Source organism: Arthrobacter sp. TJ-217 (assembly GCF_058269255.1).
This window is the reverse complement of the sequence record NZ_JBZCNJ010000003.1, coordinates 396788-446503: the sequence shown is the minus strand read 5'-3', so window position 1 is coordinate 446503 and position 49716 is coordinate 396788. Positions and strand designations below refer to the sequence as shown.

The window sequence follows — 49716 nt, the reverse complement described above, 5'->3', positions numbered from 1 at the left end:
TCATCGGTGCCGTTGCGGTTGAAATCCCCGGCATTGACCGCAGCCAGCGTCTTATCCAACACCACCGGAGCCGGAGCAGGAGCAGGAGGCGTCGGAGCAGGAGTCGGGGCGGGAGCGGGGGCAGGCACCGACGCCGGAGCGGTGATCGTGATCGTGGCGCTGGTGCTGCTCACCGTGTTGATCGCCACCTTGGTTCCCTTGTGGGTGGTGAAAGTCGAGCCGGCCTGCCATGAGTGGTTCGTGTTGTAGTAGCCGGCCCACCGGCTGTTCGGGGTGAGCGCGATCGAGGCGTTGCCGCTCCAGCCGAGGTGGTCCTTCTTGATGATCTTCACGCCGCGGTTGCCGCCGGTGGCGATGCTCGCATCCCGGCCCACGGGCAGGCGCAGCTCCAGGTAGTAGACCTCGCGGCTAACCGGGTCGGTGAACTTCACTGCGCGGTTCACGCCGCTTCCGGCCCATGCCGTGAGCGTGTAGCGCTTCGTCCCGGTCGCGACGCCCGCGTTGCGGATCTCGTCGCCCCGGCCGAAGCCGCCGTATTCGTACATGAAGGAGTTGATCATCGGGGTGTGGAGCTGGGCGAAGCCCATGATGTCCACGGTGTCGCCGTACTCCCAGGTCCTGCAGCTGGTGTCGCCCCAGCCCCCGGAAACCCGGGCCACGTCGAGGCGCCCGTTGCCGCAGTTAAGGGAGTTCGAGTGGTGAAGGCCCAGCACGTGGCCGAATTCGTGGGCCACAACATTGTTCGTTGTTGCCGAGGGGTAGGGCATGATCACGCGCCCGCTTGTCGCGCTGTCGGTGAAGCCGCCGCCGAGGATTCCCCAGTTGCCGTAGGAATTCAGGTCCTTGTGCGGCACGAAGATGACGAGGGCCTCATATGGCTTGTACTGCCAGTTCAGCTCCCGTGTCACCGTGGCCATGATCTGGTCGTAGGAGTCGGTGTGCTTGGCCTTCGACACGAACCCGCGCACCTCGGAGACGGTGGTCATGGAGAGGCGGTTGATCGATGCGCTTTTCCAGTAGGAGCTTGATGCGGTGATCGAGGCCCTGGCGGCGGCCATGTCGATGGCATTCACATCCGCGGTTGTCTTGTCCGCGAGCTTCACCGTGACGAGCTTGACCTTGAAGTCGCCGTAGCGGGGCCCGAAGGCGGCCGCACCGGCGGTGCCGTCGGTGGACTGCGCCTTGTGCAGATGGTCGCCCGGCTCGGGGTGGTTCTCTCCGAGCCGGGGGTTGGCTCCGGGCTCAAGGAGCGGGTTCCAGGTGGGGTCCGGCACGAAGGATGTCACCTCGTCGTCGGCGGGTTGCGCCGTGGCCGGCTCCGGAGCCTCGGCGGGCTCCGCGGAGGGTTCTGCCGGTGCGGGTGCCGGAGCAGGCGCAACGGCCGGGCCGGTGGGCTCCGGTGCAGGATTCACCGCGGGCGCTTCTCCCGCGGTGGGAGCTGTCGAAGGTGCGGGGTGGACCTGGGCAACAGCAACGGCGGGCACTGCGCTGACGAAAAGCGCAAGGGAAAGGGCTGCGGAGCACAAGAGTCTACGGGGGTAAGTCGATGTCAAAGTGGTTCTCCATAGTCCAGGCCGGAGCCAGGGCGGGCGATCCATCGAAGACTACATGGGAGTGACGTATGTGACTAATGATTCTTGTGTGAAAGCGGAATATTATGCGCCCCCTCGGCGTTTCGGCCTCCCCGAGGCGGCGTGTCGCAAAATGTCAAGGGATATCTTGAGGTGATTGCCGGAGTTCTTTGAGCCTCCGGGCCTTTGAGCCTTTGAGGTACCGGTGGCAGACGTGCAGCCCCGTCCACGGGGCGGGGCTGCACGTCTGGCGCGCGGTGGTTAGTCTCGCGCTCAGACCGCCTGGAAGCAGATTGACTGCGTGACGTCCGCCCCCGTTGAGGTGTATGCCTTCGCGACGACCATTGAGTAGCAGCCGCTTCGCGTCACGGTCACCACGAAGGCGACGTTGCCCAGATGGCCCGTTGCCTTCCGGGTGCTGTAGGCACCGCCGATGCCAAGTTTCACCGCCTGGTTGACGTTGCGGACTCCCGCCGGTGACGAAACGACCGAACGGAGGGTCACGGTCGAGCCTTTCGGCACCGTGCTCCAGACGCGCGCACCCCGAGCGTTGTACGCAGCGATCGGCTCGACGTAGGCCGTGGGCCGCCACTGCATCGAGTGGAGGGTGGCGGTCTTGGCCAGCCTCATCGCCCACAGCCCCAGCTGGGCGTACTGGGTGCGCAGGGTGACGTTGGAGGAGACGTACGCGGCGTCCTTCAGGGCGTTGTTCGCGTACACGCCGGGGGTCAGTGACTGCTGCCGGACCCTGCCGGTCACGTCGAAGAAGTTGACGAAGCTCGGCGGCCGCGACAGCCATTTCGTCATTCCCTCGTTGACGTAGTTTTTCCCGTAGAGGCGGATGGCCGATTCGAAGGTGTAGGCGTTGTGGTTCGCGTCCTGAACGAGGGGGCGGCCGATCGGGAGCTGCCCCGACGGAAGGTACATGTAGGCCCAGCCGCCGCCCGTCGCATTGTAGGTGTTGATGCCGAGCCACTTCAGCTGGGAAACAACGGCCTTGGCGCGTGCCAGGCGGGCCGGCTCGTTGTTCAGGACGCCGGAATCGACCACCTTGTCGAGGAACGCGGCGGCACCCAGGGACACATTCACCACGCAGCCCGAGGACGAGGGGCGGTCATAGCTGCTCTTGGAGTAGGCCATGCACTTCCCATGGGGCGTGTCGTCGATCGGCGTGCTGAGCAGCGAATCGACCGCCGCGAGGAGTTTCGCCTTGGGAACCCCGCCGCCGAGGAACCCCGTGAGCAGGACCTCTCCCACATGGTCCGCCGTCGTCACCGTATAGGTGGTCGACGCGCTGTTGACGGTGCCGTTGGAGAAGGCATCCCACGACTGGTCCATGCCGTAGCCACCGTCGGGCTTGACGAGGCTGTAGGTGCGGGCGAGGTAGCGCTGGGTGGCGGGATCCTTCCAGCCTCGGTATTCGGCCGAAAGGCGCGCCTGGTAGGCGTAGGTCCATGCGTCGTAGGCGCGCTGTCCGCCGGGGTCGCTCTCCATGCGGTGCAGCATGTCCTTGGCGATCGAGTTCCACCAGGCGCGTGATCCTGCCTGTGTCGGTGTTGGGGGCATTTCCTCCAGCGGCGCCACGGGGACGGTGGTCGCCGAGAGCCTTCCGGTGGTTGTGTAGCCGGATTTCGATCCGGTCACACGCACCTGCAGGCGTTTGCCCCGCACCGCCGACGTCGGGACGTACGACGCCGCGGAGGCGCCGGAAATCCGCGCTCCGTCGGCGTACCACGCGTAGCTCAGCGACACCGGCGCGGGCCCCCACTCGCCGGCCGAAACGGTCAGTTTCGTGCCGACGGCAAGCTGGCCAACGATCTTGGGCACCGGCGCAACGAGTGTCCGGTTGACCACCGGGTCGGTGGCCGCGGACGTCCGGCCAACGGAAACATAGCCCGTCTTGGAGCCGGTCACCCGGACGGTGAGGCGCTTTCCGACGGTCGAGGACGTCGGCACGTAGGAGGAGAGGGACGCCCCGGTGATCCGGGCGCCGTCGGCGTACCAGGCATAGGTGAGCTTCACCGGGGCCGGGCCCCAGGTTCCGGCGGCCGCCGTCAGTTTCGACCCGAGAATGGCGTTGCCTGTGATCTTTGGAACCGGCGCGATGAGGGCCTGTTGAGCCACCGGGTCGGTGGCCTTCGACATGCTGCCGACCGGCGTGTGGCCGGGCTTCGAACCCGTGACGCGCACCGTTAGACGCTTGCCGAGCATTGACGGCGTCGGCACGTACGAGGCGAAGGACGCGCCGTCGATCCGCACACCGTCGGCGTACCACGCATAGGTCAGCGTCACGGGGGCCGGCCCCCACTCACCCGGTGAGACCGTCAGCTTCGAATTGACCATCACGGCACCGCTGATCGTCGGTACCGGAGCGATAAGGCTCGTGATGGGCGCCGTCGGCTCGGACGTCTGCGAGGCGGGTGTGTAGCCGGGCGCCGAGGCGGTGACGGTCACGCTGAGCTGGTGGCCGACGTCGGCCGCCGTCGGGATGTAGGTTGCGGTGACAGCCCCCTCGATCGGCGTGCTTTCCTGCTGCCACTGGTAGCTGAGCGTTGCGGGAATCGGACCGGGTTCGCCGGTGACGGCGGTGAGCGGCATCCCGAGGTTGGGGCTACCGGAGATAGTGACTGAGGGGGCGGTCAGGGTGCCCGGCTGCACGACGTCGGGCAGCTTGTGGGTTGAGAGGCTGTTGACCCAGCCCTCGCGGGACAGGGTTGCGTGGACCGAGATGTCCTGGCCGAGGTCCTCCGCGCGGAGGGTGTAGGCCGGTTCCGTGGCGCCCTCGATGGGGTCGGAGTTCCGGAACCACTGAAGGGAGAGGGCGGCTCCGCTGGTATAGCCGGTGTGCTCGAAGACCACGGTCTGGCCGACCTGGCTCGATCCGCTGACGACGGGCGGTTCGTCAAAGGCCGGTGTCGGCTTCTCGAAGAGGCCGATTCCGCTGTCCTGGGTGTCGCCGTCCTCATTCTCGGTCGTGTTGGCGAAGAAACCAACGGCGACGGCGCTCTTCATGTCGGCTGCCCAGTACGGATCATCGGATGCCGGGGGCTCGAGCAGCGAATCGAGGTGGGCCTCGAGCAGTTCAACTTCAGATGCCGGCTCTGCCGTGGTCCTCTCGGCATAGGTTTTCCACTGCGGCGTCAGGTTGTGCTCAAGTTCGAAGGCCGTTGTCTGAAGGGCCTTGTCATCATCGGAGTCGGCGTGGATCGCTTCGAGGAAGGCGCCGGCCTCCTCGCTGAGCGTCACCGGTTCGAAGCCCAGTTCGTCGCGGGCGGCGTTGAAGTTGGCGATCGCTTCGTCGATGGTTGTGGCCGGCGGCGTGGGGGCGGGAACCTCGGTGCCGGGCTCCGGATCGACCGGTACTTCCTGCGCATAGGCCGGTGACAGCGATGAGCCGGCAATGGCCAGTGCGGTGAGCAATACGGCCGCAGCCTTCGCGTGGAACGCGAACCGATGTGCTGAGTTTCGGCTCTGCGGGCGCGGGACGGTGCTGGACTCCCGCGATCCGGGCACGGGAGCCCAAGGTGCTGACTTCATCATTTCCCCAAACAAGTGCTCCGAGACCGGTTCTTCACCCTGGGCGGCAGCGCGAGACAGCACCGCCTCGCGCTTATCGACTGGCGTTCAGGACGGTGCCGATGGAGCGATCGGTCCCGCAACTCTGAGCGCCACAAACACGCCGGGTGCTTTGAGCGTAGCTGAAGGCCTCCGGATCGAATAGACGGTGCAGGTGAATTGGATCAATGATTCCGCGTGCTCCGGGCTATGCCCCCTTGAAGCACAGTGGCGGGCGCTGGGCTAGTCGGGGAAAGTTGTCCACAATAACCAGTTGTACTCTGGTCCGTTCCGGAACCGCTCAGTAGGCTGTGACTGCGCCCAGCTCGGAGGTGCGTGCCGCTAGTGCCGCTCGACCGCCGGGGGACCGTCATGGATGCTGTGGGCATTGTCGAAGACGAGGTGCGCGAACTGATCCGCCGCCGTGGGCTGGACCCGGTGGATCAGGCGGCCGAGGTGATGAGCCTGGTTCATGCCGCTGTCGATGACTACGGCGAACGGGCGGTCCTCGGATCGCTGCCCCCGCTGGGGCCCCTTGAGAGCGCCCGGAAGCACGTGTTCGACGCCGTCGCCGGGTTCGGACCGCTGCAGCCGTTCCTTGATGATCCGACGATTGAGGAGATCTGGATCAACGCGCCGTCGGAGGTCTATGTGGCCCGGGCGGGGGAATCGGAGCTGACGTCGCTGACGCTGAGCGAGCGGCAGGTGCGCGACCTCGTGGAGCGGATGCTCAAGTCCTCGGGCCGGCGCCTTGACCTTTCCTCGCCGTTCGTCGATGCGTCGCTGCCGGATGGTTCCCGGCTTCACGTGGTCATCCCGGATGTCACGCGCCGCCACTGGGCCGTGAACATCCGGCGGTTTATCGTGCGTGCGGGCCGGCTCGAACAGCTCGTCGCTCTGGGCACCCTGACCCATCAGGCCGCCCGGTTCCTTGACGTGGCGGTGGCGAGCGGGCTGAACATCCTGGTCTCCGGCGCGACCCAGGCGGGGAAAACCACTTTGCTGAACTGCCTTGGCGCCGCGATCGGCCCGCGAGAGCGTGTTGTCACGGTCGAGGAGATTTTCGAGCTTCAACTCCCGCTGCGCGACGTCGTGGGCCTGCAGTGCCGGCAGCCGAACCTTGAAGGCCAGGGAGAGATTCCGCTGCGGCGGCTGGTGAAGGAAGCATTGCGGATGCGCCCGGATCGCCTCATCGTCGGGGAGGTCCGCGAGGCGGAGAGCCTCGATATGTTGATCGCATTAAATAGCGGGCTTCCGGGGATGTGCAGTGTCCATGCCAACTCGGCCCACGATGCCGTGGCGAAGATTTGCACGCTTCCGCTGTTGGCGGGCAAGAACATCTCCAGTGAGTTTGCGGTGCCGACTGTTGCGTCGTGCATCGACCTCGTGGTTCATTGTGCCCGGCTGCGCGGCGGGCAGCGCCAGATTCAGGAGGTCCTGGCGCTCGGCCGGCGGGTGGAAAACGGCGTCATCGAATCGGCCTCGGTTTTCACCCGTATCGACGGATCGCTCCGGTTCAATGCTTCATCGATGCCGGCCCAGGAGAAGTTCGCTGCAGCAGGTGTCGACGTCTCCGCTCTGCTTGAGGACCACCGATGAGTGCGGTGTTGGGGATGGCAATGGGGGCCGGCCTCTTCCTGATGTGGTGGTCCTCTTGGTCCTCCCCTGTGCCGCCGCGGGCGGCGCAGGTCAGGAGTCAGTCGAGATTGAGCCGCCTGTTGATTCGCGCTGGCCTGAGTCAGGTCTCTCCCCGGGGGCTTGTTGGAACCTGTCTGGCCGTTGGCCTGATCGTGTTGCTGTGCGGCCTTGCTTTCTCGGGGTCGGTGCCGATTGCGGCATGCTTCGCGCTGTTCGGCGGCACCCTTCCGCTGAGCATCGTGCGATGGCGGGCGAAAAGGAGGACGGCGTCCCTGCAGGAGCTGTGGCCCGACGTCGTCGACCATCTGCGCTCCGCAATCCGAGCGGGGCTTTCGCTGCCCGAGGCGTTGATTCAGCTTGGTGAGAAGGGGCCGGCGGAACTGCGTGCCGCGTTCGTCGCCTTCGGCTCCGACTACCGGGTCGGAGGCCGCTTCGACGAGTCACTGAACAGCCTCAAGGACAGGCTCGCTGATCCCGTGGCGGACCGGATCGTTGAGGCACTGCGCCTCACCCGCGAGGTCGGCGGATCGGACCTCGGACGCCTCTTGGGCACTCTTTCCGAGTTTCTGAGGGACAGTGCCCGTACCCGCAACGAACTAGAGGCCCGGCAATCCTGGACGATCAATGCGGCCCGTCTGGCTGTCGCCGCTCCCTGGTTTGTCTTGCTGCTCCTGGCGACCCGCCCCGAGGCAGTGCGTGCCTACAGCACAGCGGCAGGGGCCGTCGTGCTCCTGGGTGGGCTGGCGGTCTCCTTTCTCTGTTACCGGGTGATGCTGCGTGTCGGTTCCTTGCCCAGGGACGAAAGGGTGCTGCGATGATGCCCTACCTTGCGTTGTCTGCCTTGTGCGGGAGCGTGCTCGGTTTTGGTCTGTGGCTCGCCGGCATCGGGCACCCGGCAGCGCGGAGGGCGCGTTTCGTTGATCGGATCGGCCCCCAGTTGAGAGCCGTCGAGGCTCCATCACGGCTATTGGGCCGGGGCCGGTCCGGGGTATCCACTCTTGCCGGTCCGCTCGGACACATCCTCCGGTCGGCACTTTACGACCTGGCCGGGTGGTTCGTTCGATTCAGCCCCGCTTCGAGGGCCCTGGCACTTCGCCTGGACCAATCTGGCGCAGGTCAGTCGGTTATGGAGTTCCGGGCGCGGCAGATCGTCACCGGCGCAGTGGGCTTCTGCGTCTCAACGGTCCTCATGGTCCTGTGGGGCGTCTCAGGCGGCGGAAGCGTTGTAGCTGCATTGGCCATCGTTCTGGGCAGCGCCGTCGGGTCCGGGGCTGTGCTTGAGATGCGTCTCAGGTCGCGGATACGCCGACGTGAAGCGAGAATGCTTGCCGAATTTCCGAGCATCGCCGAGCTGATGGCACTGGCGGTGAGCGCCGGCGAAAGCGCAACCGGCGCCTTAGAGCGGATATGCCGAACCTCCCACGGAGAGCTCGCGAAGGAGTTCGGCGAACTGCTGGCCGACACGCGTGCCGGTATGCCCCTGATTGACGCGCTTCAGGCGTTCTCGGACAGGAACCGCCTGGCGCCTCTGGTGCGGTTCGTGGACGGACTCACGGTTGCGGCGCAGCGCGGAACACCTCTGGCCGATGTTCTGCGGGCCCAGGCGCAGGACGTGCGCGACCTGTCAAAGCGCGAATTGATGGAGTCAGCGGGGAAAAAGGAGATCGCGATGATGATCCCTGTTGTTTTCGGGGTGCTTCCGCTGACCGTCTTATTCGCGGTGTTCCCCGGCCTTGCACTGATCCAGCTCGGATTCTGACATCCCGAGGGAAAGGAACGGACATGCTAGAACCATTCGGACGACACGGGGCGGTCTTCATTGCCCGGCTCGCAGCGCTGTTCGCCCGCACCGGGGAGGATGATCCGGAACGCGGCGATGTCCCGGGGTGGGTGATGATCACCCTCATGTCGGCGGTCCTCGTGGCGGGGCTGCTTGCGGTTGCGGGGCCGGCACTCCAGGGACTGTTCGAATCGGCGATCAGCCAGGTCGCTCCCTAAATGGACCGGATCCGCGCCCGGAGCCGGCGGCCCCGACCGGGAAGCGGCGAGTGCGGGGCGGCCGTGGTTGATTTCGCTTTGATCGGCGGACTGTTGACGGTGATTTTCGTCGCCATAATTCAGCTGACGCTGGTTCTGCACGTTCGGAACACACTGATCGATGCGGCGTCGTCCGGAGCCCGATACGGAGCTCTGGCGGACCGGACGCCCGGGGATGCGAAAGAGCGCACGGTGTCACTGATCTCCACGGCACTGACTGACGACTTCGCCGGCGACGTATCGGTGCGCCGCCGCACCGTTGGTGGTGCAGGCACGGTCGAGGTCATCGTGCGTGCGCCGCTGCCGGTGATCGGACTCATCGGTCCGACGGGGACGCTGGAAGTATCAGGCCATGCGGTGCTCCCGTCCTGAACGCGGAACAGCGCGCGGGACATACCGGCGCCTGCTCGACGCGGCAGGGAAGCAGGAGGGAAGCGCAGTTCTCGAGTTCACCTTTCTGGGGCTGCTTCTGCTTGTACCCGTTGTCTACCTAATCCTCACCGCCGCTCAGTTGCAGGCCGGGTCGTTCGCCGTCATTGGTGCCGCGGACCACGCCGCGAAGGTATTCGTTGAGGCCGACAGCACCGAGGAGGGCGAGGGAAACGCGCGGCAGGCGGCACTGACGGCGCTGGCCGATTTCGGTTTCACCCCGGACCAGTCCCGCATCCACATCACCTGTGCGGGTGAGTGCCTTTCACCCGGGTCGAGCACCACAGTGACGGTGCACCTGGAGGTGCCCCTTCCCCTGATTCCCACAATGCCCGGAACCAACGCCTCGGCGGCCACGGTCGACTCCTCAGCAACTCAGATTGTGCAGCGGTTCGGATGAAGCCGCCTTGGGAAGGGGGAACACCGGGTCGGCCGCCGTTTCCGTCCCGCCTGCGTGGTGAAGAGGGCCAAGTGGGAGTGCTGATCATCGGATACCTTGTGGTGTCCCTGCTCGTTCTGTCGGTGGTCCTCGCCGCCACCTCGGTGTATCTGGGGCACAAGAGGCTGCTGTCTGTCGCCGATGGCGCGGCCCTCGCCGCCGCCGATTCCTTCACGATCGGCACTGGTCACGGCGGCGGGACCGCGCCGGTCTTGGAACAGGGCACCGTGGCGACGGCTGTGCACGGGTACTTGGAGCAGACGTCGGCGTCGGCGCGCTTTCACGGCCTGCAGGTCGGGCCGGGGACGGGCACGCCCGACGGCAGGACCGCACAGGTGGCGCTGACCGCCGTCGTGCACCCGCCCATGGTGAACATCCTGGTCCCCGACGGCGTCCCCATTGCGGTCACCGCCAACGCCCGCTCGGAACTCACCCGCTGACCGCTCCAGACACGGTATGAACGCTCTTCGAACGAGCATTGAAGAGCGCACGTGAGGCGCGCCGGCATCTGGTCCTGCATGCGCGGGCTAGCCCGACAATGCAGTCAGGTGGGGAGAAGCGGTGTAACAGCGCTCAGTCCACAAACTCCGACTGGGTTTCGATGAAGTCCCAGTCACCGGAAGAAAGGGTAGTCCCTTCGAGATTGGGGCCACCGACCGCACTGACGGCACTGGCGGCGTCAGGATCGATCTCCGATGCCCCGAGATTCTCGCGGAACCATTCCTTGTGGGTGACGTCCAGAAGGAGCCACCACTGCTCGATGCGTAGTTCTGCCATGAATTCACTCCAGAAGAATCGGTCTTTCCCACAACGGTAGGCGCGTTGGACCGCCCCTTCAAGGGCACACTGGAGCGCGCTGACGGGATGAACCGAATCTCACCGCCCGAAGCGGGCCGGGACGTCCACCTCGTCGGGACTGAGCTCGGGGCGCAGACGGACGAAGCGCAGCGGGTGCCGGAAGGAAGTCCCCGAGAACGCGGCGTCAGCGGTGACCTCCATAACCACCGGCTGCACGAGCGTCAGCCGGGTGGGTCCGTTGGCTGCATTGAATCGGGACATCGAAGCCGACATGAACTCCTCCGGCCACGGGTGACCGGCCTCGGCTGGAGCGAGCATCCGGCCCAGGATTTTGGAAGCGTCTGCGGAGAGCGGGACGGTTCTTCCGACGATCGTCAGGTCACCGTCGAGCATAATCCCTGCGATGATCGTCGCGGGACGGCTGATCGGCCCGGTGACCGCCCCGCACACCAGATCGAGGGTGTCGCGGTGCTTGACCTTGAGCCACTGGCGCTCGCCGCCGTCGTACGCAGTGCCGGTGCCCTTGATGACCAGGCCCTCAATACCGGTGGCGGGCATCGTCTCGAACCAGGTCCGCGCCAGGTCCGGGTCCCGGGTGGCGGGGGAGAGGGTCATCGGCGGCGCCCAATCCGCGGCGAGTTCCTCGAGTAGTTCTCGCCGGCTGCTCAGGGGGAGTTTTCGAGCGTCCCGGCCGGCGACGCAGAGCAGGTCGAACGCGGTGAAGTGGGCCGGCAGGTCCTGGACCACCCGGGCGAGGTTCCGCTTTGATGCACCGACCCGTGCCTGAAGGGCGCCGAAGTCGAGCCGGTCGTTGTTCCAAATAACCGCTTCGCCGTCGATGATGCAGCCCGGTGGGATGAGGTCGTCGGCGATGAGCGCCAGGTCAGGGAAGTACGTGGTGAGGTTGTTGCCGTTCCTTGACCACAGCTCGGTGCCGTCTTCCTCGCGGATGATCGCTATGCGGTAGCCGTCCCATTTGGGTTCGTAAAGGCACCCGCCCGGAAGCGCGCCCGGTTCCGGGATTGAGGCGACGGGCTTTGCCAGCGCCAGCTTGATGGGCGGCTGCAGCCGGCTCGGGATTCCCTCAGCCCCGGACACGGCGTGCGTCGTGCCCGTAGGAGGTCCGTTCGTCGATGGTCCCGTCGAGGTTTCGGACGATGTGTTCGACCTTTTCCGCCTTGGCCACACCCCTGCCGATGGCTGCTGCCTCTTCCTTGGTGTCCCGCAGGCCCCACGGCTTGTCATCAACGACCTCGCGCCGATTCATCCACAGGCCGTGCTCGTGGAAGGTCTCGACATCTCCCTTAGACATGGTGTCCCCTCTCGCCGGATTATTGCGACACCCTATCGAGGAGTTGGTTGCGGCGGCCAACTATTCCTCGTCGGCCGGACGTCGGTGCCAGCCAACGGTGCAGAATAGAACCAAGAGCCGGGCGGTCACCGGGTGGAACGCGGCACTGCGGGAGGGCTCCGGGTGAGGCAGGATCCTCCTGCCTCACCCATCGTTACCGGTGCTGACGCACCGACCATAAAGCGAGGAGCACCATGACCACCCTGAAAGAACGCCTCAAGGCCGATGTCATCACCCACATGAAGGCCGGGGACCGGCTGAAGCTGACCACCGTGCGCAATGTGCTCGGTGAAATCTCCACCCGCGAGAAGTCCGGCAAGACGCCCGTCGAGCTCGACGACGCCCAGGTGACCTCCCTGCTCCAGAAGGAAGCGGCAAAGCGCCGCGACACCGCCCGGATCTACACCGAGGCGGGGGAGACCGAGCGCGCCGCCGCGGAGATCGCCGAAGCAGAGGTCATCGAGGCGTACCTGCCGGAGGCCCTGACCGCGGCCGACGTCGAAGCCATCGTCGACAAGGTCATCGCCGCGCTGAAGGCGGACGGCCAGGAACCAACGATGCGCCAGATGGGGGCTGTCATGAAGCCCGTCACCGCCGAGGTGGCGGGCCGCTTCGACGGTAAGGCGGTCAGCGAGATCGTCCGCGGACGTCTCGGCTAGGTCGTCCTGAACGCGCCCTCGCATCGTTGAGGTCAGCCGTTACCCGCACCGCGGGATGATCTTGCAGGCAAAGGCAAAGTTGAGGTATTTCCCAATCTGAAGCCCGTTGTCGATCTGCCCTGAAAAACCGTTGACGTGCGTATTCCAGCTGGTCTTGACCGGCGGGACGTCGTCGGCCGCCTGAGCGGCGTTGTCCGCTTTCTGCATCGCCGGCCAGCAGGTGCCAGCCCCGGTCGCCTTCAGGCCCATCTGGAGCTGATCGACCAGTTCGCTCGTTTCATCGAGTTCGCTTGCCGCATGCGATGTCTGCGTAGCGGACAGCATGCACTGGGCGATGGCGCGGGAATGCCCGGTCTGCTGTTTGATGGTCCGGTCGAGGTACTTGGCGCCGTAGCTGGCCGCATAATCAATCCCAAACTCCTGCACTGCCCAGGCTGCCGTCAACTGAGGGTCGGGGGTCCAACTGAGAACCGCCCCGTCGGGGATGTCCACCGAGTCCCCGGGAACCATGTACAGGAGGCCCGATACCGCAACCCCGGAGGTCCGGAAAAACTCGGAATGGGTGCCGTACTCAAGAATTCTCATTTCGGTCACCGAGCTGTCGAAGACCCACACCCCGTCACTCTTGTTCGTGAGGAACGTGTCCGCCGGACCCGCGCAGACCAGTACCTCCGAGTACACCTCGGCCTCATCAGGCCCGAGTCCGCTGTACCCGGCATTCTCGTACCCTGGAGCCCACTCCGGGCATGTCTCCGGTGGCTCTGACCTCAGCTGCGCAAGGAGCTTTTCAATGGCCGCCGGATCGATTGTCGGTGTCGCCGAAGGCAGGGCGACGGTCGGTGTTGACCATGCTGTGGCTTCCGGCTCGCGCGGAGGGTCGGGTTCATCGCCGTCACAGCCCGACATAGTGACCGCGGCCAAGACGGTCACCGCAGATGCAATCCATCGAAGGGTCCTGGATTTCACGGACTTCCCCGCCCGCTCTGAGGATGATGGGGCTGATGCTACGCCTGCGCGGCTCCTGCCGGAAGTGCGGCTTCGCGAGGCATAGGACTCGAGCACCTCCCCGCCGGGAGGGGGCCTGTAGCTGCGGATCGCCAAGAGTGAGGCCGCTGCCGCTATCCAGGTGATCGAGCGGGCCCTCGCGAACCTGGAACATCAGTTCCTCCAAACCAAGCCCGGCGGGGACCCCAACGTGGACCGAAGCGTCCGGCGGCACTACGGCGCCTGCAAGGCGGTCGTCAAGCACCCCGACGGGGAGCCGAACCGTCCGGTGACCTGTGCCTACTGCGAGACGCACGGAATGCCCCGGGGTGCCCGGACGGAGACCGGGTACGACCACAGCATCGTCCGGCGGGCGAAGGACAACCTCATCGACCTGCTCATGCGAGACCTTGAGCGGGAGCAGGCGACGATCACTCTGGCCCCCAGGGACATCGCGAAGGCGGAGGCGGGGACGTGCAACTTCGGGCCCCGAAGGTGGAATGTTGGTTGGGCCGGGAGGACGTTGCCGTGACGGCGGTCCGGCGGTTCAGCGGCCCCTGTCAGACGCGCGAGATCTTCGTGCTGCCGGTCGACGAGCCCTGATCCGAGCGCCCGGCGACCGTTCCGGGCGCTCCGCGGAAAAGCGTTGCGGGACCGTAATCAGAACCCGACTTCGACGGAGCTTCGTGGCTGTACAGTCCGTCTCATCATCCGGTTTGTGGGGGCAGCTGGATGCGGATGACGCACATCGTGCGGAGGCCAGAAAGTGCCCCGATCCCGGTTTCGATGAGCCCAGCCTGCCGCCTTTCCCGGCGCCCAGGACTGATTCAAGGCGCCACCCTTCCAGATGAAAGAACGACCGTGAACAAGCCATCCATCCTCGCACTCTCCGCTGCAGCCATGCTGCTCGCAGGATGCACCGCCCCGGCAGCGTCAGGACCTGCCGAAGCACCCACACCGCGACCTTCGGCCAGCGCATCCAGCTCGCCTTCCGCGACCCCGAAACCGGCACCCACCAAGGCAGCACCCGCCACCTCGAAGCCGACGGCCGCCCCATCGCCGGCGCCTGCGCCGCCTGGGCCTGCACCGGTCGTGGCGGATCCCGCCTTGGTGCCTGAAGCGCCCCACCCGGCGCCCATCATGCCCGAGGCACCCCAGCCGGCCCCTGTACCCCCGGTCGCATCGCAGCCTGCCGAAACGCTGCCGCCGTTCGTTCCGGCACCCCACTCACCCCACGCGTGGAACTACCCAGATCTGGCGCCCGTCCCGGGGCCGGAGCCGGTCCGTGTCGAGCGCAAGACGGGAACATCCTGGTTTGTCGTCGGGGACGGCTACGCGCCCGGAACCGAGACTGAAATCTCGTTTGGCGGGTGGCAAACCGACGGCGAAGCCTTCGACATCCCGACTGTCTTCGCCGACGCCAACGGCCGCTACTCCGTGATGATTCGCCTCGAAGTGGACTTCCCGCCGGGCACCTACGGAATCCTGGTCCGGTCGAAGCCCTTCGCCGAGGAGACCAAGCGACACGCGATCGTCGAGGTCGTTGCGGCTTCATAACCTCACCTGGTGCCGCTACCCCTGGATGGACTTGGGCGAAACCACCCATCCGGGGGAGTGCGCCTCACGGCGCCATTGGGGACGGAGACTCCCCTGCCCCACACATAACCGGCATGAGCGACTACCAGAGTTCTAAGACCCCTGTGACCGCTCCGGCAGATGACGGCTTTGATGCCGCCTTGTTCGAGAAGGCCTTCAACGCGGAGACCCATGTGGGCTGCGTCGACCGTGCCGTCGCCAAGATCACCGCCGGGATCAAGGCCATCGCAGGGCTCTCCGAGCCGGCTGGGATGCGGATGGATCCGCGCATGCCCGTGGCGGCGTTTGCCTCCGGCGGCCAGGGCGGAATTGTCTGCGGTGATGCCTTTGAAAAATTGCTTCCCGCCGGCGCCGCGCACAGGAGTCGAATCGTTTCGCAGCCGGTTCAAATTCACCGCGTTCAGCGACCGAGGAACCATCCCGCGCAAGACTGAGCCGCAGCAAAGGCACTGAACCATGGGGGATAAGTGGCGGAGACAGGCAAGAGCGAGGAACCACCCAGCCGCTGGGTGACGGCTGAGCGGTGGGCGCCCGGCACCCGGGACAATGGCATGGGTGAGGCGGTCCGGATCTACTACACCCGGTATTTCCCCGCTCTGGCCCTGCCCCTTCTCGCCCTGGGAGCCGGGGTTTCCTATCTGCTGGGGCGCGGGCAGGCCTCCTGGTTGGAGTACCTTCAGATCGGCGTGCTGCTGATGGCCACCGGCTGCATGATCGGCGGATTCGTCTACAACACCAAGCGGGTCAAGCCCTCAGTGGACCTGGGCAGGGCAGACGTAATGGTCGCGCTCAACAAGGCCGACCGGGCTTCGGTGAGGCGGCAGATCGCAGGCAAGGAGCCCCCGGACCAGGAACACCTGACGGTGGTGCGGGCCGCGGCTGTGCAGATGCGAAAGCAGACAGCGACCTTCCTGCTGGTCGCGCCGTTCTACCTGTTCCTTATCGTTTCGCAGGACCTGTGGTGGACGGCTGCCGCCCTGACCCTAATCCTGCTGGTGACCATCTCCTTCCTCATGCGCGATTTCCGCCGCCAGGGCCGGTTCCTCCGGGAGACCGAGAGCTCCGGTCTGGGCCGTGACAATGCGCATTGAACCAGGGGGCAAAAAGGGGGAGCGGCCCAGCCACTGGGTGGCGGCCGAACGGCGGGCTGCCGATGTGCGGGATAACGGCATCGGTGAGGCCCTGCGGGCCTACTACACCCGGCACCTGCCCGTCGGGGTGCCGCTCCTCCTGGTGCTGGGGGCTTTCCTCTCTCACTTGCTGTTCGGCGGCGGGTGGGATCATTGGACCCGGCACCTTGACGTCGGCGTGCTCGTGATGGTCATCGGCGGGTGGATCTACAAGAAGCGGGTGGCACTGGGCCGGGTGATCACGTGGGCAAGCGTCTCAGGAACGCTCCTGCAGTGACCCTGCGTGCAGCGGTGGAGTGGAAGCCTTCCCTGACGCAGTCAGACGGGCTATCTGCCACGGAGTCAGCAAGTTCAAAAGCCCCCCGGCCTGTGGCTGGCTCATCTGGCGGTGGCCCGCCTAGCTCGATTCTCAATAGCAGCAGCTCTGTGATCCATTGACATGCAAGCAACTGCTTGCCTATGCTCGCCCCATGAGCGATGTTTTCAAGGCACTTGCCGACGAAACCCGCCGCGCCATCCTTGATGAACTTCTCGAACGGGGTGATCAGACCCTTTTCGAAATCTGTACCCGGCTCGCCATGAAGCACGGACTCGGCGCTTCACGACAGGCGATCTCGCAACACCTGGGCGTGCTCGAGGAGGCGGGGCTTGTCCATAGCGAGCGCCGCGGCAGGTACAAGTTCCATACGCTCGACACAACGCCGCTCGCGCAGATCGCCGAGCGCTGGCCCGTGAAGGAGTTCCCGTGAAAATCAACCTCACAACCGTCTTCGTGGACGATCAAGCTGCCGCTCTGGATTTCTACACCAGCAAACTGGGGTTCGAGGTGGCGTCGGACATCCCCGTCGGCGAATACCGGTGGATCACGCTCGTTTCGCCGGAGGATCCAACGGGAACGCAGCTCTCCCTTGAGCCATCGGACCACCCCGCCGTCGTGCCGTTCAAGCAGGCGCTTGCTGAGGACGGGATCCCCTTCACCTCCTTCGCCGTCGACGACGTCAACGCCGAATACGAGAGGCTCCGGGCCCTGGACGTGGTGTTCACGCAGCCGCCGACGGAAAGCGGCCCGGTCACCACGGCAGTCCTTGACGACACGGTAGGAAACCTCATTCAGATCGCCGCCATGAAGCAGGAATGACGAGACCAAGATCAGCGCCAAGGGCATGATTCCCTCCGCACAGGCGAAGGATCGGCACGGCAAACCCTCAGCCGACCGGGAGGTATTCTCAGCCCATGTTGATCCGTGAAACAGCCGGCGAGGATGGACCCGCGGGACCCGGTCTCGGAGTCCTCCTCAGGGGAGTGGGCACCGGCGGGGCACTGGGGACGATCAGTGGAGCCCTCTACATGCCGCTGCCCGCCGCGCCGGGCCTGGTCCTCTTCGCTGCACTGTTCGGATTGGGTGCGGGTCTCGCCGTCGGCTTCGTGTGCACAGCCACGGGACTGGCGTTGCACGGCCTCGCTGAACGCCGGGCCCCGGCGCTCCGCGCCCCCGCTGCCGCCGTCGGCGCATCGGCGATGGTGCTGATCAGCGCCGCTTCCCTCGGAATCCCGCCGACCCTGCGTGACGCCTGGCCCATCCTCGTCTTCACCGTAGTTGCCGCGGTCCTGGCTGTCTGGATCACCCGCCCGCTGCGCAAGGTCACACCCTCCCGGGCGTAGAGGCGGCGGGTGGGCGCGCAGGTATGTGAGGGGTTGCCGGCTCTATCGATGAATTCCGGGTCGTAACTGCCCCGGCGGGGTTCAGCGGGTGGAACCGCTTGGCGGGGGAACCGGGTGACAGCGAGCCGCCACCCGGTTCCGTGTTCCGGTCGATGCCCGAGCTGTTGCCTAGTGGTGGTGTTCGCCGGTCGTCGCATGCACGGCATCGAGGATGATCTCGGTCGTGGCCTCCGGCTGGGAAATCATCGACACATGCGATGCCTCCACCTCGGTGATCGTGGAGCCTGCCCGTTCGGCCATGTAACGCTGGGTGGCCGGGGGAATGGCCTTGTCCTCGGTGCCCAGCAGGTACCAGGACGGGATGGTCTTCCAGGCGACCGGTCCGGACGGCGCACCGAAGGCCGCTTCGGCGAACGGCCGCTGCGTGGCCGCCAAAACGGCGGCGGTCTCCTCGTCAACGTCGGCGGCGAAGGCCTCGCGGAACTTCTCCGGGTCCAGGTACAGGTCAACGACCTCGGTTCCGTCGGGGTTCGTTGAGGGAACCGGCACCAGGGCCTCGGGGACCAGGCTGCCCTCGTTCAGCTGCGCGAGCTGGAGGACGCTTTCGCCCTCATCGGGCACCCAGCCGTTGATGTACACCAGGGCTTTGACCTGCTCGTTGCCGTAAGCCGCGTTGGAGATCACGGCGCCGCCGTACGAGTGCCCCACCAGGACGATCGGGCCTTCGATGGTGGCCAGAAGGGACGCGACATACGCCGAATCGGTCGTGAGATGGCGCAGCGGATTCGACGCTCCAATGACGCGGTAGCCCTGGTCCTGGAGATCCGTGATGGACGCGGCGAAGCCGCTGTTGTCGGCCCAGGCGCCGTGCACGAACACGATCGTCGGCATTACCGGCTCGGCCGAGTTGCCCGTTCCGGTGTCCGATTGCTGCTCGGCGGAGCCGGGGACGGAGAAGGCGGGCGTCATCCAGGCGCCAAGCAGGGCGATGCAGGCGCCAAGCAGCGCAATGATGCTCAGCGCGCGCCGTGCGTACCGGCGCCGGGCGCGGGGTGGGGTCGACTCCCTGCCGGGGCTTTGTCCGGTGTCCGGCTCCGGAAATGAGGCGTTCATGAAGATCTCCTTCCTAGCACCGACCGGTGTGGTCAGTTGATGCCCAAAAGTCTCGCTACCTCATCCACGCCTCGCGCCCAGGGAACCCACTGGCTTTTTCCCGGGTTCCCCGGCTCGCGGACGTGCCTACAGCCCTGGTCATTGGATCGCCGATTGGTCCGGGCATCGGCCTGCTCATCGATGCCTACGTGCCGGCGCTCCATCCGGTGCTCATGACGAGCCACCCGTGCCCCTTCGCCCGGGCGGAACATCGCGCGGAATAATTAGTGCACTAACGGTGCTGTAATTGGTGCGGTAGCTCCCGAGAGCCGCGCTTTCTACCCAGGCGGTCAGCCCGGACCAGCACCCGGCGCTGACCTCATAACTTCACAAACCACAACGCAAAGGCCCCGGCCTGCCTGCCCGCAGCACCCGGGTGCCTGCCTTCCAGACCTCCCCAAATGTCCATCAACCCCAAGGAAGAAGTCCCTGCCCGGGGACAGAAGGAGTCATCATGACAGTACGCATTGGCATCAACGGATTCGGCCGAATCGGGCGAAGCTACTTCCGAGCCGCCCTCGAGCGGGACGCTGACTTCGAAATCGTGGCGGTCAATGACCTCACCGACCCGGCTACCCTCGCGCACCTGCTCAAATATGACTCCGTAGGAGGCCGGCTTAACGCCAGCGTGACGGTCGACGACGGCAACCTGGTCGTGGGAAACCGGACGATCAAGGTTCTGGCCGAACGCGATCCAGCGAAGCTGCCGTGGAAGGACCTCGGCGTAGACATCGTCATCGAATCGACCGGGTTCTTCACCAACGCAGCCGACGCCCGCAAGCACCTGGACGCCGGAGCGAAGAAGGTCCTGGTCTCCGCGCCCGCCAGCGGTGAGGACCTCACCGTCGTGCTGGGCGTCAACGACAAGGACTATGACTCGGCGCGGCACAGCATCATCTCGAACGCCTCCTGCACCACCAACTCCCTGGGGCCGGTGGCCAAGGTGCTCAATGACGCGTTCGGAATCGAGCGCGGGCTGATGACCACGGTCCACGGCTACACTGCGGACCAGAACCTGCAAGACGGACCGCACAAGGACCTGCGCAGGGCCCGCGCAGCAGGAGTGAACCTCGTGCCCACCTCCACCGGGGCGGCCAAGGCAATCGGCCTCGTCCTTCCCGAGCTCAAGGGCAAACTCGACGGCTACGCCATCCGGGTCCCGGTCCCGACAGGCTCCGCCACCGACCTCACCGTGACCCTGAGCCGCGAAGTGACCGCGGAGGAGGTCAACGCTGCTTTCAAGGCCGCCGCTGAAACCGGACCGCTGAGCCCCTACCTGAGCTACACCGAGGACCCGATCGTTTCCTCGGACATCGTCGGAGACCCTTCATCGGCGATCTTCGACTCCGGGCTGACAAAGGCCGTGGGAAACCAGGTCAAGGTTGTCGCGTGGTACGACAACGAATGGGGCTTTTCCAACAGGCTCGTCGACCTGACGACCATCATCGCCGAGTCCCTGTGACCGCCGGCACGACCGGCTGCCCCGATTCTCCCGCCCTCACCGGGAGTGGGAGAGGCGGGGCTGTCGGCATCGATGCCCGCGCCAGCACCGGTGGAAGCGCCTTTCGTCAGTCCCACGGCGCATCCGAGTCCTTGCCCACTCACGGTCGCGGCTCGCCGGCTATCAGCCCAGGGGCGGAACCATAAGCATAGGAACCCAACCATGAGTCGAAGGACCCAACCATGAGCAAGCATTACGCGGGCATAGCATTCACACCGGCAGTCCGGCAGGCCCAGGAGCGCCACGGAAGCGGCGACTTCTATGGCCCCAAGGCAGACAAGGCGTTGGCGGCGCCCGGGTCCGACCCGCTGGGGCCGCGGGAGCAGACCTATCTCGAGGAACGGGACGGGATGTACCTTGCCAGTGTTGGAGAGACGGGGTGGCCCTACGTGCAGTTCCGCGGTGGCCCGCCCGGCTTCATCAAGGTCCTCGATAAGCACACGATCGGCTGGGCCGATTTCCGGGGCAACCTTCAGTACGTGAGCACCGGAAACATGGCTTCGACGGACAAGGTCTCGATCATCGCCGTTGACTATGCGAATCAGAATCGACTGAAGCTTTTCGGAAACGCGCGGATCATCACGCGGGACGAGGATCCGGAAATGCTCAAGGCCCTGGCCGTTGAGGGTTACGGCGGCGTCGTGGAACGCGCCGTCGTCGTGGACGTCGAAGCCTTTGACTGGAACTGCCCCCAGCACATCACGCCCAAATACACGCTGGCCGAACTTGAAGAGGTCATTGACCCCGTCCGCCGCCGCATGGACACACTTGAAGCCGAGAACGCCGCACTTCGCGCCAGACTCACCAAGGTGTGAAGCCCGCCGGGGTCCCTGCCATGAAGCATCTGGCGGCTGACCCGGGTTCCCTACTCGGCCGGCCGGATGAGGTGGGGTCCGTCGTTGCGCACTGATCCCACCTCCTTGCCGACAACGCGGGGAACAAGGACCGGCGGCGGGATCGAGTCAATGAGGGACTGCACGTCCTGTTTCGACGTCGTCGCCGGATCCAGCCAGTCCGCGTAAAGGTCTGGAGGCACGATGAGCGGGGACCGGTCGTGGATGTGCCCGAGGGCGTCTGTGGCGTCGGTGGTCATGATGGTGGCCGTGGTCAGCCACTTCTCCGGATCGTCCTCAGGCTTGTCCGGATCCGGCCAGTACTCGAACAGGGCGGCGAAGGCGATCAGGTCGTCCTCGTTCTCCGGGTGAAGGTACGTGGGCGTCTTGGTCCCGTCCGGATTCTTGGCCCACTCGTAGTACCCGTTCGCCGGCACCAGTGCCCGCCGCTTGGCGGCCGCCTGCCGGAACGACGGCTTCTCGACGACGGTCTCGGCGCGGGCGTTGATCATCTTCGAACCAATCTTCGGATCCTTCGCCCACACGGGCACCAGACCCCATTTCGCGATGTCCAGCCGGCGGGTGAGCGTTCCGTCCCGCAGGCGCTCTGAGACAAACGGGATGCCCGTCATGGGCGCCACATTCCAAGACGGGTTCACCTCATCCTGAAAGGACTCGTCGACGCTGAACGCGTCGAGCATTGCCGCCTTGTTCCCCGCGATCACAAATCGTCCGCACATGCGCCTATTCTGCCCCAGCCCGGTGACATCCTCACGCATCGGCTCTGCGCGGGCTGCCGCAGCGACCTGTGAGGATCACCGGCCAGCGAGGGAATGCCCGCGGGAACCGGGTTTATAGGTACGGACTCCGTATGGGCCGAGCTCCATGAACCTCTCGCCTTCCTTGGCCGTCAGTGCCGCTTCCCAAACGTGGATGGTAAAAAGGCCCAGCAGTGAAATCCCGGAGCCGGCGGCACCTCTTGGGTACGTGGCATTGACCTGTTCGGCAAGCTCGCGGAGGGGTAGCTGAAATTCGAAGACTCCCTTGTTCGGCGGGGCGAGGTGATATTGGAGGCGCTCCCCGTCACCTTCGCCAACGACCTCAAAATGTCCGTCCGGGTCGTCTTGTATCTGGATGAGCTCCCGCAGATTTCTAGCAGAGATATACATGCGCCTGATTATGGCGGATGAAAGGCGGTGGAGCGCCGGGACCACCGCTCCGACACCATCTGGTGGCTCGACCTCCACGAAAACCCGTACCGGAGATAAAGGAGCTCTTGCCGGAGGTTCGGGTATGGCCTACCCAGCGCCGTCCGGATTCCCCTGTTGGTGCTGCTCCTTCTTCTGTCGTCGATCAAGGTGCGGGCCACGACTGACCTGGACGCGGCACATGCCCCTCTGCTTGAAAGTGCCCGCGCCTGGCATCGACGACCCGCCGCGTGGCACACGGCGACGACGGCACCACCTGTTAGCATCGGCTGATCCACTGCTCGATCGTCCGTGCACAGCGTCGGCGCCCCGGTGGTTGGCACCCGGAATTTCCCTCAGGAAGGCAGCGCATGGCCATAGCGGCTCCCGACCTCGTTCAGCTCCGCCCGTCGTGCCTCTCGGGCTGGCAGCCCCCGGCATGAAGCGTGCCACCGTGGTCCGGGCGGCGGTATGCTTGGCGGCGGCCGGCCTCATTTGGACGGCGGCGGGCAACGTGGACGACTTGTCCCAGGACGCGGAGGGCCATGCACCGCCGAACCGGGCGCTTTACGCCAATTGGCCCACTCCGCTCCTGAGCCAGCCGGCGGAACCGCTTGGAACACCGGAGCCGCTGGCCGAGGAGAGCGACGCGTACGTGTTCGCAAGAGGCACGGACGGTTCCCCGACCAGATTCGACCCCTGCGAGCCCATCCACTATGTCATCCGCCCCGACAACGCACCGCCCGGCGGTGAAGCGCTGGTGAAGGAACCGGTCGACCGGATATCCCGGGCCACCGGGCTGCAATTCGTGTATGACGGGGGTACCGCCGAACCGCTGGGCCTTTTCCGCGAGAACGTGCAGATGGAACTCTACGGCGACCGCTGGGCGCCCGTCCTCATCGTCTGGTCCACACCGGAGGAGAGCATCGATCTAGCAGGGGAGGTGACTGGGATAGGCGGCGGTGTCAGCGTGCAGGCCGACGGATACCCTGAGATTTACGTGAGCGGAAAGCTGGTCCTTGACGCCCCGCAGCTCACCCCCATGGTCACGGCCGGTGACGACAAGCTGGTTCGTGCTGTGATCCTTCACGAACTGGGCCATGTTGTGGGACTTGACCACGTCGAGGACCGGGAACAGCTCATGTTCGCGGAGATGACGCCTGAGTCGTCAGATTTGGCACCCGGCGACCTCGCAGGGCTCGCCATTCTTGGCGCGGGACCGTGCATTCCCGAAATCTGAGTCTTTCGGACCATGGATCCAAAAGAAAGCGGCCCCGGCTCAAGGAGCCGGGGCCGCTTTACGTGGCATTTCTACGCGCGCGTGACTTTCAGGGTGACATTGGCGCAGGCGTCGGCCCAACGAACCAGTGCCGCCTTTTCATTGGGATCAACCTTGAGGCCCCACCGGATCTTCACCGCAACCCACTGGGCCACGTAGGAGCAGCGGTTGCTCGGCGGCAGCCACTGTTCCGGCCCGGACGCCTGCTTTGACGAGTTGAGCGCGCTGGTCTGGGCGTTAAGCGACCTGCCATCGCCCATGTCGTTGTAGAACGCGACCCGCCGCGCCTGAGTCCAGTAACGGGCGCCGGATCCCCACGCTTCGTGCACGGGAACCATGTGGTCGATCTGCACCGTCGTGGCGGAGGTGTGCGTCCTGTTGTCAAAGGTGGTCACCCACCGGCCCTTGGCGACAGTGCAGCGCCTCGTGCTCGTGTAGGTGGTTGCGACCTTGCTCTCCTGAATCAGTACCTCGGCGCGCGTGTTCTGGCAGTCGCCGTTCGTGTCTTTCCACTGTCCGAAGTACCGGTCGCGGTCGTAGCCGGTGTTGTTTTCCGAAGCGACCGGCAGGGCGCGGGCGGCACTTCGGAGGTATCCGGTGTAGGTGGTCCCGGCCTCGGCGGGAACGCCGATTCCGGTGAGAAGGAGGCCTGCAGTGAGCGCGGCAATAATGCCGGTTTTCTTGATCATTTTTTCCCCAGAGTGAAACTACAAATGCGAAAGATAGGGCGTGAGACGCGCCCGTGCATCAACAGTCCCACGAAGGAAGGGAAATCTTTGATCGATAATCCGCAGGGTTTGCGCAGTTTTTGCCTAATGCGCGGCGTGCTTCAAAAGCCGCTCGCGTAAACACCGTGGCCGAGGGCGCGGGTGAGTGCCGCTCGGAACCGGCGGGTACCAGGCTAGGGCTGGGGCCCCGGCCTTCCCGGCCCTTCCTTGTTCTCCGACAACCATTGACGTGCCCATTTGACGACGACGTACACGATCACGCAGTTCACGATCACGCGCACGAAGGTCAGGTCTGTACTGAAGGCGCCGACCACCACCACGCCAAGCAGGACGACGACGAAGGACTTCCGGATGAGCGCAAGCTGCCCTGGGCCGAGAGGATGTGGCCACGGATGAAAATCGCTCTGCTGCGGATCATCGGCGTTATGTTTCACAGCTCGCTCCTCACAGCGTCGAAGCCGATATGGCTATGGTGCGCCGTGAGGGAAGAGCGGGTCAATTCCGATCGAGGCGGTCCCCGTGGCTGGGAAACCGGCCCGCGGGAGGATCCGCATGGACTCGGTTAGGGGGAGCCGGCGCGCACCGCGGACGGCGCTTGGCCTTGCGGCAGACAGGTAGGCTGGCCCGACATACGACTGTTGGGGACAGCATGAAACTCAGGCCCGCATTGGCTCTTGCTCTTGGCACCGCGATGCTCGCCGGCGCATGCACCACTGAGGCAGTGCCGATGGGTTTTGCCCGGTTCCAAGAGGAGCAGACCGAGACCGACCGGCTCCCGGAACAGGATCTTCCCCCGGGGGCACCCATCGACCCGCTCAGCACGCGCCTGCTGGTCGACCGAAACGGCGACAGGTACTACCTCGCGCACCTGCAGGAAAACCCGGAGCGTTCGGTGTGCCTCATCATGTACAACGAGGACGGACAGTCGGTGGCCGGTTGCGGCGGCGACGGTCCCGCTCCAGAGTACGTGCTCGGTGTCGACGGCTTCGGTGTACAGGCCCGTCTGGTCGAGGATGACGCCGACCTCGCGGCGAGCGTTGCCGAGGGATGGAAGGTCGCCCACCCGAACCTGCTGGTGCGCGCCGCTCCCGGCGTCCAGCCGTCCTAAGCCAACAGTCCCAGACCGACCGTCCTAATCCTGCGTCCGGCGTATCCTCGCGCGGCTTTGCCAAGCCAGCGCGGACGTGCCCGGCCCACCGAGGTGGGGAGTGATCCGCACGTCGGCGCCGCCTAAGCCCCGTAGCGTCCACGTGGGTGGGGGCGAAAACCCAAGTAGTTCTGCGCGTAAGTCAGGTACCGAGCAGGTGCGTGCCCACCACTGAAGCGCCTGCGGCCTGACGTACCGTCGCCGTGTTGGTTCATGCCACCCGGAAACGCGGGCTTTTTCCGCAGGGCGTCTGCGCCGACGCGACCGGAGTAGTCAACCCGAGGTGGCAGGACGCTATGACAGCAGTCAGACCAGCAGTTGCGGGCGTGCCGCGCCGCAGCATCGTGGCTCCGCATCTCTCACGGCTCGTCCAATTCCTCAGTTCGACAGGGCCCGGCTCCCACCACAACGCCCGGAACCTGCTGATTGCGACAACGATGTCGCTTGCGGCCATCGGCTTGATGATGGTGCTTTCCGCATCGGTCTTCGAGCTGGCATCCCGCGGCAGCTCGCCCTACGACACCCTGCGCAGGCAGAGCATCTGGATCGGGATCGGTCTTGTTGCCTTGCTGATCTTCGCAAGGACGCCTTTCGAGCGCTTCAAGAAGCTTTCGCGGCTGATGCTGATTGGATCGTTCGCACTCGCACTGCTGGTCTTCACCCCGCTGGGCGTGGAAGTTAACGGCAACCGGAACTGGATTGCCATCGGCTCCTTCACGGTGCAGCCATCGGAGTTCCTCAAACTCAGCCTGATCCTCTGGGCTGCCGCGGCCCTGACGAATCCCGCCCGACCCCTGCGCGGCTGGAAGCACCTGATCACCCCGGTCCTCCCCGTCGCACTTGCCGCCTTGGGCCTGGTGATCGCAGGAAAGGACCTCGGCACCGGCATGATCCTGGCGCTGGTCATCGCGGCCCTGTACTTCTTTGCCGGGGCAAGCCTGAAGGTGTTCATCATCGGCCTCGCCGCCGTCGTACCGGCCGCCTATGTTGCCGTCACTTCCAGCACCAACCGCATGGACCGCATCTCCGTCTGGCTTGACCCCGCCGGAGACGGATCCGCCGAGGGGCTCGGCTACCAGGGAGCTCAGGCCGTCTATGCGCTGGCGGGCGGCGGCATGTTCGGGATGGGCCTCGGCCAGGGCCGCCAGAAGGTCCACTGGATCCCCGAGGCCCACAGCGACTTCATCTTCGCGGTGCTTGGGGAGGAACTCGGGTTCGCCGGTGCCGTGCTGGTGCTCTTCCTGTTCGGCACGCTGGCCTTCTCGATCTACCGGATATCAAGCCTCTCCAAGGATCCCTTCGCCATCTGCGTCTGCGGTGCGGCAATCGCCTGGATCATGGGCCAGACACTGCTCAATATTGCGGTCGTGACAGGTCTGGTCCCGGTCGTGGGGATCCCGCTGCCCTTCCTCTCCTACGGCGGCTCCTCAATGATCGCGCTGCTGGCCATGATCGGAGTCCTGATCTCGTGCTCCCGGCAGGCGGAAAAAGCCGCCGCGCTTGAAACATCAGGCGGTTAGGCGGCGCGCCGGCGGTCAGGGGCCCAGAAGCCGTGCGGCGTCGGCCTGGGATCTGAGCTGCTGTTTGCTCAGCGCGGTGCCGGGAAGGAACCCGGAGTCCGACATCATGCGGCGCAGTTCGGCCGGCGTATACGGAACCGGCGAGCCCAGGTGGGCCATTGAATGGCAGTTGGGGCACAGGGGCACGAGGTCCTGGACCGGGTCCAGCTCATACCCCGGACCCAGCTCTGACGCCGGAACGAGGTGGTGCACGTGCAGGTACCCGTGCCCGGCCGGCCCGTACACCGCCTCGAAGTCCATTGCGCATACTGCGCACGAGGTGCCGAAATGGGCTAGGCACACCCGCCGGGCGTCGGGGTCGCGCTCATACCGGTTGGCCATCACCCGCGTCAGGGCGTCGGCCGGATAGGTTCCCGGGGGCGGCAGGATCGGGTCGAGGTCGCCCGGAATGTGCTCGGCCCACAGGGTCCTGATGCTCCTCTCGACCGATTCTGGAATCCGCCGTGCCGAACCCACCGTGCTCCATCCGGCTCCGGGCGCGCGCTCAAGCAGGGTCGACGTCGGAATCTGGTCACCGCGGGGGAGCAGGGCGTCGAAGTCGACGTTCACCGACAGGCCCGGATCATCAGGACCGGCGGCCCGGCCCTCCTCGAAAGGCGCGGATGCGACGACGCCGTGGCCGATCAGCCCGCGCTCCCTCGGACTGTGCCCTTGGATCAGCAGCCAGGCGTCGGCACCGACCGGCACGTCAACGCCGCGGCCGAGATTCCACCGGGACCGGAAGACCCCGGTGGCCCTAACCACGTCGATCGCGGAGGGGTAGTTGGGGTGCCAGTCCCACAACGAGGGGTTCCAGCCAAGCAGCACTGCGGTCATTCACTCAGTCTCCCACCTCGGCGCCGACAGGCGTGGGCGAACGAGTGAACCGGCTGATTTTCCTGCCGGGAGGCAACCTCAGCTGAGCCATTGCGGCTGGTCCCCGCCCCAGGGCCTGGGGTCGGAGGGCCACCCTCGTGGTCCGTCGTCGTACCCGAGCGCGGGAAGCGCAACCGTGAGGCGGCCGTTCATGCTAGCCGCGAGGGTCGGCGGGCGGGGCGGCAGGGGAGCGGGGGTTGGACGCTCATCGCGCAGCAGTCCCGCGGCGAGGCCGGCAAGGGACGCCTCAAGCAGCCACGACCCGCCGTCGTCCTGCTGGCGCCGCAGCGTGGACAGGACGGCGGCGGCCAGCAGGTACCCGGCGGCATGATCAAGCGCCTGGGCCGGCAGGGCGCCGGGGCGGACGCCGTCGGGGGACTCCCGCATGGCGATGCCTGTCGCCGCCTGCACGATGCTGTCGAACCCGCGGCGGTGTGCCCACGGCCCTGTGGTTCCCCAGGCGCTCAACCGCCCGACGATCAGGCCGGGGTTGTCCGCCGCAAGGCTATCCGGTGCCAGGCCGAGACGGTCCAGCGAGCCGGGCCGGTAGCCGGTGATGACGACGTGCGCCTCCTCAAGGAGTCCGCGGAACGTCCGGTTGTCGGCTCCGTGTGAAAGGTCAAGGAGGGCACTGCGCTTCCCGATGCCGGTGTCGAGGTGTTGAACCGGCATTTCGGGAAGCGCCGGGCTGTCGATGCGCAGGACGTCGGCGCCCAGCAGGGCGAGGGTGCGGGCGGCCACCGGTCCGGCGATCACGCGGGTCAGATCGAGCACCCGCAGCCCGCGCAGTGGTGCCGCGGGCGAAGCGGCCCCCGAACCGGTGAAACGTACGGTTCCGGGGCCGAGCAGGGTCTTGACCAGGGGCGATCCCTCCGGGTCGCCGCCCCAGTCGCTGAGGCCCTCACTGGGCGTGCGGACGGCGACCGCGATTCCGCCCGCTGCGTAGACGCTTTCCTCGAGCTCACGCGCCGGGGCCGAGCGGACCCGGGCAGCGAACTGGTCGGGACCGGTCTCGGAAGGCAGTGCCAGAGCGGCCAGCAACCGGTCCCGGTGGTGGGGGTAGTTGGCGTGGGTCCTGATCCAGCCGTCTTCGGCCTCCCAGAACCCGGACAGCGGGGCCCAAAGGTCGGGGCTTTGGCCATCGATGCGGAGGTGCCGTTCGCTGGTGAAGGCCGTTGCGATCCGGGTTCCATCGAGGCGCACCAGTCGGGGACGACCGTCACTGCTCGGGGTGAGCCGGTCGGCCCATAGAGCCGCGGCAAGCGAGGCTGCCGCCACCGACTCCCGGGCAAGAAGCGCAACCGGGAGGTTCGAGGCGAGGGCGGGTTCTCCGCCCGGGACCACCCGCTGGAGGGCCTCGGGCGTTTCGTCGAGGGCCGACCAGGTTAGCCCGAGCAGGGATGACGGGGAGGGGCCGGTGCTCATGCCGGTTCGTCGGCAAGCTCGGACATCTCGGACCGGGTGCAGCAGGTCTCGGCTGGCCCGTGGAAGGTTCGCCGGTACGCGGCCGGGCTGACTCCCACCGCCCTGTGGAAGTGCTGGCGCAGAAGCACCGACTGGCCGAAGCCGCTCTCGCGGGCGATCGAGTCGATGCTGAGGTGCGTGTCCTCGAGGAGCAGCTGCGCGCGCTGCACCCGGCGGGACGTGAGCCACGCAGCCGGGGTTGCGCCGGTGACCGCCCGGAAGCGCCGTGCGAAGGTGCGCTCCGACATGTGAACCTTGCTGGCGAGATCCGGCACCGAGAATTCCTGATTGAGGTGTCCGTCAAGCCACGCGAGGAGCTGTTCGATCGGGTCTTCGCTTTGAACGGGAATGGGGTGCTCGATGTACTGCGCCTGTCCGCCGTCGCGGTGCGGAGGAACAACCATGCCCCGTGCGATGGCGGCCGCGGCCTTTGCCCCGAATTCCCTGCGAATCAGGTAGAGGCTTGCATCGATTCCAGACGCGGTGCCGGCGCTCGTCAGGATGTTGCCGTCCTCAACATAGAGCACGTTTTCATCGACGCGGACGTTTGGGTACTGGCTGGCGAGCTCCTGGGAGTGTGCCCAGTGCGTGGTTGCCCTCCGCCCATCGAGCAGCCCCGCCTCGGCAAGGGCGAACGCTCCGGAGCACACGGAGAAGATGCGCGCCCCGCGGCGGTCCGCGCTCTGCAGGGCATCAATGACGGAGGTGGGCAACGGGTCTGAGGAGTGGGTAGGGAGCGTGATCACCAGATCGGCATCCCTGGTGGCCGTTAAATCGCCCTGAACCTCTATGGAGAACCCGGTGTCGGTCTTCACCATGCCAGGGATGGGTGTGCATAACCGGAGATCGAACTTCGGCAGGCCGACGCCAAGGCCGGAGCGGTCAATGCCAAAGACCTCGCAGACCACACCGAACTCGAAGGGAGCGACTCCGGGAAGGACGATGACAGCAACAGATGTGAGCACAACCACATTATGGCAGAAATCAGATGCAATGTGGCGTTTCTGCCACTATTTGTTCTCCTCCCCAAGTTTCAGAATTGATGCATGGACTTCCTCATTGTTCTCGCAGTACTTGGCGTACTTGTGGTCGCGCTCTCCGGAAGGGGAGTCCTGCGGCTGGTCCACTCCGACGGAAAAGAGGTGGGGCTTCCGCCCGCTTCGCATCTTTCGTGGAGCGCCGGGACGTTACCGAGCATTCCGTTCGGCAACACTCCCTCGATCTGAATTCCGGTGCTCTCCGCCACCCCATCCCGAATAGGAGAACGAATGTCTTTGCTGATCGTCCTCACGGTGACCCTCGCCGTCTTCGCCCGGGTGGGGTGGGAAGCACAACCCGCCCGTGAGAGGCTGCCGTTCACCCAGTGGAGGGTTGCCGACCTCCTCGCCAATGCCCACAGGGGACTCGAGCTCTGCTCGAAAGCCCCGCTCATGTCCGACCGGCTCAAAGCCGAGCCCTGAGGGGAAGCCGCTAATCGAGGCGGACCTATCCGCCTCGTGTTGGTGCCTTCTATCCACCAAAGACGCAGGAGCAACACCCATGCTGAACCAACCACCCGAATACTTCCTCAGCCTGCACAATGCCGAGATGGCTTCCTACCTTGAGACCGCCGAGCGCCGCCGGAACGTCGAACGCCGTCGGGCGGGCAACCCCGACCCGCTCCAGCCCCGCCACTCCCTCTTCCCACGCCCGGACTTTCGGATCCGTCTGGACTCCTTCAGCCGCCCGGGCTTGATGAGGATTCCGGGCCGGTTCAGGCGGCCGGCTTGGGCAAGGCGGTTGAGGGCCGCCGCGCTCGCAGGGCCGGCACAGCCGTTGCCCTGTGAGAGCTGCCCCTGAGTATCGACCGTTTGCCGCTCATGGCGGGTGCACAACAAAGGCCGGGCTCTCCCTTCCTTCTGGGAGTGCCCGGCCTTCGTTGTGTCTTACTTCCGGGTCAGCGTGCCGCAGCCGGCGACCGTGAAACCTTTTACATCGGACGAGATTGTCACGATCGTCCTTTGGGACCCGAAATGGTTGTCGAGCAGCTGATCGAAATCTTCCGTGAACCCCGAAAGGGTTGCCCAGTAGCAGTCATTCCCTGTGCCAGACCCGTAGTAGGTCCCCGGCAGGATGTCGATGCCCACCCGGTAGGTGCCGTCGGCCGTGATGCTCGTCGCCCGCGCCCCCGCCGTGGTGACCGTTGTCCACTTGCCGCAGCCGGAGGTCGTAAAGCCCGCGTCGGTGGGAAGGATCTGCACGTAGGTCCGGGCCGATCCAAAGTAGTTTGCGTTGATGTCCTCAAAGCCGCCGCCGAAACCGTTGAGCCGCTCCCAGTAGCAGGATGCTCCGGTGCCGGTGGCCTTGTAGAGTCCTGGCTTCAGCGCGGTTCCAACCTCGTAAGTTCCATCACCGCCGAGCACCACAACCGGAACCGCGGGCACGGTGACGGCGGCGCTGAGGGCCGAGCGCGTCTCGTAGTAGTTCCGCTTGGCGTAGACGCGTGCGGTGATCTGCTTTCCGCCGTCGGCGGAGGTCAGCTTGTAGGAGCGGCTCGTCGCGCCGGAGATCGCGGTGCCGTTGCGGTACCACTGGTAGGCGTAGCTGGACGGCGTCTGGCTGTAGGTGCCGAGGCTTGTGGTGAGCGTGTAGCCGACCTTCGGCGTTCCGCTGATCCGCGGTGCTGAAGTCACGGCGAAAATGGCCTCGCCGACGGTCTTGCGCACGGTGGTGGTTGAGCGTGTGGTGTAGCCAGGCTTGGAAACCGTGACTTTGACTGACACCGTCTGGCCGACATACCAGGAGTTGAGCAACAGGGATGATCCCGTTGCGCCAGGTACCGCAACACCGGCGCGGTACCACTGATATTTGATGGCGGCTGGTGCGGGGGACCAGCCCTGGGATACCCTCAGCGTCTGGCCGTATCGGTGCGTGCCGCTGACGGCGACCGACGAGGTGGCGGTGATGATTCCCGGTGCGATCGTGCGCGCGCCGGAGTACTTGGAGACGGTGGTGTAGCCGGCCTTGGCCCCGCGTACGCCTACCTTGATCGCTTTCCCGTTGTCAGCAGCTGTGGGTGTATAGGTCCGCCCGACTGCCCCGGCGATTGGTGTTGTGCCGCGGTACCACTGGTAGGTCAGCGTGGTGCCCACCGGCCAGGTACCGGGGGTGGCGGTCTGGGTCTGCCCGACGCGGGCCGTGCCCGTGATGGTGGGCACCGGAGCCGTGAGGACCCCGGGTGCGACGGTCACCTGGATCGAGGCGGCGACGTCGGGCGCATATCCCGGTGCGTTGAGGGTGGCTTGCGCCCAGACCTTCTGCCCGACGTCGGCAGCCACCGGAGTGTAGGTACGGGAGGTGGCCCCAATGATGGGGGAGGCACCGCGGTACCACTGGTAGGTCTTGGTGGGCTCGATCTGGTAGCTGTCTGTCCAGGTGGGTTCGTAGACACTCAACTGCTGGCCGACCATCGGCTTGCCGTTGACGGTGTTGGTCCACCCCACTCCGTCGATGACCCCGATGCCTACCTTAAGCGGTGCTGTCGTAACCGGTTCACCGCTCGGCCACGGGTGGACCGACAGAACGAGGTTCTTGCCCCCGGCGCCTCCGGGTATCCAGAACTGGAATGTCTCGCCAGGCCGAGCGCTGGCTCCGTGGACCACTTCGCCGTCGGCTATCCACTGCAGCCAAAGGAGCCCGGAGTCAACGCCTGTCCACTCACCGGTGAACACGGTGACCGGCCTGTCCACCACTGCAGTGCCTGTGACTGCGGGCGGAGTCACGTTCACCGGATTGCCGGGTTCCTCGATGGGCTCGGTGGTTTCGGTGGGTGCCGATTCGCTGGGAACCGGCACGGGCGTGGTTTCATCGACCGGCGGAAGGGTTTCTCCGGCTGTCACTGTCGGAGTGGGTTCAGGCGAGACCGGTGCCTGGCCGTAGGCGGCAGGGCCGGTGATAAGCCCCGCGAGCAGGACCGCCACCCCGGCAAGGGTGGTCCCCTTGAGCAGGCGGTCCAGTGGAGTCCGAGTGCGGACGTTTTCATGCAGAGACAATGACGTCTCCTCCCCAGATAGCGAGTGACCGGCTCATCCGGTCGGCATCACTGTAAGGGGTGGCACCCCCGGCAACCGGCCACGACTGCGGCCCTTGAGGAAATCCTGCGCAAAACTTCAGCTTTCTCGGGGAGGGCACATTCCCGCGGGCAAGAACCGCCTCTTCCGCGCGACGTGGTCTCGGGCAACGGGCTTGAGAACCGCCACCGGCCGGCCGACCGCTTCCTGAGCCAGGTCGGCCGGCGTGCGGCGGACTGCAGGACTAGGCCCGTTCCGCCGCCTCATCGAGCATTTCACACACATCGCGGACGTTCATGGCGGTGTCCATGAGCACCTCCACCGAGGTTGGTGGGACGGCAGTCGGATCTCCTTGAAATTCGAGCTCAAGGGACAGCTTTCCGTGCTCGAAGTAGAAGAACTCCGGGAAACCATCTTCGGCCATTGCGGCGGCTTGAGCGGGACTTAGCGGATAGACGATTGAGGGACCCTTGAGCGATACGACAACGTTCCGCTGATCAGCCGAGACGCGCTCGGATGCCGCTCCGGAGATGTCCAGTTCGTCGATGAACGCACCGTCCGAGACCCGGGTCAGGTCAACGGTGAAATCGCCCCGGTACTTCACCATCGTTGATCCGTCCCGCTTCACCCGGGCCTTGTACCGAACCTCCCGCACGTCTCCGGTCGTCATGATGACGGTGGTGCCGCACGCCTGGACCTCGATAGGTTCGTAATACTCGTCGGGAACGGGCAGGTACCGGCCCCCGGTGTCCTCCGGAGGCCATGGGGCGGAGGCTTCCTCCGGGGCCGCGGCGGCGGACGCCGTCCCGGCGGTGAGAGACAGCGCGATGAGAAGCGGAAGGCACAGCTTGTTCGAGGATTTCATGATCAGGCTCCTGGCCGTGGCAGGAGTGCTGCTCGCGAGTCCTGCCCAAAGAATGCATTCGATGCCTGGAAGGCGACAAGACCGGTGGGGCGATGCTGCGAAGCGGCCGTGGAAGCGGCGCCTAACGCGTACAACCTAAGGCCGCCGCTGGGTGCTGTCAACGCGGTCTCATCGACCGGCGGCAGGGGTTTCCCGGCTGTCACAACCGGAGCGGACTCAGGCGAGACCGGTGACTGGGCGAAGGCGGCAGGGCCGGCGATAAGCCCCGCGAGCAGGACCGCCACCCCGGCAACCGGCCACGACCGCCGCCCGTTCCAGCGGGCAAGAACCGCCACCCGCCGGCCGACCGCTACGCTCCCTAAGTCGGGTCGGCCGGCGTGCGGCGGGCTGCAGGACTAGGCCCGTTCCGCCGCCTCATCGAGCATGTCGCATACATCGCGGACGTTCATGGCGGTGTTCATGAGCACCTCCACCGAGGTTGGTCCGACGGCGGTCGGATCTCCTTGAAATTCGAGCTCAAGGGACAGCTTTCCGTGCTCAAAGTAGAAGAACTCCGGGAAGCCTTCTTCGGCCAGCGCCGCGGCATCAGCGGGACTTATGGGATAGACGATTGAGGGACCCTTGAACGATTCGACAACGGTCCGCTGATCAGCCGAGATGCGCTGGGAGCCCCGCCCTGAGACGTCGAGTTCGTCGATGAACGCACCGTCCGAGGCCCGGGTCAGGTCAACGGTGGAGTCACCCCGGAATTTCACCACCGTAGATCCGTCCCGCTTCACCCGGGACTTGTACCGGACCTCCCGGACGTCTCCGGATGCGATGGTGACGGTGCTACCGCACGCCTGGACCTCGAAAGGCGCGTAGTAATCGTCGGGAACGGGCAGGTACCGGCCCCCGGTGTCTTCGGGAGGCCACGGGGCGGGGGCTTCCTCCTCCGGGGCCGCGGCGGCGGACGCCGTTCCGGCGGTGAGTGACAGCGTGATGAGAAGCGGAAGGCACAGCTTGTTTGAGGTTTTCATGATCAGGCTCCTGGCCGTGGCAGGAGTGCTGCTGTCGCGAGTCCTGCCCAAAGAATGCATTCGATGCCTGGAAGGCGACAAGACCGGTGGGCGATGCTGCGTTGCGGCTGTGGAAACGGCGCGTAACGGCTACAACCTAAAGCCGCCGTTGGTTGCTGTCAACGGGATTTCCCGGTCCTGCCCGCCCTGCCGGAACCACCTGGGCGGTCCGCTCCGGAGCCGCCGCGGCGCTGATGACGTAGGCTAGAACCACCATGGCAGCCACTGATTTTCCCGCAGAGATCCGCGCACTGCGCGCCAAGTACACGTCAATTGAGCAGGTGTCCGACGTCGACGGAATCCGTAAGGACATCGCCGAACTCAGCGAAGAAGCCGGCGCTCCCGACCTTTGGGACGACCCGGCGGCAGCGCAGAAGATCACCTCGAAGCTTTCGCACCGGCAGTCGGCCCTGGAGCGGCTCGAAACCCTCCAGTCACGCATTGACGACCTCGAGATCATGGTCGAACTCGGCCAGGCCGAGGACGACGAGGACACCCTCGCGGAGGCGGAGAAGGAACTGACCTCGCTGAGCAAGGCACTCGACCAGCTCGAGATCGTCACACTGCTTGCCGGTGAGTACGACGAGCGTGAGGCAGTGGTGAGCATCCGGTCGGGTGCCGGGGGAGTCGACGCCGCCGACTTCGCCGAGATGCTGCTGCGCATGTACCTGCGCTGGGCCGAGCGCCACGGGTACCCGACCCAGGTGCTCGACACCTCCTACGCCGAAGAAGCCGGACTCAAGTCGGCCACCTTTGAAGTCAAGGCGCCCTACGCGTTCGGCACGCTGTCTGTGGAGGCCGGAACCCACCGCCTGGTGCGCATCAGCCCGTTCGACAACCAGGGCCGCCGGCAGACCTCCTTCGCGGCGGTCGAGGTCATCCCGCTGATCGAACAGACAGACGTCATCGAGGTTCCCGACAACGACATCCGCGTCGATGTCTTCCGCTCCTCGGGCCCGGGCGGCCAGTCGGTCAACACCACCGACTCCGCGGTCCGCCTGACCCACCTCCCGACCGGGCTTGTGGTCTCGATGCAGAACGAGAAATCCCAGATCCAGAACCGGGCCGCCGCCATGCGGGTGCTTCAGTCGCGACTGCTGCTGCTGAAGAAGGAGCAGGAGGACGCTGAGAAGAAGGCGTTCGCCGGTGATGTGAAGGCCTCGTGGGGAGACCAGATGCGCTCCTACGTGCTCAACCCGTACCAGATGGTCAAGGACCTCCGGACGGAGCACGAGGTGGGCAACACCTCGGCCGTTTTCGACGGCGAGATCGACGATTTCATCGACGCGGGCATCCGCTGGCGCACCAACAACCGCAACGCCGACCAGTAGCGGCGCACCACTTTATTTTTGCGCCAATTCCGGGGCGACGGACGGCCCCGGCGGCCCTATATTAAGGTGCATGGAGCCTACCTCTCTGGTGAAATCCAGTCCTGCGCGGTATCCTCCGAGTAACATCCTTCACATCTTTCACACCCGACACAACGTCGGTGCATCATCGAAAGGCGAACCGGCGCGTCGAGCGCCAGCGGGCAGGAACCATATTCAGCGGGCATCGCCCGGGAACCTGCCGGCTGGACTCGGCGCGGACTAGTCATGATCACATTTGAAAACGTCACCAAGGTGTACGACCAGAAGTCGCGCCCGGCGCTGGACTCCGTCTCCCTTGAGGTGGACCGCGGCGAGTTCGTCTTTCTGGTGGGCGCCTCCGGCTCCGGGAAGTCGACGTTCATCCGTCTCGTGCTCAAGGAGGACGCCGCCTCGCGCGGCGCCGTCTACGTGGCGGGACAGAACGTCGCCAACATTCCGAGCTGGCGGGTACCGCGGCTCCGCCGCGGCATCGGCGTCGTGTTCCAGGACTTCCGGCTGCTCCCCAACAAGACGGTTTTCGCAAATGTCGCGTTCGCCATGCAGGTCATCGGGCGCAGCCGGGCCGTGATCCGGGAGACCGTCCCCGAGGTCCTCAAGACGGTCGGACTCGAGGGCAAGGACAACCGCCTACCCCACGAGCTCTCCGGCGGCGAGCAGCAGCGCGTGGCAATCGCCCGCGCCATCGTGAACCGCCCCGGGATCCTGCTGGCGGACGAGCCCACCGGCAACCTCGACCCGACCACGTCGATGGGCATCATGCGCGTGCTCGACCGCATCAACCAGAACGGCACTACCGTAGTAATGGCAACGCACGACGACGACATTGTGAACACCATGCGCAAGCGCGTGGTCGAGCTGCGCAACGGAGCGGTTGTCCGCGACGACGCCCAGGGCATCTACATCGGTGAAACCGGAGTGGCCGCCGAATGAGGCTTGCATTCATCCTCTCCGAGATCGGTTCAGGCCTGCGCCGGAACCTCTCGATGGTCATCTCCGTCATCCTCGTCACCTTCATCTCGCTGACGTTCGTCGGCGCGGCCGGGCTCCTCCAGCTGCAGATCAACCAGATGAAGGGGTACTGGTACGACCGCGTGCAGGTCGCCGTGTTCCTGTGCGTCGAGAACTCGACCTCGCCCAGCTGCGCCGCCGGCCCGGTCACCGAAGAGCAGCGGGAGTCCATCCGCGGCATGCTCGAGTCGGAAGCGTTCAGCCCCTACGTGGCGTCGGTGGAGTACGAGTCGCAGAAGGATGCGCTCGGCCACTTCAAGGACCAGTTCGCCAACTCTCCGATCGTCGACTCGGTCACCGCCGACCAGTTGCCCGAATCGTTCCGCGTGAACCTCGTCGATCCGGAAAAGTACGAGGTCATCAATGAGGCGTTCTCCTCCACGCCCGGCGTCGACGTCGTCAGTGACCAGCGTGAACTGCTCGAGAAGGTCTTCTCGGTGATGAACCGGGCCTCGCTGGCCGCCCTGGTGGTGGCCGGCGTGATGACGGTGTGCGCCATCCTCCTGATCGCGACGACGATCCGGCTTTCGGCGTTCAGCCGTCGACGCGAGACCGGCATCATGCGGCTTGTCGGAGCGTCGAAGGCCGTCATCCAGCTTCCCTTCATCCTCGAGGGAGTGATCGCCGCCGTCGTGGGCGCGTTGCTCGCGTCGGCGGCGCTCTGGGGAGTTTCCCGTTTCCTGATCGGCGGATGGCTCGCCCGCGAATACCCGGAGACGGCTTTTATCTCAACCCAGCAGGTTCTCCTGCTGGTCCCGGCGCTCATTCTGCTGGGTGCACTACTGGCAGGCATCTCATCCCTGCTTACCCTGCGACGTTACGTGAAGGTTTAACAGCTATGCTCAGTGAAAATGGGGGACGTTTCATGAATCTTCGGTCGGCACATCCGGGCAGGCGCCCGTTCATCCTTCGGACGGCCGCAGGGACATCGATTGCCCTGGCCGCGGCACTCGCCCTTGGCTTCAGCAGCCCGGTTTTCGCTGACGACCTCGAAGACAAAAAGTCGGCCCTCGAGTCCGAAATCTCCGAGGTCCAGCAGTCGATCGAATACCTCGACGAAGACATCACCGAGACCATCGCCCAGCTGAAGGTGTACCAGGGCCAGCTCCCCGGCGCCCAGCAGGCACTGGCCGACGCTCAGGGCCGCGTTGAGTCCGCGACGAACGAGGTCAACGCACTGGGCATGCGCGTCCAGCTCGCCCAGGAGACAAAGTCCAAGATCACTGAGCAGCTGACCAAGGACAAGGCGGAGATGGAGGAGACCCGCAAGGTCATCGGCCAGATCGCCACCCAGGCCTACAAGAACGGCGGGGTTCCCTCCGACGTCTCGCTGATGCTCGGCGCCGAGGGCGCGGAGAGCCTCACCAACTCCATGGACATGGTCGACCAGGCACTGCGCAGCCAGAATGCCGCGATGGACCGCCTTTCCCAGCAGAACGCCACCAACGCCAACAGCCAGGCCCGGCTGGCGGCCGTCGAAGCCGAAATCTCGGACCTCAAGGCCAAGGCCGAGGCAGCCCTCGCCGCGGAACAGTCGGCGCGCGACGCCGCGGCCGCCCAAAAAGCCAAGGTCGACACGCTCATCGCAGACACGTCGAGCCTCTCGGCGAAGCTGCAGAAGCAAAAACCGGTGATCGAGGCAAAACTGGCGAGCGTGGAAAAGGCCCACCAGAAGGTCACCAACGACATCGCCGAGCGCCAGCGGCGCCTCATCGAAGAGGCACGTAAGGCGGAGGAGGCCCGTCTGCGGGCCGAAGCCGAGGAGCGGGCGCGGGTCGAAACCGAACGCCGCGCAGCCGAGGCAGCCGCAGCGGCCCAGGCCGAAAACGAGCGGCGCGCAGCCGAGGCAGCAGCAGCGAACCGCCCGGCGCCGGCCCCCGTCGCCCCCGCGCCGGTTGCGCCAGTCCGCCCGGTGACCCCCGAGGCCCCGCCGGCGTCGAACCCCAGCGCGTTCGGGCTCCGCCCGCCGGTCAGCGGCCCGATCAGCTCCGGTTTCGGCTGGCGCCCGACGCCGGTGGGAAGCATCGACTTCAACGGCTCCGGCGGCTACACGCACACCGGAATCGACTACGGTGTGGGCTGCGGAACCGCGCTCTACGCCCCGGCCTCGGGCGAGGTCTGGTACGCCGACTCGAACGCCCTCCAGGGTGCCGGCAACCGCATCGTTCTGAACCACGGCGTGGTGGGCGGCAACGCGCTTGCCACGAACTTCTACCACCTGAGCAGCTTCAATGTTTACCCGGGCCAGCGTGTGAGCGCCGGCCAGCTGATCGGCTACACGGGAACCACCGGTAACTCGACGGGGTGCCACCTCCACTTCGAGACGGTCCTCAATGGAAGCCTCGTGAATCCGATGGGGCTGCTCTAGTCGTAGAATAGGACGCGTTGTCCTCCGGCGGACCGCCCGGTCCGCCCCGCGCCGATCAAGGAGTTTGCCGTGCCTAAGGAAAGTGGCCGGAAGGTAGTGGCCACCAATCGAAAGGCCCGGCACGACTACGAGGTCCTCGATACCTACGAGGCGGGCATCGCCCTGATGGGCACCGAGGTCAAGTCCCTGCGGGCCGGCAGGGCCTCGCTGGTGGACGGCTACGCCATCTTCTACAACGACGAGCTGTGGCTCGAAGGCATCCATATCCCCGAATACACGCAGGGAAGCTGGACGAACCACGCCGCGCGCCGCCGCCGGAAACTGCTCCTGCACCGCGACGAACTGACGAAGATCTCGCAGAAGATCCGGGAGTCCGGCTTCACCCTCGTCCCGCTGCAGCTTTACTTCCTCAACGGACGCGCAAAGGTCGAGATCGCCGTCGCCCGGGGCAAGCGAGACTACGACAAGCGGCAGACCCTCCGCGAAAAGCAGGACAACCGCGAGGCGCTCCGCGCGATGCGCGAAAAGAACCTGGGCGCCTGAGCCATGAGCAATGTCTTCTGGGAAGCCCAGGACACGAGTGACGACGTCGAGGAATCCGAACTGCGCTTCCGGCGGCCCTGGTGGGTCACCGCCGGCGCCGTCGTTGACCTGCTGCTGCTGTTCGCGATCATCCCCGTGGGAATCCTTTCCCTCATCCCGTTCTTCTTCCTTGTGTACGTTTACCTCGCGCAGGCCCTGGTGTGGATCTCGCCAGTGCTGCTGCTGCTGAACGCCGCGATTTTCTGGTGGAGCTTCCGCCGCAAGCAGGCGGCGACCACGGCGCTGGCGGCACTGGGCATCGCCTTCGTCACCGTTTCCTTCGTTGTGGTCCTGCTCTGGCAGGCCCAGATCGTCATCCTCGGAATCCGGTTCTGATCCCTGCCCGGGCAGGGAATCACTGCTGCGGCGCATGCGTTACACTGAACGTCTGGGGAAACCGCACGGTGGATCCGGAGCTTGATAACTACATACGGGGATGACAGGTTTCGACGATGTTAGTCGCGACAGGGGAAGCGGGCCGAGGATACAGGGTTATCTCGTAAACGCTCTCTGTAAAACAATAAGTGCCGAATCTAAGCGCACTGACTTCGCTCTCGCTGCCTAAGCAGCGTAGCTAGTCCGTCAGACCGGGTTTGCTCTCGCCCCGGATCCTGGCGTCATTTAGAGGGCCACTGCTCCTGGTTTTTGTTGTAGGAACCAGGGGGACTCTTATACAACTGAGCTCGGCAGCCACTTGTTTGCACGATGGCTGGAGCTGAGAAAAACCGACGCAAACTGCGCCCGGAGAAGCCCTGACTACACTGCATCGGACGCGGGTTCAATTCCCGCCATCTCCACACTCCCGGCAGGGAAGCGTTTTCGGACGCTTCCCTGCCGTTTTTTGCGCGCGACCCGCCACCCCGCCGGACGTACCAGCGTTCGGCGGTCTGGCAAGGACCGGTCCGCGCCTGCCCTGCGGCCCGGTGCGGTGCCCGGCAACACTAGACTTGCGCCATGAGCTGGACTGACCGGCCGCCGCCGTGGCTGCCGCCGCTTCCCCCACCCAACCGGGGCAAGGTGCTGCTCGTCTTCGGGTGGCTGCTCGTCGGTGGGACGTTCATTTACATCTTCGTCATGAGCTACGTCGGCGGCACGCACACCCTGCTGACGCTTGTGCCGCTGCTTGTGGGGCTGGTGTGCATGATCGTTGGGATGCTTCGGCGCAACGAAGGGCGCTGACGCGTCTTCCGCGGCGAAGCGGGTGCCCCGTGGCATAGTCGAGGGGTCGCGTCCGCCCAAAGGAAGGCCCTTTTCCGTGAGCCCCACGTCTCCAGCATCGCCGCCCTGGTGGACCGGCGCCGTCGTCTACCAGATCTATCCGCGCAGCTTTGCCGACACGAACGGGGACGGCATCGGAGACCTGCCCGGGATCATCACCCGCCTCGACTACCTCGCGGACCTTGGCGTTGACGTGGTGTGGCTCTCGCCGATCTATGCCTCACCGCAGAAGGACAACGGCTACGACATCAGCGGCTACCAGGACATCGATCCGGTGTTCGGAACGCTCGATGACTTCGACCGGCTCGTTGAAGGCCTCCATGCCCGCGGCATGAAACTGGTCATGGACCTGGTGGTGAACCACACCTCCAACGAGCATCCCTGGTTCGTTGAGTCGGCGTCCTCGCCCGATAACCCGAAACGCGACTGGTACTGGTGGCGGGACCCCCGCGAGGGGTTCACGGCGGGGGAGCGCGGAGCAGAACCGACCAACTGGCGCTCGTTCTTCAGCGGACCGGTCTGGACGCTGGATGAGAAAACCGGGCAGTACTACCTCCACCTCTTCGCGCCCGAGCAGCCTGACCTGAACTGGGAGAACGCCGAGGTGCGCCAGGCGGTCTATTCGATGATGCGCTGGTGGCTGGACCGGGGCGTCGATGGGTTCCGCATGGACGTTGTCAACTTCCTCTCGAAGGACCCGGCGCTGCCCGACGGCGTTGTGCCTCCCGGCCAGCTCTGGGCCGACGGCGCCCCGTACTACGTGTCGGGGCCGCGGATCCACGAATTCCTCGCCGAAATGGGGCGTGAGGTGTTCGACGGCAGGGACGGCGACCTGATCACTGCGGGGGAGATGCCCGGAGTCACGATCGACGAGGCTCGACGCTTCACCGACCCCGGGCGCCGGGAAGTGGACATGGTCTTCCAGTTCGAACACGTGAGCCTCGACCAGGGCCCGGGCGGCAAGTGGGACTACCGCGGCCTCGACCTCCGGGACCTGAAGACCTCGTGGAACCGGTGGCAGAAGGGTCTCGCGGACACCGGGTGGAACAGCCTGTACCTCAACAACCACGACCAGCCGCGCTCGGTCTCGCGGTTCGGCGACGACACCGCGTACCGCTACGAATCCGCAACCCTGTGGGCGGCGCTGCTGCACCTGCACCGCGGCACGCCGTACATCTACCAGGGGGAGGAACTCGGCATGACGAACGTTCCGTTCACCTCGATCGAGGACTTCCACGACGTCGAATCGTGCAACTGGTACGCCGAAGCGACATCTGAACTGGGCCTGGAGCCCGCGGACGTGCTCGAGGGCCTGCGGCGGATGAGCAGGGACAACGCCCGCACCCCCGTCCAGTGGTCGGGTGCCGCGCATGCCGGGTTCACCGCGGGGACGCCGTGGATGGCGGTCAACCCGAATTACACGGCCATCAACGCCGAGCAGGACAGGTCCTCCGACCGCTCCGTCTTCCGTTTCTACAAGCGGCTGATCGCGTTGCGCCACGACAGCGAGGTGGTGCGGCTGGGCCGCTTCGAGCTCGAGCACCCCGACGACCAGGTGCTCTACGCCTTCACCCGGAGCCTCGACGGCACGACGCTGCGGATCCTCGGCAATGTCTCGGGAACCGAGCTTGCCCTGGACGAGAGCGATGGGCAGGGCCGTCTGCTGCTGGGCAATTACAACGACGCCGGAGCGCCAAGGACCCTGCGGCCCTGGGAGGTCCGGATCCTCGAGGTGCCGTGAGCGGGCCCGTCAGCGCTCGTGGGTGAGGGCCGCGGCGTAGAGGTCGATGAGTGCCGGCATGCCGCCCTCGCGCATGGCACGGCGCTGGCGTTCGGCACCGGTGCCCTGCTGCCAGACCGACTCAAGCCCGGCGCTCACCCACTCCGAGTCTCCCTCGGCGTCAAGGGCGGGCCCCACGTAGTCGAGCAGGGCTTCCATCTGGGCGCGCGCCGGCACCAGCTCCCCGGAGCGCAGGTCGACGGCGCTTGCCGCAAGCCCGTCCCGCGCCGCCTGCCACAGGGCCGCGTCGAGCAGTTCGGGGTCGGGGTTGAGGAACACCGTCCCCGCCACCGTATCCTGAAGGGCTGTGTTCACCAAGGCACGGACAAGGGCGCCGATCAGCACAGAATCCTGTGCTTCGAGCTGGACGTCGCCGGCCCGGACCTCAAGGGTGGGGTAGCGGTCGGACAGCCGTGCCATCCACGTCAGCACCCCGCGGTCGATGATGGCCCCCGTGCCGACGAGCCGGGAGATGCGCCTTTCGTAGTCCTCGGCGTCGGCGAACACCGGGGCGATGCCCTGCACCGGCCACCGCCGGTAGTGCACCAGCCGCCAGCTTGAGAAGCCGCTGTCCCGGTCCAGCCAGAACGGGGAGTTCGTGCTGAGCGCCGTGATGATGGGAAGCCACGGGCGGATGCGGTTGAGCGCCTGGACCCCCGTGTCCTTGTCGGGGACGCCAACATGCACGTGCAGGCCGTTGACGAACTGGTCCCCGACAATTCCCGGCGCGCTTGCCTTGAGCTCCCGGTAGCGCTGCTTGTCGGTGATGTCGGGGTAGGCCGGCTCGAAGCGCGGGGCCGTGGCCGTGGCGGCGGCGAGGATCCCCATGCTCCGCGCGGCCGTGTCGAGCTGGCGCCGGAAGTTGAGCAGCGACTCCTCGGCCTCGGTGAGGGTGTCGCACACGGGCGTTGCCGTTTCGATCTGGCAGCTGAGCAGTTCGCGCTGGATGTCGTCGGCCCGGATTTCGGGTACCTGCTCAAGCAGTTTCTGCACCTCCGTGGCCCTGGCTGAGGGAAGGCCCGAATCAGGCTCAAGCAGCAGGTACTCCTCTTCCAGGCCAAGTGTTGTCACGCGGCAGCTCCAATGTCGAAGGGACGTTCTTAGCCAAGTGTAAGGATGCTGACGTTCGCCGCCGAACGGAAGCCGGAAACCCTCACGGCTTGACCGGCGCCGCTCAGGCCGGGGAGGAGTCCAGGCTGCACCCGGGGTGGGGGTCGGCGGTTTCAACCCAGATCGACCCGGCGAGCAGGTCGCCGACCTCGAGCTCGACGCTGCCCGTTCCGTGTCCTGCCACAACAGTCAGCGCACCGCCGAAGGGCCGGCGTCCACGCACCTCCAGCGGGGTGTCGAGACCCACGGCGTTGGAGCTGAGGTAGCGAAGGACCGCCGGGTCCTCGTCGCTGATGCGCGCCACGCGGGCGCGGTGGCCGTCGTCGAGGGTTCCCAGCGGCACTGCGGCAGGCAGTTCCACCTCGCCCTCGGCCGTGGGGATCGGATCCCCGTGGGGATCGCGCCGCGGCCTGCCGAGCTTCTCATCGAGGCGCTCGATGAAGGCATCGGAGACCGTGTGCTCAAGCAGCTCCGCTTCGTCGTGCACCTCATCCCAGCGGTAGCCGAGCTCGTCCACCAGGAAGGTTTCAAGGAGGCGGTGGCGGCGCACCATCGCCAGGGCCAGCCGCCGGCCCTCGCCGGTGAGCGTGATCGGGCTGTACTTGCGGCGTTCGGCCAGGCCAAGGTCAACCAGTTTGGTCACCATTTCGGTCACCGAGGAATTGGCGACGGAGAGGCGCCCGGCAAGCTGCGATGCCGTGATCGGTTTGTCCTGCCACTCGGTAAACCCGTAGATCGTCTTGACGTAGTCCTGGACGCTGGCGGAGTCGGTGCTGAGTACTGTGCCCTTCTTCGGTCCCATCGTCAGATTGTTCCACCGGCAAGCGCGTCGGTGGTGGACCGGGAGCGCCTGCGGCTGTCGCGCGCGCGGAGCTGCTGCCACAGCACGCCGTTGGGCCGGGAGAACAGGTAGACAGCGGTGAAGACGAGGGACTGCGCCAGGACAACCGCCGCCCCCGTTGAAATGTCGAGGTAGTAGCTGGCGTAGATGCCCGCCAGCGAGGCGGCGACGGTGATGCACACCGCCAGGACGAGCATGCGTTCGAAGCTGCGGGTGAGCAGGAATGCCGTTGCCCCGGGGGTGATCAGCATGGCGATCACGAGGATGATGCCCACGGCCTGGAGGCCCACAACAACGCTGAGCGCTAGCAGCCCCAGCAGCAGCGCCGAAAGGAACCGCGTGTTGAGCCCGATCACGTGGGCGTGCGTCCGGTCGAAGGCCAGCAGCGTCAGGTCCCGGCGTTTGAAGAGCACGACGGCGAGGGTCAGCAGGCCCAGTCCCACCACCTGCACCAGTTCGCTGTCGGTGACCCCGAGCACGTTCCCGAACAGGATGTGCATGAGGTCGACCTGCGACGGCGTGCTCGAGATGATGGCGAGGCCCGCCGCGAACAGCGACGTGAACACCACGCCGATCACCGTGTCGGGCTTGAGCTTCGTCGTCGAACGGACCACCCCGATCAGGGCAACGGCGCCGGCCCCGAAGATGAAGGCGCCGATCGAAAACGGGAGGCCGACGAGGTACGCCAGGGCCACCCCGGGCAGCACGGCGTGGGAAACGGCGTCGCCCATCAGCGACCAGCCCATGAGGATCAGCCAGCAGGAAAGCACCGCCGAGACAACCGCTGCGGCGACGGTGACGATCAGGGCCCGGGTGAGGAACCCGTACTGGAGTGGCTCGGCAAGCCACGCGAGAAGATCCATATCAGTGCTCCAGGTCGAGTGAGGTGCGGCCGAAGGCCAGGGCGAGGTTGCTCTGCGTCAGGACCTCCGCGGGCTTGCCGAAGGCGAGGACCCGGTTGTGGAGCAGGAGCACGCTGTCGCACAGCTGCGGAATCCCCGCAAGGTCGTGGGTGGAGACCAGCACCGACCGTCCTTCGTCGCGCAGGTCCTTGAGCAGCGCCGTCATTGTGGCCTCGCTGCCCTTGTCGACCCCGGCGAAGGGTTCGTCAAGCAGCAGGAGCCGGGCGTCCTGGGCGATGCTCCGGGCAACGAAGGCGCGTTTGCGCTGGCCGCCGGAGAGTTCGCCGATCTGCCGTCGGCGGAGGTCTGCGAGGCCGACGCGTTCCAGGGCGGCGGTGACGGCGGCGTTGTCGGCGGGGGAGGGACGGCGGGCCGGCCCCATCCGCGCATACCTGCCCATTTCCACCACGTCGCCGACCGAGACCGGGAAGTCCCAGTCCACATCCTCGGCCTGGGGAACGTAGGCAACGGTGCCGCTGCGGCGGGCGTCGCGGTGTGAGCGGCCGTACAGCTCAATGCTGCCGGACTGGGGGTTGAGCAGGCCCATGAGCGCCTTGAACAGGGTCGATTTCCCGGAACCATTCACGCCCACCAGCCCGCAGATGCTCCCGCCCTCCACGGTGAGGTCAACCGAGTCGAGCGCGTGGACCTCGTTGTAGCTCACGGTCAGGCCGCGCACTTTCAGGGCGGGTGCGCCGGCGGCGGCAGCGTGCGAGCTCAAGAGGAGAGTCCTTCGGTGATCAGGCGGATGTCGTGGCGGAGCAGGTCGAGGAAGGTGGGCACCGGTCCCTCGGGCCCGGACAGGGAATCGACGTAGAGCGGGCCCTCAAGCCGGACGCCGGTTGCGGCGGCAACCTGCTCCTGGGCCGAGGGGTTGACTGTCGATTCGCAGAAGACGGCGGGAACGTTGGTTTCCTCGACGAAGCGGATGACCTCCCGGATCTGGCGCGGTGTTCCCTCGGCGTCGGCGTTCACCGGCCAAATGAAGGCTTCCTTCAGGCCGGCGTCGCGCGCCAGGTAGGAAAAGGCTCCTTCGCAGGTGACAAGGGCCGCCTCCGCGCTGCCGCTGAACTGCTTCCGGAGCCCCTCGAGCATCTCCTGGAGTTCGGCCTTGAGGCCGGAGCCGTTGCGCTCGAACTCGGCGGCATGTTCGGGGCTGAGGTCGCTGAGGGCCTCCACGGTGTTGTCGACATAGGTCTGGGCGGCGAGGGGGGACATCCACGCGTGGGGGTTCGCGAGCCCCCGGTAGTCGCCCGAGCGGATGTCGACGGGCTCGACGCCGTCGGAGAGCACCACGTGGGGGGCGTCGACGGAGAGGAGGAACCGCTCGAACCAGCGTTCGAGCCCAAGCCCGTTGTCGAGGATCAGATCCGCCTCCTGCGCCTCGACGAGGTCGGAGGGCGTTGGCTCGTACCCGTGGATCTCCGCCCCAACCTTCGTGATGGACTCCACCCTGACGTGGCCGCCGCCAACCGTTTCCGCAAGGTCCGCGAGCACCGTGAAGGTCGTGAGCACCACGGGCCGGTCGTCGGCGGTGCGCTCGAGGTCCGGCACTGCGGCCGGCGAGGCGCAGGAGCCCAGTGTCAGGGCGAGGCACACTCCCAGCACGGGCAGAAATTTCGGCATACCTAAATATAAGGCTTAGGGGTTCCTTACTCCAGTGCTGCGGCCCGGGTTGCCGCGGGTCACCGAGAGGTCAGCGGCTTGTCGCCCGCCAGGCATGGGTGGAGTACGGCAGGACGACGGCGGAACCCGGCGCGTACCCGAGGTGCTCGTGGAGATACCAGCGCAGGTTCGTCTCAACCCGTGCCCGGATGGTTTCGGAGGCCCGCTGGTAGTAGCTGCGCGACTTCGCCAACTCGATGACGTCCTCGGTCGGCAGCGTCTGGGTCCACGTGAGGACCTGTTCCTCGGGCCGGGTGAACCGGGGGCCGGTGTCGGGCCGGTAGCCGGGGGAGTAGACATCTCCGGCGTGCATGATCCGAGAGAGGCGGTGGACCCACGGCACTCCGACGTCGAGCTGGTTCCACACGATGCCAAGGGTTCCGCCAGGGACGAGGATGCGGGCGGCCTCGGCGGCTGCGGCCCCGTGGTCGAGCCAGTGCCACGCCTGCACGATTGTCACAAGGTCGACCGAGGCCGCGGGAAGGCCGGTGTGCTCGGCGGTGCCCTGCGCGGCCCGGGCCCCCGGCAGCCGGGACCCGAGGACGGCGAGCATTTCAACGGACGGGTCCACCGCCGTCACCGCCAGCCCGCGCTCGACGAGCAGGCGCGTGAAAATGCCGGTTCCGGCCCCGAGGTCCGCTGCGGCGGCGCTGCCGGCGGGGACCAGCCAGTTCGCGGTTTCGTCGGGATACGAAGGGCGCACCCTGTCGTACCGTTCACTGCCAGTCATGTAGCCCTGCGCCAGCTCGCGGCGCCGGGCGGCGTCCATCCGCGGCCCTCCACGCACCACGTGCGGGTTCTCCTTCGTGTTCGGATGCTCGGCTAGAGCAGGTCGTCGACTTCGGGATTGAGCATGCGCAGCACCTCGCTGTGCAGGGTGCCGTTGGTGGCCAGCGCGTTGCCGCCGAACGGTCCGTCGACGCCGTCGAGCGAGGTGAACCTGCCGCCGGCCTCGGTGACGATGGGCACGAGGGCGGCCATGTCGTAGAGGTTGAGTTCCGGCTCGCAGGCGATGTCGACGGCGCCTTCGGCCACGAGGCAGTACGACCAGAAGTCCCCGTAGGCCCGCGTGCGCCATACGCGTTCGGTGAGGTTGACGAACTCGGGCAGGGCCGAACGCTTCTTCCACCCGGAGAGGCTCGAGTAGGACAGCGAGGCATCCTGGAGCTTTGAAACGTTTGAGACGCGCAGGCGGGTCGCCGCGGCGAGGGACTTGCCCATGAACGCACCGGTTCCTGTTGCCGCCCACCATCTCTTGCCCAGGGCAGGTGCACTCACCACTCCAACGACGGGCCGGCCCTCGTCGACGAGCGCGATCAGCGTGG

General features: G+C 66.0%; 57 protein-coding genes and 1 other RNA gene (1 of these 58 running past the window's edge). 34 read left to right on the top strand and 24 right to left on the bottom strand.

Annotated features, from left to right (window positions below):
- Both AC4D2R_RS07970 and AC4D2R_RS07965 read right to left on the bottom strand, forming a co-directional pair.
- Window positions 1-1553: zinc metalloprotease (locus tag AC4D2R_RS07970; protein WP_490939054.1), on the bottom strand; the 1553-nt coding region annotated here is incomplete at its 3' end.
- A 291-nt stretch (window positions 1554-1844) separates the two neighbouring features.
- Complete coding sequence (locus tag AC4D2R_RS07965; RefSeq protein ID WP_490939052.1) at window positions 1845-4991, bottom strand: hypothetical protein; 3147 nt, start codon at window positions 4989-4991, stop codon at window positions 1845-1847.
- A gap of 507 nt (window positions 4992-5498) precedes the next feature.
- Between AC4D2R_RS07965 and AC4D2R_RS07960 the strand changes: the two genes are divergently transcribed.
- The 7 genes from AC4D2R_RS07960 to AC4D2R_RS07930 all read left to right on the top strand — a co-directional run bounded on the left by AC4D2R_RS07960 (window position 5499) and on the right by AC4D2R_RS07930 (window position 10109).
- Entirely contained in the window at window positions 5499-6725 is a 1227-nt protein-coding gene (locus tag AC4D2R_RS07960; RefSeq protein WP_490939080.1) for a TadA family conjugal transfer-associated ATPase, read from the top strand.
- Window positions 6722-7582: a type II secretion system F family protein gene (locus AC4D2R_RS07955; protein WP_490939050.1), complete on the top strand. Its 861-nt coding sequence runs from the start codon at window positions 6722-6724 to the stop codon at window positions 7580-7582. Before AC4D2R_RS07960 ends, AC4D2R_RS07955 begins: the two co-directional genes overlap by 4 nt.
- A 308-nt stretch (window positions 7583-7890) precedes the next feature.
- Window positions 7891-8523 (top strand): type II secretion system F family protein, encoded by a 633-nt coding sequence (locus tag AC4D2R_RS07950; protein ID WP_490939048.1) that lies wholly within the window; start codon window positions 7891-7893, stop codon window positions 8521-8523.
- A 23-nt stretch (window positions 8524-8546) separates the two neighbouring features.
- Window positions 8547-8762 carry a hypothetical protein gene (locus AC4D2R_RS07945; RefSeq protein ID WP_490939046.1) on the top strand — a complete coding sequence of 72 codons (216 nt, stop codon included), beginning with the start codon at window positions 8547-8549 and terminating at the stop codon, window positions 8760-8762.
- Window positions 8763-9173 carry a TadE/TadG family type IV pilus assembly protein gene (locus AC4D2R_RS07940; protein WP_490939044.1) on the top strand — a complete coding sequence of 137 codons (411 nt, stop codon included), beginning with the start codon at window positions 8763-8765 and terminating at the stop codon, window positions 9171-9173.
- On the top strand, window positions 9154-9630 hold the full coding sequence (locus tag AC4D2R_RS07935; protein ID WP_490939042.1) for a hypothetical protein: 477 nt from the start codon (window positions 9154-9156) through the stop codon (window positions 9628-9630). Before AC4D2R_RS07940 ends, AC4D2R_RS07935 begins: the two co-directional genes overlap by 20 nt.
- Window positions 9631-9701: 71 nt before the next feature.
- On the top strand, window positions 9702-10109 hold the full coding sequence (locus tag AC4D2R_RS07930) for a pilus assembly protein TadG-related protein (RefSeq protein WP_490939040.1): 408 nt from the start codon (window positions 9702-9704) through the stop codon (window positions 10107-10109).
- A gap of 133 nt (window positions 10110-10242) precedes the next feature.
- On the opposite strand, the gene AC4D2R_RS07925 is transcribed toward AC4D2R_RS07930, so the two are convergent.
- From AC4D2R_RS07925 to AC4D2R_RS07915, 3 genes are all read right to left on the bottom strand, one after another.
- Window positions 10243-10446: a hypothetical protein gene (locus tag AC4D2R_RS07925; protein WP_490899720.1), complete on the bottom strand. Its 204-nt coding sequence runs from the start codon at window positions 10444-10446 to the stop codon at window positions 10243-10245.
- Between the two features lie 99 nt (window positions 10447-10545).
- Entirely contained in the window at window positions 10546-11565 is a 1020-nt protein-coding gene (locus tag AC4D2R_RS07920) for an ATP-dependent DNA ligase (protein ID WP_490939038.1), read from the bottom strand.
- Complete coding sequence (locus tag AC4D2R_RS07915) at window positions 11552-11779, bottom strand: DUF2188 domain-containing protein (protein WP_490939036.1); 228 nt, start codon at window positions 11777-11779, stop codon at window positions 11552-11554. Before AC4D2R_RS07915 ends, AC4D2R_RS07920 begins: the two co-directional genes overlap by 14 nt.
- A 233-nt stretch (window positions 11780-12012) precedes the next feature.
- Between AC4D2R_RS07915 and AC4D2R_RS07910 the strand changes: the two genes are divergently transcribed.
- Entirely contained in the window at window positions 12013-12477 is a 465-nt protein-coding gene (locus AC4D2R_RS07910; RefSeq protein ID WP_490939034.1) for a GatB/YqeY domain-containing protein, read from the top strand.
- Between the two features lie 39 nt (window positions 12478-12516).
- Here the strand turns inward: AC4D2R_RS07910 and AC4D2R_RS07905 are convergent, their stop codons facing one another.
- Window positions 12517-13407 carry a hypothetical protein gene (locus AC4D2R_RS07905; RefSeq protein ID WP_490939032.1) on the bottom strand — a complete coding sequence of 297 codons (891 nt, stop codon included), beginning with the start codon at window positions 13405-13407 and terminating at the stop codon, window positions 12517-12519.
- A gap of 265 nt (window positions 13408-13672) precedes the next feature.
- On the opposite strand from AC4D2R_RS07905, the gene AC4D2R_RS07900 reads away from it, so the two are divergent.
- From AC4D2R_RS07900 to AC4D2R_RS07860, 9 genes are all read left to right on the top strand, one after another.
- Window positions 13673-13993, top strand: coding sequence for a hypothetical protein (locus tag AC4D2R_RS07900; RefSeq protein WP_490939030.1), 321 nt, complete (start codon window positions 13673-13675; stop codon window positions 13991-13993).
- A 382-nt stretch (window positions 13994-14375) separates the two neighbouring features.
- Window positions 14376-14579 (top strand): hypothetical protein, encoded by a 204-nt coding sequence (locus AC4D2R_RS07895; RefSeq protein ID WP_490939028.1) that lies wholly within the window; start codon window positions 14376-14378, stop codon window positions 14577-14579.
- Window positions 14572-15018 (top strand): hypothetical protein, encoded by a 447-nt coding sequence (locus tag AC4D2R_RS07890; protein ID WP_490939026.1) that lies wholly within the window; start codon window positions 14572-14574, stop codon window positions 15016-15018. The genes AC4D2R_RS07895 and AC4D2R_RS07890 overlap by 8 nt, the downstream gene beginning before the upstream one ends.
- A gap of 113 nt (window positions 15019-15131) precedes the next feature.
- Window positions 15132-15491, top strand: coding sequence for a hypothetical protein (locus tag AC4D2R_RS07885; RefSeq protein WP_490939024.1), 360 nt, complete (start codon window positions 15132-15134; stop codon window positions 15489-15491).
- 33 nt (window positions 15492-15524) lie between these two features.
- Window positions 15525-16148, top strand: a complete 624-nt coding sequence (locus tag AC4D2R_RS07880; protein ID WP_490939022.1) for a hypothetical protein — start codon at window positions 15525-15527, stop codon at window positions 16146-16148.
- Window positions 16138-16464, top strand: a complete 327-nt coding sequence (locus AC4D2R_RS07875) for a hypothetical protein (protein WP_490939020.1) — start codon at window positions 16138-16140, stop codon at window positions 16462-16464. Before AC4D2R_RS07880 ends, AC4D2R_RS07875 begins: the two co-directional genes overlap by 11 nt.
- A gap of 193 nt (window positions 16465-16657) precedes the next feature.
- The gene (locus AC4D2R_RS07870) at window positions 16658-16936 is read left to right on the top strand and encodes an ArsR/SmtB family transcription factor (RefSeq protein ID WP_490899730.1); all 279 of its coding nucleotides are present in this window, start codon (window positions 16658-16660) and stop codon (window positions 16934-16936) included.
- Window positions 16933-17325, top strand: coding sequence for a VOC family protein (locus tag AC4D2R_RS07865; RefSeq protein WP_490939018.1), 393 nt, complete (start codon window positions 16933-16935; stop codon window positions 17323-17325). Before AC4D2R_RS07870 ends, AC4D2R_RS07865 begins: the two co-directional genes overlap by 4 nt.
- Window positions 17326-17420: 95 nt before the next feature.
- Entirely contained in the window at window positions 17421-17849 is a 429-nt protein-coding gene (locus tag AC4D2R_RS07860) for a hypothetical protein (RefSeq protein WP_490939016.1), read from the top strand.
- Window positions 17850-18017: 168 nt separating this feature from the next.
- Here AC4D2R_RS07860 and AC4D2R_RS07855 read toward each other — a convergent pair whose 3' ends face one another.
- Window positions 18018-18962 (bottom strand): alpha/beta fold hydrolase, encoded by a 945-nt coding sequence (locus AC4D2R_RS07855; RefSeq protein ID WP_490939014.1) that lies wholly within the window; start codon window positions 18960-18962, stop codon window positions 18018-18020.
- A 122-nt stretch (window positions 18963-19084) separates the two neighbouring features.
- On the opposite strand from AC4D2R_RS07855, the gene AC4D2R_RS07850 reads away from it, so the two are divergent.
- The 3 genes from AC4D2R_RS07850 to AC4D2R_RS07840 all read left to right on the top strand — a co-directional run bounded on the left by AC4D2R_RS07850 (window position 19085) and on the right by AC4D2R_RS07840 (window position 21317).
- Complete coding sequence (locus tag AC4D2R_RS07850; RefSeq protein ID WP_490939012.1) at window positions 19085-19225, top strand: hypothetical protein; 141 nt, start codon at window positions 19085-19087, stop codon at window positions 19223-19225.
- Between the two features lie 230 nt (window positions 19226-19455).
- Window positions 19456-20463 carry a type I glyceraldehyde-3-phosphate dehydrogenase gene (gene gap, locus AC4D2R_RS07845; RefSeq protein ID WP_490939010.1) on the top strand — a complete coding sequence of 336 codons (1008 nt, stop codon included), beginning with the start codon at window positions 19456-19458 and terminating at the stop codon, window positions 20461-20463.
- A 221-nt stretch (window positions 20464-20684) separates the two neighbouring features.
- Window positions 20685-21317, top strand: coding sequence for a pyridoxamine 5'-phosphate oxidase family protein (locus AC4D2R_RS07840; RefSeq protein ID WP_490939008.1), 633 nt, complete (start codon window positions 20685-20687; stop codon window positions 21315-21317).
- Window positions 21318-21367: 50 nt separating this feature from the next.
- On the opposite strand, the gene AC4D2R_RS07835 is transcribed toward AC4D2R_RS07840, so the two are convergent.
- Window positions 21368-22075, bottom strand: a complete 708-nt coding sequence (locus tag AC4D2R_RS07835; protein ID WP_490939006.1) for an SOS response-associated peptidase — start codon at window positions 22073-22075, stop codon at window positions 21368-21370.
- A 75-nt stretch (window positions 22076-22150) separates the two neighbouring features.
- Window positions 22151-22504, bottom strand: coding sequence for a hypothetical protein (locus AC4D2R_RS07830; protein ID WP_490939004.1), 354 nt, complete (start codon window positions 22502-22504; stop codon window positions 22151-22153).
- A gap of 532 nt (window positions 22505-23036) precedes the next feature.
- Between AC4D2R_RS07830 and AC4D2R_RS07825 the strand changes: the two genes are divergently transcribed.
- On the top strand, window positions 23037-23762 hold the full coding sequence (locus AC4D2R_RS07825) for a matrixin family metalloprotease (protein ID WP_490939002.1): 726 nt from the start codon (window positions 23037-23039) through the stop codon (window positions 23760-23762).
- A 71-nt stretch (window positions 23763-23833) separates the two neighbouring features.
- Here the strand turns inward: AC4D2R_RS07825 and AC4D2R_RS07820 are convergent, their stop codons facing one another.
- Both AC4D2R_RS07820 and AC4D2R_RS07815 read right to left on the bottom strand, forming a co-directional pair.
- Window positions 23834-24490: an HNH endonuclease family protein gene (locus tag AC4D2R_RS07820; RefSeq protein ID WP_490899738.1), complete on the bottom strand. Its 657-nt coding sequence runs from the start codon at window positions 24488-24490 to the stop codon at window positions 23834-23836.
- Between the two features lie 212 nt (window positions 24491-24702).
- Entirely contained in the window at window positions 24703-24963 is a 261-nt protein-coding gene (locus AC4D2R_RS07815) for a hypothetical protein (RefSeq protein ID WP_490939001.1), read from the bottom strand.
- Between the two features lie 215 nt (window positions 24964-25178).
- Here AC4D2R_RS07815 and AC4D2R_RS07810 point away from each other — a divergent pair, with 215 nt between their 5' ends.
- Window positions 25179-25637 (top strand): hypothetical protein, encoded by a 459-nt coding sequence (locus AC4D2R_RS07810; RefSeq protein WP_490938999.1) that lies wholly within the window; start codon window positions 25179-25181, stop codon window positions 25635-25637.
- Window positions 25638-25972: 335 nt separating this feature from the next.
- Entirely contained in the window at window positions 25973-27196 is a 1224-nt protein-coding gene (gene ftsW, locus AC4D2R_RS07805) for a putative lipid II flippase FtsW (RefSeq protein ID WP_490938997.1), read from the top strand.
- 15 nt (window positions 27197-27211) lie between these two features.
- On the opposite strand, the gene AC4D2R_RS07800 is transcribed toward ftsW, so the two are convergent.
- The 3 genes from AC4D2R_RS07800 to AC4D2R_RS07790 all read right to left on the bottom strand — a co-directional run bounded on the left by AC4D2R_RS07800 (window position 27212) and on the right by AC4D2R_RS07790 (window position 30540).
- Window positions 27212-28072: an HNH endonuclease gene (locus AC4D2R_RS07800; RefSeq protein WP_490938995.1), complete on the bottom strand. Its 861-nt coding sequence runs from the start codon at window positions 28070-28072 to the stop codon at window positions 27212-27214.
- Window positions 28073-28150: 78 nt separating this feature from the next.
- On the bottom strand, window positions 28151-29536 hold the full coding sequence (locus tag AC4D2R_RS07795) for a CoA transferase (RefSeq protein ID WP_490938993.1): 1386 nt from the start codon (window positions 29534-29536) through the stop codon (window positions 28151-28153).
- The gene (locus AC4D2R_RS07790) at window positions 29533-30540 is read right to left on the bottom strand and encodes a GlxA family transcriptional regulator (protein WP_490938991.1); all 1008 of its coding nucleotides are present in this window, start codon (window positions 30538-30540) and stop codon (window positions 29533-29535) included. Before AC4D2R_RS07790 ends, AC4D2R_RS07795 begins: the two co-directional genes overlap by 4 nt.
- 81 nt (window positions 30541-30621) lie before the next feature.
- On the opposite strand from AC4D2R_RS07790, the gene AC4D2R_RS07785 reads away from it, so the two are divergent.
- Together AC4D2R_RS07785 and AC4D2R_RS07780 are read left to right on the top strand one after the other, a co-directional pair.
- Window positions 30622-30801, top strand: coding sequence for a hypothetical protein (locus AC4D2R_RS07785; protein ID WP_490938989.1), 180 nt, complete (start codon window positions 30622-30624; stop codon window positions 30799-30801).
- A 42-nt stretch (window positions 30802-30843) separates the two neighbouring features.
- A complete protein-coding gene (locus AC4D2R_RS07780; protein ID WP_490938987.1) occupies window positions 30844-31035 on the top strand; it encodes a hypothetical protein in 192 nt (63 codons plus the stop codon).
- A 465-nt stretch (window positions 31036-31500) separates the two neighbouring features.
- Here AC4D2R_RS07780 and AC4D2R_RS07775 read toward each other — a convergent pair whose 3' ends face one another.
- The 3 genes from AC4D2R_RS07775 to AC4D2R_RS07765 form a co-directional block, all read right to left on the bottom strand.
- The gene (locus tag AC4D2R_RS07775; RefSeq protein WP_490938985.1) at window positions 31501-33606 is read right to left on the bottom strand and encodes an Rv1352/Rv1906c domain-containing protein; all 2106 of its coding nucleotides are present in this window, start codon (window positions 33604-33606) and stop codon (window positions 31501-31503) included.
- Between the two features lie 262 nt (window positions 33607-33868).
- A complete protein-coding gene (locus tag AC4D2R_RS07770; protein WP_490938983.1) occupies window positions 33869-34489 on the bottom strand; it encodes a hypothetical protein in 621 nt (206 codons plus the stop codon).
- 395 nt (window positions 34490-34884) lie between these two features.
- Window positions 34885-35508: a hypothetical protein gene (locus AC4D2R_RS07765; RefSeq protein WP_490938981.1), complete on the bottom strand. Its 624-nt coding sequence runs from the start codon at window positions 35506-35508 to the stop codon at window positions 34885-34887.
- Window positions 35509-35762: 254 nt separating this feature from the next.
- On the opposite strand from AC4D2R_RS07765, the gene prfB reads away from it, so the two are divergent.
- The 9 genes from prfB (at window position 35763) to AC4D2R_RS07720 (ending at window position 43834) form a co-directional block, all read left to right on the top strand.
- On the top strand, window positions 35763-36878 hold the full coding sequence (prfB, locus tag AC4D2R_RS07760; protein ID WP_490899750.1) for a peptide chain release factor 2: 1116 nt from the start codon (window positions 35763-35765) through the stop codon (window positions 36876-36878).
- Between the two features lie 264 nt (window positions 36879-37142).
- Entirely contained in the window at window positions 37143-37847 is a 705-nt protein-coding gene (ftsE, locus tag AC4D2R_RS07755) for a cell division ATP-binding protein FtsE (RefSeq protein ID WP_490899751.1), read from the top strand.
- Window positions 37844-38758 (top strand): permease-like cell division protein FtsX, encoded by a 915-nt coding sequence (gene ftsX, locus AC4D2R_RS07750; RefSeq protein ID WP_490899752.1) that lies wholly within the window; start codon window positions 37844-37846, stop codon window positions 38756-38758. The genes ftsE and ftsX overlap by 4 nt, the downstream gene beginning before the upstream one ends.
- Before the next feature lie 32 nt (window positions 38759-38790).
- Complete coding sequence (locus AC4D2R_RS07745) at window positions 38791-40293, top strand: peptidoglycan DD-metalloendopeptidase family protein (protein ID WP_490899753.1); 1503 nt, start codon at window positions 38791-38793, stop codon at window positions 40291-40293.
- 69 nt (window positions 40294-40362) lie between these two features.
- Window positions 40363-40836: an SsrA-binding protein SmpB gene (gene smpB, locus AC4D2R_RS07740; RefSeq protein ID WP_490899754.1), complete on the top strand. Its 474-nt coding sequence runs from the start codon at window positions 40363-40365 to the stop codon at window positions 40834-40836.
- Between the two features lie 3 nt (window positions 40837-40839).
- The gene (locus AC4D2R_RS07735; protein WP_490938979.1) at window positions 40840-41211 is read left to right on the top strand and encodes a hypothetical protein; all 372 of its coding nucleotides are present in this window, start codon (window positions 40840-40842) and stop codon (window positions 41209-41211) included.
- Window positions 41212-41307: 96 nt separating this feature from the next.
- Window positions 41308-41675: a transfer-messenger RNA gene (gene ssrA / locus AC4D2R_RS07730) on the top strand.
- Window positions 41676-41829: 154 nt separating this feature from the next.
- Entirely contained in the window at window positions 41830-42054 is a 225-nt protein-coding gene (locus tag AC4D2R_RS07725) for a hypothetical protein (RefSeq protein WP_490938977.1), read from the top strand.
- A gap of 76 nt (window positions 42055-42130) precedes the next feature.
- Window positions 42131-43834 carry an alpha-glucosidase gene (locus AC4D2R_RS07720; RefSeq protein WP_490938975.1) on the top strand — a complete coding sequence of 568 codons (1704 nt, stop codon included), beginning with the start codon at window positions 42131-42133 and terminating at the stop codon, window positions 43832-43834.
- 9 nt (window positions 43835-43843) lie between these two features.
- Here the strand turns inward: AC4D2R_RS07720 and AC4D2R_RS07715 are convergent, their stop codons facing one another.
- The 7 genes from AC4D2R_RS07715 to hisN form a co-directional block, all read right to left on the bottom strand.
- Complete coding sequence (locus AC4D2R_RS07715; RefSeq protein ID WP_490938973.1) at window positions 43844-44944, bottom strand: carboxylate-amine ligase; 1101 nt, start codon at window positions 44942-44944, stop codon at window positions 43844-43846.
- 103 nt (window positions 44945-45047) lie between these two features.
- Window positions 45048-45785 carry a metal-dependent transcriptional regulator gene (locus tag AC4D2R_RS07710; protein WP_490899759.1) on the bottom strand — a complete coding sequence of 246 codons (738 nt, stop codon included), beginning with the start codon at window positions 45783-45785 and terminating at the stop codon, window positions 45048-45050.
- Window positions 45786-45787: 2 nt separating this feature from the next.
- Window positions 45788-46687, bottom strand: coding sequence for a metal ABC transporter permease (locus AC4D2R_RS07705; protein ID WP_490899760.1), 900 nt, complete (start codon window positions 46685-46687; stop codon window positions 45788-45790).
- Between the two features lies 1 nt (window position 46688).
- Window positions 46689-47447 carry a metal ABC transporter ATP-binding protein gene (locus tag AC4D2R_RS07700; RefSeq protein ID WP_490938971.1) on the bottom strand — a complete coding sequence of 253 codons (759 nt, stop codon included), beginning with the start codon at window positions 47445-47447 and terminating at the stop codon, window positions 46689-46691.
- Window positions 47444-48352, bottom strand: coding sequence for a metal ABC transporter substrate-binding protein (locus AC4D2R_RS07695; RefSeq protein WP_490938969.1), 909 nt, complete (start codon window positions 48350-48352; stop codon window positions 47444-47446). The genes AC4D2R_RS07700 and AC4D2R_RS07695 overlap by 4 nt, the downstream gene beginning before the upstream one ends.
- 70 nt (window positions 48353-48422) lie before the next feature.
- Window positions 48423-49181, bottom strand: a complete 759-nt coding sequence (locus AC4D2R_RS07690) for a class I SAM-dependent methyltransferase (protein ID WP_490938967.1) — start codon at window positions 49179-49181, stop codon at window positions 48423-48425.
- A gap of 32 nt (window positions 49182-49213) precedes the next feature.
- A protein-coding gene (gene hisN, locus AC4D2R_RS07685) for a histidinol-phosphatase (protein ID WP_490899764.1) crosses the window boundary here: on the bottom strand, window positions 49214-49716 show its 3' portion. 307 nt of this gene lie beyond the right edge of the window; only the last 503 of its 810 coding nucleotides appear in the window; the start codon falls outside the window, past its right edge; its stop codon occupies window positions 49214-49216.

Excerpts from the sequence above, each read along its gene's own strand:
- AC4D2R_RS07810 (WP_490938999.1), top strand. The coding sequence starts at position 25,179 with ATGAAACTCAGGCCCGCATTGGCTCTTGCTCTTGGCACCGCGATGCTC.
- AC4D2R_RS07870 (WP_490899730.1), top strand. The coding sequence starts at position 16,658 with ATGAGCGATGTTTTCAAGGCACTTGCCGACGAAACCCGCCGCGCCATC.
- AC4D2R_RS07785 (WP_490938989.1), top strand. The coding sequence starts at position 30,622 with ATGGACTTCCTCATTGTTCTCGCAGTACTTGGCGTACTTGTGGTCGCG.
- AC4D2R_RS07960 (WP_490939080.1), top strand. The coding sequence starts at position 5,499 with ATGGATGCTGTGGGCATTGTCGAAGACGAGGTGCGCGAACTGATCCGC.
- AC4D2R_RS07780 (WP_490938987.1), top strand. The coding sequence starts at position 30,844 with ATGTCTTTGCTGATCGTCCTCACGGTGACCCTCGCCGTCTTCGCCCGG.
- prfB (WP_490899750.1), top strand. The coding sequence starts at position 35,763 with ATGGCAGCCACTGATTTTCCCGCAGAGATCCGCGCACTGCGCGCCAAG.
- AC4D2R_RS07705 (WP_490899760.1), bottom strand. The coding sequence starts at position 46,687 with ATGGATCTTCTCGCGTGGCTTGCCGAGCCACTCCAGTACGGGTTCCTC.
- AC4D2R_RS07745 (WP_490899753.1), top strand. The coding sequence starts at position 38,791 with ATGAATCTTCGGTCGGCACATCCGGGCAGGCGCCCGTTCATCCTTCGG.
- ftsX (WP_490899752.1), top strand. The coding sequence starts at position 37,844 with ATGAGGCTTGCATTCATCCTCTCCGAGATCGGTTCAGGCCTGCGCCGG.
- AC4D2R_RS07895 (WP_490939028.1), top strand. The coding sequence starts at position 14,376 with ATGCACCGCCCCGGCAGCGTCAGGACCTGCCGAAGCACCCACACCGCG.
- AC4D2R_RS07800 (WP_490938995.1), bottom strand. The coding sequence starts at position 28,072 with ATGACCGCAGTGCTGCTTGGCTGGAACCCCTCGTTGTGGGACTGGCAC.
- AC4D2R_RS07860 (WP_490939016.1), top strand. The coding sequence starts at position 17,421 with ATGTTGATCCGTGAAACAGCCGGCGAGGATGGACCCGCGGGACCCGGT.
- AC4D2R_RS07935 (WP_490939042.1), top strand. The coding sequence starts at position 9,154 with ATGCGGTGCTCCCGTCCTGAACGCGGAACAGCGCGCGGGACATACCGG.
- AC4D2R_RS07725 (WP_490938977.1), top strand. The coding sequence starts at position 41,830 with ATGAGCTGGACTGACCGGCCGCCGCCGTGGCTGCCGCCGCTTCCCCCA.
- AC4D2R_RS07695 (WP_490938969.1), bottom strand. The coding sequence starts at position 48,352 with ATGCCGAAATTTCTGCCCGTGCTGGGAGTGTGCCTCGCCCTGACACTG.
- AC4D2R_RS07855 (WP_490939014.1), bottom strand. The coding sequence starts at position 18,962 with ATGAACGCCTCATTTCCGGAGCCGGACACCGGACAAAGCCCCGGCAGG.
- AC4D2R_RS07830 (WP_490939004.1), bottom strand. The coding sequence starts at position 22,504 with ATGTATATCTCTGCTAGAAATCTGCGGGAGCTCATCCAGATACAAGAC.
- gap (WP_490939010.1), top strand. The coding sequence starts at position 19,456 with ATGACAGTACGCATTGGCATCAACGGATTCGGCCGAATCGGGCGAAGC.
- AC4D2R_RS07945 (WP_490939046.1), top strand. The coding sequence starts at position 8,547 with ATGCTAGAACCATTCGGACGACACGGGGCGGTCTTCATTGCCCGGCTC.
- AC4D2R_RS07875 (WP_490939020.1), top strand. The coding sequence starts at position 16,138 with ATGCGCATTGAACCAGGGGGCAAAAAGGGGGAGCGGCCCAGCCACTGG.
- AC4D2R_RS07910 (WP_490939034.1), top strand. The coding sequence starts at position 12,013 with ATGACCACCCTGAAAGAACGCCTCAAGGCCGATGTCATCACCCACATG.
- AC4D2R_RS07940 (WP_490939044.1), top strand. The coding sequence starts at position 8,763 with ATGGACCGGATCCGCGCCCGGAGCCGGCGGCCCCGACCGGGAAGCGGC.
- AC4D2R_RS07710 (WP_490899759.1), bottom strand. The coding sequence starts at position 45,785 with ATGGGACCGAAGAAGGGCACAGTACTCAGCACCGACTCCGCCAGCGTC.
- ftsW (WP_490938997.1), top strand. The coding sequence starts at position 25,973 with ATGACAGCAGTCAGACCAGCAGTTGCGGGCGTGCCGCGCCGCAGCATC.
- AC4D2R_RS07915 (WP_490939036.1), bottom strand. The coding sequence starts at position 11,779 with ATGTCTAAGGGAGATGTCGAGACCTTCCACGAGCACGGCCTGTGGATG.
- AC4D2R_RS07735 (WP_490938979.1), top strand. The coding sequence starts at position 40,840 with ATGAGCAATGTCTTCTGGGAAGCCCAGGACACGAGTGACGACGTCGAG.
- AC4D2R_RS07770 (WP_490938983.1), bottom strand. The coding sequence starts at position 34,489 with ATGAAATCCTCGAACAAGCTGTGCCTTCCGCTTCTCATCGCGCTGTCT.
- AC4D2R_RS07950 (WP_490939048.1), top strand. The coding sequence starts at position 7,891 with ATGGAGTTCCGGGCGCGGCAGATCGTCACCGGCGCAGTGGGCTTCTGC.
- AC4D2R_RS07835 (WP_490939006.1), bottom strand. The coding sequence starts at position 22,075 with ATGTGCGGACGATTTGTGATCGCGGGGAACAAGGCGGCAATGCTCGAC.
- AC4D2R_RS07840 (WP_490939008.1), top strand. The coding sequence starts at position 20,685 with ATGAGCAAGCATTACGCGGGCATAGCATTCACACCGGCAGTCCGGCAG.
- AC4D2R_RS07885 (WP_490939024.1), top strand. The coding sequence starts at position 15,132 with ATGAGCGACTACCAGAGTTCTAAGACCCCTGTGACCGCTCCGGCAGAT.
- AC4D2R_RS07795 (WP_490938993.1), bottom strand. The coding sequence starts at position 29,536 with ATGAGCACCGGCCCCTCCCCGTCATCCCTGCTCGGGCTAACCTGGTCG.
- AC4D2R_RS07955 (WP_490939050.1), top strand. The coding sequence starts at position 6,722 with ATGAGTGCGGTGTTGGGGATGGCAATGGGGGCCGGCCTCTTCCTGATG.
- AC4D2R_RS07820 (WP_490899738.1), bottom strand. The coding sequence starts at position 24,490 with ATGATCAAGAAAACCGGCATTATTGCCGCGCTCACTGCAGGCCTCCTT.
- AC4D2R_RS07765 (WP_490938981.1), bottom strand. The coding sequence starts at position 35,508 with ATGAAAACCTCAAACAAGCTGTGCCTTCCGCTTCTCATCACGCTGTCA.
- ftsE (WP_490899751.1), top strand. The coding sequence starts at position 37,143 with ATGATCACATTTGAAAACGTCACCAAGGTGTACGACCAGAAGTCGCGC.
- AC4D2R_RS07925 (WP_490899720.1), bottom strand. The coding sequence starts at position 10,446 with ATGGCAGAACTACGCATCGAGCAGTGGTGGCTCCTTCTGGACGTCACC.